Raw genomic sequence first — 56,100 nt, 5'->3', positions numbered from 1 at the left:
GTTGGGTCCTACGAAGTACCCAACTTCTGCTCTGTCGGGCGGGGTTGGCGCGCGGTGTCATAGAGGAGTTCGAGAGGCCGTACGGGAGCTGTCAGACACCCCGGACGGCCGGCGGACATCCGAAGCGCGACGACTACCGGAGGTACTCCATGGACACCACCGCCACGACCGCCGAGACCGAGACCTACACCGCACCCATGCTGAGCGCGCTGGGCACCGTCACCGGCGCCACCCTCGGCTCCGCGGGCAACAACAACGCGGACGACACCCAGTACTGGCAGTAGTACGGCGCCCCCAGCGGGGCGTGAACGGGTGAGCGAGCGCCCGGAGCGTCGGCCGATGGCCGGCGAGCCGGGCGCTCGTTCGGTGAACAGCGGCAGACCAGTACACGGACGAGCGGGTCGGGGTGGCCACCATGCGGTTCATTGCCGGAACATTCGATACAGGGCGCGGTAGTTGGGCCGGGAGCGACTGGCGCCCTCGGGAAGCCCAGGACGTTTTCGCCGACCGCGCGGCGCGAATCTGGGCGAGCGGGTTCGATCCGGGCGAGGTCCGCCGCGGCTCGGACCAACACGGCCAGGCCGACCTCCTGGCGATCGGATGCTGCCTGGCCACCCGCGAGGAGTTCGCAGCGGCACGCGCGGCCGCCGAGTGCGGGGCCTGGACCGCGGCGACGCGTCTTCCCGGCTCCTTCCTCACCGTGGTGCGCGACCGTGCCGGGCTGCGCATCGCCGGTGACCGGGCCGGGACGGTGACCCTGTACTGGATCCCCACCCACGAAGGCGTGTTGTGGGCGACGGCGGCCGCCCCTTTGGCCGCGTTCGCCCAGGCCGAGCCCAACCCGGCTGTTCTGCTGGGCGCGTTCACGGTGCGCGGCGTCGACGTCCTGGCCGCCGACAGCTACTTCCACGCGGTGCGCCGCGTTCCGCCCGGCCACGCTCTCATCCTGGCGCCCGGTCGGCAGCCGCGAACCGAAGCGCTGCCGGTGCCTTCGGCCGTGACGTCCTTGGAGGAAGGCGTCCCGGCGGTGCGCGAGACCATCGCCGCCGCCGTCGGCCGGCGGGCCACCGTGGCAGGCCCGATCTCCTCGGATCTCTCCGGCGGCGTCGACAGCGGCACCGTCACCAGCCTGGCCGCCGCCTGTGGGCCGCTGCTGGCCGTCACCTACACCGACGCACGCATGGGCGAGCAGGACGACATGCGCTACGCCGAGTGCATTGCGCACGACCATCCGCAGATCACCCATGCGACGATCGACGGCACCCGGGCCGGCGTGCAGCACTTCGACGGCCTTCAGGACCCGGATGTCCTGCCGTTCACCGACACTCCGTCGTTCACGCTCGGCCTGCTCGCCATCAAGACCGCGCAGCTCGCGCCGGCCACCGCCCACGGATCGCGTGCCCACCTGACGGGCCGCGGCGGCGACGACGTCCTGGACGCTGTTCCGACCATGGTCATCGACCAGTACCGGGCCGGGCATCGCAGGGAGGCGCTGCGCCGTACCGCGGCGTTCGCTCGCACCCGCCGCGCCGCCCTGTGGCCGGTGCTCGGGCAGGCCGCCCGCACGCAGCACACCCTCTACCCCCAGGCCCTCGCCGACCTGGCGGACACGATCAACGCCGGCTCCGAGAACGCCGCCCAGTCCGGTCCCGGGACATCGGCCGCCCAGATGCTCACCTGGTGCGGGAGCAGCGCTGCCACAACCTGGCTCACCCGCGCCGGCCGGGCGGCGGTCGCCGACCTGGTCACCACCCGCGCCCAGACCGCCCTGTCGGACACCACTCCCGGCGCCCTCCACGAGCGGCTCGCCCTGGAACTGATGGGCGACGGCCACGCCACCTTCGACCAGATCAGCCGCCAGCAGTGGGGCCTGCCCGTCCACGCCCCGCTTCTGGACAACCTCGTCGTGGACGCCTGCCACGCGATCCCCGGCTACGCCCGCACCCAGCCGGGCGACTTCAAGCCCCTGGCTCGCGCCGCCTTCACCGGCCACGTCCCCGACTACCTGTTGCACCGGCGCACCAAGACCGCCTTCACCAGCAGCCTGTTCGCCGGACTGCGCGCCAACGCCCCCGCCCTGCGCCGTGTCCTCGCCGACTCCCGCCTCGCCCAGGCCGGCCTCCTCGACGGCACGAGGGCGCTCGCCTCCCTGGACAGCGCCGCACGCGGTGAAGGCGCGCCCCTGGCCGCGCTGCACGCCCTGATCGTGACCGAGCTGTGGCTCGCCACCCTGCCCACGGCCCGCACCACGTGGTGGGAGCAGACCACCGTCCATGCACAGGAGGTCACCCTGTGAGTACGCGTCCCGGCGTCTACGCCGCCCCCAGCCCCGACGGCATCGCGTTGATGGACATCCGCGCCGGGCGCGGCCAGTGGCGCTTCCTCGATCGAGTCGGTGCCCACCTGTGGCAGAAGATCACCGACGGCGCGACCCCGGCCGCGGCCATCGACGACCTCACCGCCTACTGGCACAGCAAGGGCGCCGACCCCGCCCGGGTCCGCACCGACCTCACTGCCCTCGCCGGCGACCTCGAACGCGCCGACCTCCTCCATCACGCGGCCCCCGCCGCACCGCCCGACCGCACCGAGATTCGGTTCGCCACCGCTGTCTCCGTCAGTGCTGCCCAGCAACTGGCCGGGGGCGTTGGCCTGTTCGCCGCGCTCCTCCTGCTCCGCCTCCTGCCCATCCGCCTCGCCGTCGCCGTCGCCCGCGCGGCGACCCGCCTGCCGGGACGCGCCGCCCTGCCCCAGGAGGCGGAGGCCGCCTTCACCGCCGTACGCCGCGCCGCCCGTCTTTGGCCCGGCCGCGCCGCCTGCCTGGAGGAATCCCTGGCCGCGCACTTCGCGGCCGCGCTCACCGGGCACCGTGTGCGGTGGGTCATCGGAGCCCGCTTCGTCCCCCAAGGAGCCCACGCCTGGATCGAAGCCGGCATCGCGATCATCGGTCAGGACGAGACCGACCGTGTCTGGCCCTACGTCCCCGCTCTCCAGGTGGAACGCTCGAACTGAAATTCGCCACCCTTCGCCACCACAACCACCCGTATGGGTGAGGCGTTGCCCAGGATGTGACAGACACCGCGCACCGCAGCGCCACCCGCGAGACCCTCACGACCGCCGCCCCGGGGCGGCGACGGCATCGCCTGCCGTGGCCGCGCCGCCGCCCTACAGGCGGGGAGCCCATCCCGCAGTACACGGTCAGCGCCGAGCGCCACGACAACGCCCTCGCCGACGACTTCACCACCATCGCCCGGCGCCTGCCCGACCTGGCCGCGACCGCGCTCCGCCTGGCCTGGGACGCCGACCGCCGCGCCGTCCTGCTCACCGCCCTCCTGCAGCTGGCCACCGGCGCCATCACCGCGATCGGCCTCTACGCCACCCGCGGCGCCCTCGCCCCGCTGCTTGCCACCGGGCCGACCGCGGAGCGCATCCAGACGGCGCTGCCCTCACTCGCCCTGATCACCGGCGCCGCCGTCGGCCGCTCCCTGGTCGCCGCGACAACCCTGGCCGTCACCGCCCGCATCGGCCCGCGCGTCGATGCGATCGCCGAGCTGCGCTATCTCAACGCCGCCACCCGCGTACCGCTCGCCGCATACGACGACCCGGCCTGGTGCGACCACAGCGAAGCCGCCAACCGGGCCTCCAAGGACGCCCACTTGATGATCGAAGCGCTCACCGCGCTGACCGCGGCCCTCCTCGGCCTGCTCGCCGCCGCCGGCATCCTCACCGCCCTCCACCCCGTACTTCTCCCTCTCCTGCTGCTCGCCGTGATCCCCAGGGGCGCCGCCGCCGTCCGTGGCGCACGCGCGGCCCACCAAGCTGAGCGGCACACCCTGGCCGACCGCCGCCTGCGTCACAACCTCATCTACTGCACCGCCGGCCGTGCCACCGCCCTCGACGTGCGGGCCAACACCATGCGCAGCTGGCTCCTCGGGCAGTTCACCACCGTCACCGACCGGCTCACCGAGCACGCCGCCCGCATCGGCCGCACCACCGCCCACTACCAGCTCCTCGGCGACACCATGGCCGGCGGCGCCGCTCTCGTCGTCTACGGCACTCTGGTCTTCCTCGTCCTCGGCGGCCACATCCCCGCCGCCGCGGCGGGCACCGCGTTCATCGCCGTCCAGACCTGCCGCCTGCTCCTGGGCCAGCTGGTCACCGGCATCAACTCCACCTACAAGACCGGCCTCTACCTCGGCGACTGGTCCACCTTCCTCACCGACGCCGAACACCGCTCCCAGCTCCCCACCACACCCGTCCCGGTACCCGACCGGCCAGCCGTCATCGCCGCGCACAACATCACCTTCCGCTACCCCGGAAGCGAGCTGCCCGTGCTGGAGGACATCAGTGTCACCGTGCGCCGCGGCGAGGTCCTGGCGATCGTGGGCGCCAACGGCGCGGGCAAGTCCACCCTCGCCAAACTCCTCGCCGGCCTCTACACCCCCATCACCGGCACCGTCACCTGGGACGACGTGGACCTGGCCGCAGCCGACCCCGAACAGGTGTGGTCGCGTCTCGCCCTGCTGCCCCAGGACATCGCCCGCTGGCAGGTATCCGCCCGCGACAACATCACCCTCGGCCAGGGCGACGGTGACGACGAGACCGTGATGGCCGCAGCGCGCGCCTCCGGCGCCGACGCCGTCATCGCCTGCCTGTCCGACGGCCTCGACACCAACCTCGCCCCCTCCCAGTGGGGCGGACGCGACCTGTCCGGCGGGCAATGGCAGCGCCTGGCCGGCGCCCGAGCCTTCCACCGCAAGGACGCACCCGTCCTCATCTGCGACGAGCCGACCTCCGCCCTCGACCCCCGCGCGGAGGAAGCCGTCTACGACCGCATCCGCGCCCTGAGCGAGGACCGCACCGTCATCCTGATCACCCACCGCCTCGGCTCCACCCGCGCCGCAGACCGCATCATCGTCCTGGACGGCGGGCGCCTCCTGGAAGAGGGCACCCACGACTCCCTCCTCGCCGCCGACGGCGAGTACGCCACCCTGTGGCGAAAGCAGGCGCAGACCTACGCCGGCCAGCCCCAAGGGTGAACCTGCGGCGGGCCGGGCCACTCCGTTCACCTGGCGAGAGGCCGACCGCGAGGGCTCTACGCTGGTCACCGTGGCAGACATCAGGAACACCAAGGCGTTCAAGGCCCTCGCGACCCAGACGGAGGCCGAACTCCTCACCCGAGGGCTGGACGTCGTCTCCGTAGCGGTGACCAACGTCCTGGCTCACAACGTGGAGATGGTGGCCGACCGGCTGGGGATCCAGCCTCGCTCCGCCCTGCGCTACATCGAGCCCTCCGCCGTAGCAGACCAGATCGCCAAGGCCAGCGCGGCAGACACCGACGGCGCTCACACCGTCCACGGCGTCCGACCGGTCCGTGTCGATGACCGCACGGTCTTCATGCCGCGCTGGGGCTGCTCCCGCCCGCTCATGGCCTTGGCCCAGGCCGTCAAGTACGCCTCGAGCAACGGCGACTCCCGCACCGTGCAGCACGCCACGGACCTGGTCTTCGAGATCGGCCTCGCGATCGGCGCGGACTCGGCCAGCGACAGCGTCGGGCTTCCGATCGGGCTGCTCGACGAAGCCGCGGACATCATCGGGCAGGTCGCCGGTCGCATCGAGACCGACGGATGGAGCGTGTGTCCGTGCGGCGAGGATCACGGACAGGCCGAAACCGACGACAGGGTCCCCGGGGTGATGCGCGGTGACGCCGAGCTCATCAGGAAGATCCGTGCCAAGGGCGACACGTAACCGCGCCTACGAGGCTGTCCGGGACGGTCAGCGGCCGCCGTCGCGGGTGGTGATCATGTCGTTGAGGTGGCGGATCTGGCGCTGCTCGGCGTCCTCCACGAGCTCGCATCGCCAGTCGTAGTGGACCCGGTAGAGCGACTCGGTGGCCACCGGCACGGCCGAGCCGTCGAGGGGGACGGTGGCCAGGTGGACGCTCCCGCCGTACAGGGCCACGCAGGTCAGGACCGCACTCAGGTAATCGCGCCCGTGCTCCTCCAGGCCCACGGTCCCGTCCTTGTGGGCGTGCGCCACCTCGTGCAGACCCACCGTGCGCGTCTCGTCGACGTCCGTGAAGGCCGGCGCCGGGTCGAAGACGTGGTGCGGGCACTGGCTCACGGACGTGTCGCGGACGGCGACCGTAATGTTGATATCGGTCCGTGAGCCCGCCGCCCCGGCGGTGTTGATGATGTCGAGGAGCCGGTCGCGGGTTGCCGCTCCCTGCGCGTCGATGGTGGTCCACAGCGGGCCGAGGCGGTGGCTCTCCAGGTGGAGGTAGAGGCTGATCATCAGCTCCGCCTCGGCCTGGGTCATCGTGACCTCGGGCAGCAGGTCTTCCGGGTCGGCGGCCGGACGCAGCGGGGAGGGCCGGAACGTAGGACTGGCCGTCTGCGTACAGCTCAGCGGCAGGCCCTCGATGGAAGGCCGCACCGCGACCACGTCGGCAAGCTCCACCAGGCCGGTCGCCGGGTTCGCCCAGGTGCCGCGGAGCGCCGGCCGAGGCCGGTCGGTGTAGGTCTCCATGATGTGCATGCGGTACCAGGCCGGCGCGGCCTCGCCCCAGGACTTCCACAGAATCTCGACGGTGGCGGGGTCCTCGGGGCTGCAGTCGCCGAAGATCCACTGCATCTCCTCGAACGCGGCCGACGGATCCTCGGGCGGAACCCACAGGCCGAACTCGTTCCAGGCCCAAGGCGCGTCGCACTCCTCGCCACAGGACTGCGCCACCAGCTGGAGATAGTTCCGACTCGCCTCCCGGAGGGCGACGGCGTCGTCGCCGGCTTCAGCGAGACGGGGCTGATCACTCACGGCAGCACTTCCTGGAGTCGAGGAGGGTGTGGCAGGCCAACGGGCCGCAGCCAGCCTACTGGCGTGCGGGAGCCGAGCTGGCCGGTCCTTGAAGTCTTGCCTGCACATCTGCTTGGTGCGCTCACGCACAGCCCCGCCACCGGTTACTCCGCTGAGTGATTGAGCTGCTACATTCCGCTTGTGTTCGTTGTGGACAGGCCCACCGCCGAGATCCTGCGGGTCGAGGTCACTGACACGCTGGCCTACTGGACGGTTCTTGCCGGGCCCACCTTGACGGTCGTCGAGGACGTGGACGGCTTCCTCTGCCACTTGCGCTTCGGCCGGTCCCGCGCGGAATCGACTACGAAGACGTACGCGGGTCATCTCAAGCGCTTTCACACCTGGTGCGACGAACACGGCCTGTCGCGGGAGCACGCGGCCGCCGAACTCTCGCACTACCTGATGAAGCTGAGGACCACGCCGCGGCTGACGAGCGGCCGCGGCCAGGGGCAGCTCCCGCAGGACTCGACGCTCACCCCCGCCCTGGCGGCAATCCATGGCTTCTACCTCCACCTGGCCGACCTCCGCCGGATCAGCGCGGAGGCGGTCGACGCCCTGTTCGTCACCGCCCCGCACCCGGCGACGGGGAAACTCGTCCTGGAGCCGCGCATCCGTGTCGATGCGCGGCCGAACCACGCTTCCGGGCGGGCACCGGCCGCCAGCCACGAGGAGTTCGCCGCGCTCCTGCGCGCGACGAGGACCGCCCGCGACCGCTGCATGGTCGCTTTACTCGGTGCGTGCGCGCTGCGTGTCGGCCAGGTCGTCGGTCTGTTCCGCGAGGACATTCACCTCGTCCCGGCCGGCAGTACTGTTCCGGGCTGCCCCTACAGCCTGGGCCCTCACCTGCACCTGGAGAAGCGTGATGGTCATCCGCGCGGGGCGGCGAACAAGAACCGCGGCACCGTCGTCGTTCCCGTGCCCGGACCCGTGGTGATGCTCTACGCCGACTGGATGCGCGAACGCCTCACCATCCCCGGTGCGGGCAACGCCGTTTGGGCCTTCGTGTCTTTCCCGGGTCCCACGGGAGAGCCGGGCGGGCAGGTTCTCGGCGCGCGGCGGGTTCAGGACCTTGTGTCGGATCTCGCCCACGACGCCGGCATCCGGCACATCCATCCGCACATGCTGCGGCATACCTTCGGCGAGACCGCAGCCGACCTCGACGTCGCGTGCGACGTCCTCCAGCGCCTGCTCGGCCACCGGGACGTGACCAGCCAGCACGTGTACCGCAACCCTTCCGACGCCCGGGTCGCCCACGCCGCCCAGGCCGTTAACGACAAGATCTTCGGACCGGCATGACGACTTCTGCGCCTTTGCCCGCCCCGGCTCCCGCAGGCGGGTGGGAGCCGGACTGGGACTACCTGGCCCGGCACGGCCTTGACCGCTCCCCGCTCCAGCTGCGCTTCCCCCTGGGCGCCGACTGGCACTCGCTGCGCCACTGCCGGCACACCGGGTGCGACCGGCCGGCCACGAGCTGGCCGTGGCTGTGCCACCGCTGCGCGTCCGACTGGCGGCAGGCCGGCGCCCCGGGCGACATCGACAGCTGGTGCGCGAGCGCGCCCGTCCCACTCGCCCGCCGTACCTACGCCGAGCATCGGTGCCAGGTGGGCTGCGACCGTGCCGCGGAGGTTCATGGCCTGTGCAAGAGCTGCGCCTCCGAGCGCCGGGTGCTGAATCTGACCGTCGAGGAGTACCTCGCCCGGGGCCGCGCCCCTCGTCCGGGCTTCGGGAAGTGCCTGGTCCGCGTCTGCCCGCGGATGGCCGTGGTGCGGCGGAGCCGGCTGTGCCTGCCCCACCAGAAGCAGTGGTCCAACGCGGGGACGCCCGACCGCGAGGCCTGGGCGCTGACGGCAGCAGCCATCTACACCTCCGTCGACGTGGTCCCGCTCACCGATCTTGAGGCGACGGTCGTAGTGCAGGTGCTGCGCGGGTACGAGGTCCAGCTCCGCGAGGGCGGCCGGATCAACCCCGCACAGGTCAAATCGGCGGTTCGCTGGCTGTCCGACCAAGCGGTCGACGACCTGGCCGCCGCGGAATTGCCGCTCAAGGGCGCGAAGACGACGTACTTACGGCTGTGGCAGCAAACCCTGCCGCTCCTGGAGGCCGACCCGGCCACGGAACACACCCGGGCCCTGATCAGACTGCACATCCTCAACCCCCGCTACAAGGGCGGGAGTGTGGATCTGCGGGACGTCCACGCCCCCTGGGTCACGCACCTCGCCCAGCAGTACCTCCTCCGTCTGGCGGCCGCCGGCGCCTCGTCGGCACGGTTGACGCTGGTCGGCTTCGCGGCCCGGTGGTTCGCGATGTTCCTTCGCACCCTGCCCGGCGAGGGACGAAGGCCGGGCGACGTCGGCCGGGACGGCATGCTTGCCTACCTGCGCTGGATGACGCACCGAGCCCGTGACACCAGCGACTACCAGACCCTCAACGATGACGACCCGGTCCGGCAGATCATCGCCGAACGCCTCCTGCAGTCCCGCCGAGCCGCCGGGCCTCTGCTGGTCACCCCGGTGCGCCACTACGAACTGGTGAAGACGCTGCGTGAGATCCTCGAACACGGCAGGGCATGGCTCGCGGACAACCATGCGGCGGACGTCCATCTGCTGGCAATGGACGTGCCGCCGTACCCGGAGCGGGACGACACGGCCAGCGAGCTGGAGGGCCGCTCCCAGGACGCCCTACCGGAACAGGTCTTCCTCCAGCTCATGGACGAGCGCAATCTCGCCCTACTCCCGGCCGGGACCCGCCGCAACTGCGTCGAGCTGGCCATGCGCGTGGGCCGACGACCCTGGGAGCTCCGTCACCTGGAGTTCGACTGCCTCCAGTGGCACGACATCGACGTGGAAGACCCGGACGGGACGGTGCGCCGCCGGTCCTACCCCTTCCTCGCGTACTGGATGCAGAAGGTCCGCCGACGGCACAAGCTCCCGCTCCACCCCAGCGACGCCCAGGTCATCACCCGCCAGCAGGACCACCTACGGCGCGAATCCCCACACCTGTTCCACGAAGATGGCCGGCCCCGCTCCACCCGCATGGTGCTCTTCCCCACCCCGCGCCGCTCCCGTGCCAACGCGCTCGGCGAGCGGCCGTACGACAGCAGCACGATCGGCTACTGGCTGGAGACCTGGCTTGATCAGTTCGCCGTGACCGACGAGCACGGAAAGCCCTTCGACTCGGCGCGGGTGTTCCCTTACGCCTTCCGGCACACCTACGCTCAGCTCCGCGCCGATGCCGGCGTCCCGCTCGACATCCTGCAAGTCCTCATGGCCCACCAGGACCCTTCCACCACACAGGTCTACTACCGGCCCTCACACCCCCGGCGGGTGGAAGCGGTGCGCGCCATCGCCGCCAGGTACCAGTTCGACCTCACCGGCGGCCGGATCCGCGCCCGCGACGCCGACGACGACATGGCCGACCGGATCCGCGCGGGCGTCGGCTCGGTACCCGTCCCCGCGGGACGCTGCCACGAGATGAACAACGTCCGCGCCGACGGGCACGGCTGCCCGGTGTACAACCGCTGCTTCTCCTGCACCCTCTACACCACCGACTTCACCCACCTGCCCGAGCTGCACCAGCTGCGCGCCGGGAAGGCGGAGCAGCTCGCCGCGCTGGAGAGCGCCTACGGCAACGTGCTCACCGCGGGGCCATTGAGCACGGCGAACCTGGAACTGCTGCGCCGGGAGATCCAGCAGATCGACGAACTCGTCGGCAAATGCGAAGCCGACATCGACTCCCTCACCCACGAGGAACGAACCACGGTGGAGTCCTGGCTCCACACCAGAGACCGGTTCCTCACCGTCATCCCCGTAGCGGCAGTTCTGGCCGGACGGCAGCGTCTGGACCAGCCGACCGTCGACCCGATCGTCACCGAATCGACGACCGGATGACGCGCCCCTCCGCCCCGCGCACGCAGCCAGGCCAGGCGCGGATCCCCGCCGGACGTACCGAAGCCCTCGACGCCGGCAGGGCGGCCGCCGTTCAACGACGCCGCGCCGACAGCGAACGGTGCCGACAGCGGGTGCGCGACGTCCTGGCCGCAATGCGCAAGAGCCGCCAGACCCTCTCCGACGCGGAGATCACCCGGCGAGCCGCCGTCAACCCGCAGTACCTCCAACGCCACCGCGACCTCAAAGCCGAAGCCGAGACCGTCCGCGCCCACCTCGCCCAAGACCGGCCGCGAGCGGCGGCAGCAGCGACCGCCCGAAAGGAAGCGGCCCTCGAAGTCGAGAACCGCATGCTCCTGGAACAGAACGCCGCCCTGCAACGGACCCTTCACGAAGTCCAGAACGAGCTACGCACGCAACGCTCCCACAACCTGGGCGCCCGCCTCCGCGACGGCCTGAACGCTCGCTCGTTGCGCGACACGGAGCTGGAGGAACTGCGCGAGCAGAGAGACGCCGCGCTCGCAGCCGGCCGCCAAGCAGAGACTGCCATGCAGGCACTCCGCAACGTCAACCAGCGGCTGATGATCGAGAATAGTCGACTGATCGCCGCAGATGCTCCGGAACCACCCCGGACAGCCACAGCCGCCCCCGAGCCGCCCGGCCCTTGAGAAGCCCACCGCTACACGGAGTCTCCTGTCCATCCCTGACCGCGGCCTCTCCGTGGGACGGATCAGCCCCCTGCCCTGGACTACTGGGCTCCACCTCCGCCGTGGCGCTTGTCGCGTACGTAGAGAACGGTCGCTTTTCCTTCGCGGGGAGTACGCCGGTCCATCTCGAACAACGTGGTAGCGGCAAGAAGGTCACTGAGCTTCGTGTAACCGTACGTTCGGGAGTCGAAGTCGGATCGCTGCTTGGTGATGATCTGGCCGACGTTCGCAAGGTGGGCCCAGCCGCCATCGTCGGAGGCTGCCTCCACCGCTTGGCGCAGCAGGTTGACCAGCGCCGTATCGCCCTTCAGCTTGGCCGCCGTGGTCCGCGCTGACAGCTTTGTCTCGACCGGAGCGGTGGCACCCTGGAGGTTCTCGGTGTAGATGAACTTGTCGCATGCCGCGACGAACGGTTTAGGGGTCTTCCGCTCGCCGAATCCGTACACCGTCAGGCCCGACTCGCGGATGCGCGCCGCGAGACGGGTGAAGTCGCTGTCGCTGGAGACGATGCAGAAGCCCTCGAAGCGGCCCGTGTACAGCAGGTCCATCGCGTCGATGACCATTGCCGAGTCGGTGGCGTTCTTCCCGGTGGTGTAGGCGAACTGCTGAATCGGCTGGATTGACTGGGTGAGCAACTGATCCTTCCAGCCCTTCAGATGGGTGCCGGTCCAGTCGCCGTACGCGCGTTTGACGTGGGCGGTCCCGTACTTGGCGACCTCAGCCAGCAGCTCTTCCAGGGCGGCGGGCTTGGCGTTGTCGGCGTCGATCAGTACCGCCAGTTTCGCTGCGTTCTCCACAACGCTTGACCGTAGCGCAGGTGACTTCCCAGGCGCGGCGAGTCGTCGAGTCCGTCCAGTCCGCCAACACGTCGACTCACAGGTCACGTGCAGTGTGAGCTGCGACGATGGCTACTCTCGGTGCGCAGAAGGAGCCTTACTCGGAGGCGTTGGAGATGTCCAGGGTGTGCTTGTCCCCGTCGGTGGCGAGCAACGGGGAGAGCTTCACGGTCGCGGCGGCCCTTCGCCTGGCCGCTGGTCACGGCGTACGCGGAGTCGTCACCTACGCCGATCCTGTCGCACGGCTTCGCACCCTGCCGGACGGGCGCACGGCGGGGTCCCCGCATGGGCACCTAGGAGTCATCTACCAGGCTCTTTCGGCGACTTACACGGGCCGCAGCACGGCGCGGACGGTCACCGTCCTGCCGGACGGCCAGGTGCTGCCGGCGCGGTCGATCGCGAAGTTCGTCGCCGGTGACCGTGGCGCCGACGGGTTCGAGCGCCGCATCCGGGCGCTGGGCGCCCCGGAACGCCCTGCGGGGGCTGACCGGCGCACCTGGCTGCGCACCGTGCTGAAGCAGATCGGGGCCAGGAGCTCGCGGCACCCGGGGACCCACCGGTACGCCATGCCTGTAGGACGTACCAGCACCGAACGAACGCGCACCGTCATCGGCCTCGGGGCGTTGCCCTACCCCAAGCATGTTGCTTAATTCTATGAGTTCACCTATGGTTAGAACATCGCTCGGCGAGGTCCCCCCGACCTCCAGCCGGACTCCCCCGCCCGCGCCCTTCGCTTCCAGGAGCGTCATGTCGTACATAACCGCCCCCGCGTCCGCCCTCGCCCCGGGTTACCCCGTCAGCTTTCAGGTGTACGGCGACCACCCCGTCCAGGACCACATCGCCGAAGGGACAGTCACCGCGACCAGGCGGACCGCCTTCATGACGGCCGAGGTGGTCTTGGACAACGGCCGCACATACCGACTGCCCGTCACCCGCCAGGTGCGCGTGTACGCCGCCTTCCTCAAGCGCGGGTATGCGAACGAGGTGGCGAACTCCGGTCCCGCCGCCGACTGGCTCGCCGACGCGGCGCAGATCTGGACGGAGAGCCTGACCGACCAGCTCACGGCGCAGCTGAAGGCCAACACCGAGACGTTCTTCGCCTCCCACTGGCCCGGGCGTGACGCGTTCATCGCCGCACTGCGGGCCGCCCGGCACCGCGCTGCGTGAACAGCAGCCCGTCCGACCCGGAACAGCACTTCACAGCCCCGCCGCCCCTCCAGCCGGAGGGCAGCGGGCGGCCGGCCGCCGTCGCCCCGCTTCGACCGCCGTACGTCTTCCGAGACCGCGGCCACCGACTCCCGACCAGGAGCGCAACCATGCCCAAGACCTTGTCCGACGCCGACCGTGCCGCTCAGGACGCCGTACTGCGCGCCACCGGGGAGGACCTGAAGCGCGCGTTCGGCGCCATGGCGTCTGCAACCATCCCCCCGGAACTTGCCGCCGAGCTGCACACCGCCTTCCCCGCCCGCCGCCGAGGCCCTGCCCACGACATGTTCCCCCACGTCCCGGCCGAGCTGCGCGCCTTTCTCCGGGACGCCCTGGTCGAGTTCTTCGAGGACAGCACGATGCACGCGATGCCCAGCGCGGTCACGATCATCGTGACCAACGACTACGACGACGGTCCGGCGTGGAACACCTACGGGGCGACGCTCCACTACGGTCCCGACGTGACCGTCGAGGCCCCCGACTTCGAGCGGACGTTCGTGGCGGACGCCTTGGTCGAGATCAGCGACGACGAACAGCCCTACGGCACACCCTGCCCCGTTCTGTTCGTCCCGCTGCCCGCCTGACCCCACCCGGCCGAACCCATGTCAATCGGAGGAAGATTCCAGTGCAACTGGACGAGTTCAAACAGCTGTTGAGCATTCGTAACGAGCCGCGCACGCTCAGCGTGGACGAGATTCCCGGGCCCGAGCGCACGCTGGCGTACGGCTTCACCTCGGACAAGGACACCTGGCACTGCTACCTCCACGGCGCGAACATCCACGTCCTCGTCTACAGGAGGTCGACGAACAGCACAGTGAGCCACCTGGCGCGCCCCACGTGGAACGTGGCCGAGCTCGCGCCCGACAAGCGCGTCTACCCCGAGAGCGTCGACGCCGGATTCGCCCGCCTTCTCCTGGAACGCGGGCAGGACCTTCCCTACACGCAATTCGACGAGAAGCGCTACGCCCGATTCGCCGAACTGACCTTCCACGGCGCGGTCTACGACCCCGCCACCGCCACACTCTTTCAGGCCGACCCGTACGCCTGACGGACCAGCCACCCGCCCATCGAGCGGCCCGGCCCCGCCGGGCCGCTGTCCCCGCAGGAACGAGATGTCCACCCTCTTGATCGGCCGCTGGCTCGGCGACACGCTCACCATCACCAAGTCCCTCCACGTCACAGACGGAGACCGGAACTCCATCGAGGCCGCCGTACGAGACGCCCCCGGCGCCGGCACGAGCTGGGCGTGCGAGTTCGACGTAGACACCCACCAGCGGGCGGTTCAGCGTGCCTACGAGGAGTTCGTCCGCGACGAGGACGCCCGCCTCGTAGACGACGCAGAAGGCTACGAGCCCTCTCCCGCCTAGCCCGTCACCCCGGCGGGCCGATCCGCTCGCCGCCGGCACATCAGCCACGGGCGGCCGGCCCGCGAGGAGTTCCACATGCAGGGAGACGTGCTCGTCTTCATCGCCTCCAGGCACGGAGGGCCGGCCTATCGCCGGGTGCTGTGGCGCACGAGCGAGGCCGACGCCCGCAAGATCTGCTCCGACCCCCGCACCTCAGGCCGCAACCACATGCTCTGCTGGACCGCTCAGCACATCGACGACCCCGAGGTGAACCGCTACGTGCGCGATACGGGTACATACGCCCAGGTCCTGGCCGACCATCACGTCACCGTCCTGCGCAGCCTCGCCGACACCCAAAGGCGCGCACGGTAGCCCCTCACACGTCGTCCTCGACAGGGCGGGCGGCGCAAGAACGTTCCGTGCGGGCATCGACCGAACCACCTCGGTGACCGTGGGAGCGCACCGAGAAGACAGCACGGCCGGCGCTCCCTGCGCCGTAGGCGGTCGCGGAGTGAGGGATGACAACAGGATCGATCCAGTTGCTTAACTCTATGAGTGCGAGTATTCTCCTAATGTCGGTCAGCCCCGAAGCGCCGACCTCTTCGGCACCTGACGCCGATATCGCCTCGCCCGGCTCCCGCCTCGCGGGACGGTGCGCCGAGTGCGATGCGGTGCCGCCCCCATCAGCCAGAAGGATAAGAATCATGTCGAGCCCCTCCTCTGCCCTCCTGCCCGACCGCAGCGCCTACCACCTCGCCGTCGAAGAGGTGCGGAACGCTGCCGCCGCCTACTACGGAGGTGGCGACTCGCTGCTGGACGACGCGGCGTTCGACCGCCTCATGAGCAACATCGCGGCGTACGAGCAGCAGCATCCGGACCACCTCTCCGCGGACTCGCCCACCGGGAAGGTGGCCGCCGGGGCGCTCACGGACGGCATGGTCGTGCACGCGACGCCGATGCTCTCCCTCAACAACGTCTACGACGCCGACGAGCTGGCCGGCTGGGCGAAGTCCCTGGGCAAGCGCCTAGGGACGTCGCCGCAAGGTCTGCACGCCAGCCCGAAGATGGACGGCCTGGCCGTCGCGGCGCACTACCGCGACGGCAAGCTCGTCCGGCTCGTCACCCGGGGCACCGGCACCACCGGAGACGACGTCTCCCACGCCATCGGCACGATCGCCGGTCTGCCGGTCGAGCTGAGCACGCCGGTCTCGGTCGAGGTCCGGGGCGAGGTCGTCCTGCTCCAGTCCCGCTTCGAGGAGGCGAACCGCATCCGCACCGCCCACGGCGGCGCACCGTTCTCCAACCCCCGCAACGCCGCCTCCGGCTCGCTGCGCGCGACCGGGCGGGACTACGTCATCCCGCTCTCCTTCTACGGCTACGGTCTGCTGTCCACCACCGGCGACCGACCGGGCCAGCCGATCCGGGAGGCGATGACACACACCGACCGGATGAAGACGCTGAGCAGCCTCGGGGTCCAAACGGCGGGCGACACCCCCGTCGGCACGCTGACCTCCCCGCTGCTGAAGGACGTCCAGGCGTACGTCGAGAAGGTCGCCGAACAGCGGACGTCTCTGGACGTCGGGATCGACGGCATCGTCATCAAGGCCGACCACCCCGGCGACCAGGCCGCCGCGGGCTCCAGCTCCCGCGCACCGCTGTGGGCGATCGCGTACAAGCTGCCCTCCCTGGAGGTCACTTCGACGCTGACCGCCGCCACCTGGACGACGGGGCGGACCGGCAATCTCGCTCCCCGGGGCGAGGTCCTGCCGGTCGATATCCAAGGCGTGAGCGTGCAGTTCGCCACGCTCCACAACCCCGGCATGATCACCAAGCTGGGACTGCGCATCGGCGACCGCGTCGTGGTCCGCAGGGCCGGCGACGTCATCCCGCAGATCCTCGGCCCCGTGGTGTCCGCCCGCACGGGCGAGGAGAAGCCGATCGAGCTGCCCACCGTCTGCCCGAACTGCTCGGGTGAAATCGACACGAGCCAGGAGCGCTGGCGGTGCCTGAAGGGCCGCGGGTGCAACCTCCCCGCGTCCATCGCGTACGCGGTACAGCGCGACGTCCTCCACATCGAGGGCATCGGACCGAAGATCGTCGCGCGGCTGGTGGAACGGGAGGCGGTCCAGGACATCGCCGATCTGTTCACCCTCACCCGGGGCCAACTCGTTGAGGCGACCGGCAGTGAGAAGACGGCCGTCAAGCTCCTAGAGCGCATCGAGACGGCGAAGCAGCAGCCCCTCTCCCGCGTCTTCTGCGCGCTGGGGGTCCGGGGGACGGGGCGCAGCATGTCGCGGCGGCTCGCCGCCCACTTCGGCAGCATGGCGGCCCTCCAGGCGGCGTCGGCCGCCGAGCTGCGCCAGGTCGAGGGAATCGGCGCCGAGAAGTCGGCCCTGGTGATCGCCGAGCTGGCCGAGCTGGAGCCGGTGATCGCCAAGCTCGGCGCGGCGGGCGTCAACCCGACCGAGCCGGACAAGGTCAGCCCGGCAGCCGAGGCCGCCGTCTCCGGCGCGGCCGGGGACACGGCACCGCCGCTGGCGGGACTGACCGTCGTGGCCACGGGCACGATGAGCGGACGCCTCGGGACGCTGTCGCGCACCGGGATGAACGAGCTGATCGAGCGGGCGGGAGGGCGCGCCGGGTCCAGCGTCTCCAAGAGCACGAGCCTGGTGGTCGCCGGGGAGAAGGCCGGCTCGAAGAAGGCGAAGGCGGAAGCGCTCGGCGTGAGCCTCATCGGCCCCGACGACTTCGCCGAGATGGTCAGCGCTTACCTGTGACCGATGGCGGGCGGGACCGGGGCCGAAGAGACCCGGTACGCCCGCCTCCGCCCGCACCTCACCACGGAGATCCCAGTGAAGAAGACCTCGATCGGCACAGCCCGCCACCTGCACCCGCCGGGGACGTCCGGAGAGCTGTGCCGTCAGCACAACCGCGCGGCGCTCGCGACGACGGTGGCGGCCATCGCCCGCCGACGGGGGCTGGACGCCGAGGCCGGCGACGATCAGCTCGCGCAGTGCGCGGAGGCAGCCAAGGCCGCGCCGTTGAAGTCGCCCCTGTCCGCCGACACCATGGCCGCCATCCGCTGCGCTCTGGCACCGCCGCTGGACAGCAGCACCAGCGCGGCCACGGTCGCGTCGGCGGTCTTCTCAGCCCTTCCCGACCGGCCGCTGCGCGTCGTCGCGGACGACGGGCAGGAGTTCTTCCTCGTGCCGATCCCCGCCACCCCTAAAATTGCTTAAATCTATGAGTTCATCTACGGTTGGGATAGCCGGTGCGGAGCACCCGCCCGGCGGCCACAGGCCGCCGCACACCAGCTGGACCTCCGGTGAACCGTCAGCGGAACACCGGCCCCTTCGGGCCGCTAAGGGCCCCAGCCACAGGGAAGCCATGATGAACAGCCGTCATTCACGCGCTCTGAAGAGCCGCGACATCAGTGAGACCTTCGTCGAAGAGCTGACCAGCCGCGAAAGCGATCTGCGCGGCAACCACCTATGGCTGGCCCCGAAACTCGACCAGCTCTCCACCGGACGGCCCGTCACCCTCAGGCACACCCCGCCCCCCGGCTTGAGCGGCGCGGAACAGGCCGACCTGATCGACATCGCCAGCCATGTCGGGATCTACCGCATGTGGGCCCGGCGCGGCCGAGTGACCTATGACCTCAACGAGCACCTGGCCTCGGAGCTGTACCGCTCGACCTCGGACACCCTGCCCGGCAGCATCTTCAGCCACCTTCCCCACATCAACCCGCTCATCGTCCTTCCGGACCCCTGGCCGGTGCACTACCAGGGATCGGAGGGCCTGGTGCGCGGCTTCTACCTCTACGGCTACAACCAGGTCCCCGAGCAGCAGACGTACACCGACGAGGACATCGAAGGTCTCGGCCTGCTCTTCGTGATCGACCTCCTCGACGAGGAGACGTGGGAGGTACGCGGGCAGACCCACATACGCATGAACATCCCCACCGGCCTGGAGAAGTTCACCGTGGCCCAAGCCGTGGACTTCGCGGCCGCCAGGGCGGAGGCCCACTGGAGCCGGGCGCGGGACAAGCGCGCCGCGTACGCCCTGTTCGAGGAACTTCTCCGTCCGGCCCTGAGCGTCCTGATCTATCTCTGCTGCGACAACCGGGACTTGGCGGAGCCGCCCGTCGTCAAGCCGTCGAAGAAGAAGCGGCGGCGGCCCGTCGCCAAGAACCGCGACCCGTTCTTCGTCGAGGTCGGATGGCGCGTCGGTCCCGCGCTGCACGCGGCACGACGGGCGGCGGGCCGCATCCAGGAGGGCGACGGCATTCCCTCCGGTGTCCAGCAGGCGCCCCACCAGCGGTGCGGCCACTTCCGCCGGTTCCGCACCGGCCGGGCGCGCCAGGGTGTGACCACCCGCTGGGTGATGCCCTACTGGGTCCGCCTGGACCTGCTCGCCGAGGACTCGGACCCGATCACCACCGTGGTCCCCGTGGACGAGCAGCGCCACGACCCGCTGCGCAGGCGCGGGCTGAAGAACCGCCGCCGCCCGGAATCCGCACTCGAAGCCTGACCACTCACCCCGGGGCCGGGCCGACAGCTTCGGCCCGACCCCGTCCCACCGCATCACCAGCCAACGCCACTTCGGGAGAACGCCATGTCCAACAGCTCACCACTTCAGATGTACGTCTACTCCGTCCACGAGAGCGAGGTCCAAGCCGTCCTGGAGGTGATGAAGGAGGAGGGCCTGGACCTCGAATGGAGCGACGGCAGGAGCAGCACCCCCGCGCTGGTCCTCGGCCGGCGCTACGGCATCGACGAGACGCCGACCAGCGGTGCGTACGACCTCTCAACGTCTCTCCTGCAACAGGCTCCCAGCGCCGTCTTCAAGCTGTGGCAGGACCCGGTCGGCGAAGAGGACGGGAACTTCGTCGCGCATGTCCCCGGAGTCGGCACCTTCGGGGCCGGCTGTGACTCCGAGGGCACACCCCGCACCTCCGTGCCGGAGCTCATCAGCCAACTCGCGGACGCCCCCGAAGGAATGACCGTCCGCGACTGGTTGGCCGGTCCCGGCACGGGGGCCCTTGGCACAGCGGTCCTCCGCGCGCTGGCGCCGTACGAGGAGGCGCACCCGTCGTGACCGGCAACCACACGGTCTGGACCGGGCGGCACGAACCAGTCTGGGACGACTATCCGCTGCTCGATTCCGGCGACGCCGCCAAGCACGATGTCGAACTTGTCCACACCCTATGCGGCGAGAGGCTCTGCGATGCCGAACCCGGCGATCTGCTCACCGCGCTCGCCGGCATGGTCACCGACCACGACGCGACGTGCCCGAAGCGACGGAGCACGCGGTACCAGCGCTGCCCCGCGAGAACAGCGGCTGAGGCCCTGGGAGGCGGCCGGATTCGAGAACCTCCTTCGCACCTGCCTCAGCCACAACGACGACACCGAGGGGTGGGTGGCCACCTTCGACGAGTCCGGCTGCACGCACAGCCGGTACGGGCTGCGGCTGACGCTGCCCACCGGGGTTGAGGTCTACCTCCAGATCGTGGCCGGCCAGCCGGCGGACGAACGCCGTCCCGCGCAGGGAGCCCCGCCGATCCGGCAGCGCTCCGCACCGCTACCGGCTGCGGGCAAGACGGCGCTGGCCGCCGTCGAGCTGCATCTCATCGACGTCCTGACCGCGCGCCAGGACCCATTCGTTCAGGAGGTGGCGCCGCTCAGCTCGTCGAACGGCTCGATCCCGTACGGGCTGCGCGTCGCCTTCCACAGCGGCGCGTACGTTTTCTGCTACGTCGCCCTCCTCGTTCCCGCTGGCCGGACTCGGCCGCTCGGCGGCCTGTTCCCCTCGCTGAGCCATGTCTGAGCCCGCCCCTAACTCCACATCAGGGAGCGGCCAGAAGCTGTTTTGGCATGATCCCCGTACAGAGGCGCGAACCCGCGCCGTGACCGAGGGGAAGAGCCATGCGCAGCACACGGGGACTGGCCGCCGTCATCGCGGTGGCGATCGCGACACTGTCGGCGGGCTGCGCCGGCCACCCGTCGGAGGGTGCTGCCGGGACGCCCGGCAGAACGCCGGCGGCCAGCGCCGCCGCGCCGGACGCGCTGCCCGCCGGCGTCACCCCGCTGGGGCGGTCCGTCCCCGTCGCGGCGCAGGGATGGAACCTAGGGCTGGCGCCCTTCACGGAGACCAACACGGGCGCCTCGGCCGAGCATGTGCCGGCCGGGTGGGTCGTGGTGCGCACCCAGGCGCGGTTCAACAACACCAGCGGCCAGATCGCACAGCTGCCCGATACCACGCTCACCGTGCGCTACGGATCTCTCGGACGTCAGGCCGCCCCGGTCAAGGACGCGGTCCTGACCGGACTGCCCGCCCACAACGCGGCCGTCCGGAAGGCCCCGGGCGCCACGTTCACCGCCGAGGTCGGAGTCGCCATTCCCCCGCAGGCGCGGGGCCAGCGGGTCACCGTCACCGCCGAAGCCACACAGGAGGGCATGGCGGAGGCAGACGACCTCTTCTTCGAAGGCACCCTGCCCGGGAAGGCGGGCGCTGCCGAAGATGCCGGACCTCCCGCGCCGGGCGGCACCGAAGCAGCCTCGGCCGGCGCGGTCCTCCCCTTCGGCGCGTGGTCGCCCGACCGCATGCGGGTCTCGGCGATCACCCTCGGACCGGCCAAGAACGGTATGCGACCGGCGACGGCCGACCTCACCGTCATCAACAGCGAATCCCAGCCGCGGACCGGCGCGGGAATCACCCTGCGGGTGATGACCGGCGCCGGTCTGAAGGACGCCGCGGCCCTCACCCCGGGGCTGGACTACCCCGACGCGCCGATCGCCCCCGCGCGCCCGGCCACCGTCACCGTGCACTTCTCCCTCCCCACCACCGCTGTTCCCGGTCCGGTCACCGTCGAGGCCGTCGACCAGGGCGAGCACATCACCTTCAGCGGCACCGTCAGCTGACGGTGTGCCCGTCCGGCACACCAAGGCCATGGTGTGCCGGACCACCTCGAACCGGTGGGGCCGGAGCAGTCACACGAACACACCGCGCGGCACCTCTATGGGATGACGCACACCTCCGACCCACAAGGAGCACCACTTCCGTGTCCCACCGTCTTCGCCTCGCCGCAGCCGGCACCGCCCTCGCGGCAGCCGCCACACTCGCCGCCTGCACCCCCCTGGACATCGCCAAGGCCACCCCCACGACCACCTCGGGAGCCGCCGGCCCCCTGATGCCGGCAACGCCCGCGCTCAAGGCGCTCGATAAGCTGCCCGTCAAGGGCAGGGCACCCAAGACGGGCTACAGCCGCACCCAGTTCGGGTCGGCCTGGAGCGACGACAGCACCGCACCGGACAGCCACAACGGCTGCTCGACGAGGGACGACGTCCTCGCCCGCGATCTGTCCGACGTGGTCCGCAAGGGGCCGTGCACGGTCGTCTCGGGGGTGCTCCACGACCCGTACACCGCCACCACCATCGCCTTCACTCGGGGCGTCAAGACCTCGCTGGCGGTGCAGATCGACCACATCGTCCCGCTGAGCCTTAGCTGGCAGACCGGGGCCCAGCAGCTGTCTCCGGCCGAGCGGCTGAGCCTGGCGAACGACCCGCTCAACCTCGCCGCGGTCGACGGCCCGACGAACGGGGCGAAGGGGGACGGGGACGCCGCGACGTGGCTGCCGCCGAACAAGGAGATCCGCTGCGGCTACGCGCTGCGCCAGGTCGAGGTGAAGACGAAGTACCGGCTCTGGGTGACACCGCCGGAGAAGGAGGCGTTGCGCCGTGTGCTGGGCGGTTGCCCCGGGCCCGCGCTGCCCGGCGAGGGGGCGTCTAAGTGAACGAGGAGAATTCAGACGCTCTCCGGCCGCGCCCGTTCGGCGGTGACATGGCGCGCTGGCGCAGCGAGACCGAGCGGGCCGTCCGCTTCCAGGCGGTCTGCGCGGAACAGCGCGGTGCCGCTTTCGAGCCGGCGGGTGCGGTGAGGACCGTGGAGCGGACGCCGTGGGGGTGGATCCGCTGGGGGTACCCACTCCAGACGGAGCTGCGGTTCGACGACGCCTTCCCCGCTGAGATCGGGGTGTTCGCCGGAGGGGAAGAAGGGCTGGCGGACAGTGGCGGCCCGGACGGTCTGGGGGCGCCGCCCGTCGCCGACGGTCAGGCAGCTGGGTGCCGCCGACCTGCCCGTCGCCGTCAGCGTGTCCCGCCTGGCCCTGCTCGTGGCCGCCGTGCTGCTCCTCAGTCCCGTCCTGGGCGAGTACGTGGCAGCCGGGACGTCCCTGCTCGTGGCGGGCGCCGTCGGTGCCGCGCTGGCCTGAGGGGTTCCGGCCGTACTGGCGCTCGCCACGCGTCGCCACGTCCGGGTCCTGGACGCCGCGGTCCCACACGCGGACCGTGTCCACCGCCTGCTCGCACTCCAGCAGGCGGTCGCCTCGGCGGCGGCCGCGTCGGACGTCGCCGAGCTGCGGCGCGCGCCGGACACCGGTTCCTCTGGGACGGTCTCGGCCTGGTCATGGCCGCTGACGGACACGGGTCCGAACTCGATGTAGTCGAGGAGTACGAGGCCGCCTACCTGCGCCTGCACGCGGCCTCGGCCCACGCCCTGGCGGAGCAGGAGCGGCTGGAGGGCACGCTGACCGAGCTGGACGCAGCGGACGAGGACGTCGACGGACCGCAAGGCGCCTACCGCGGCCACCGGCGCTCCCGGCTGGTCGAGGAAGCGGTGCCGTCCGGCGTACTGGACGAGATCACCGAGAAGTTGGACGAGTTGGCGGCCGGCCTGCGACATGCTCAGCACGCCGTCGGGCGCGCCGCCAGCCCCCTGTCGGCGGAGGCGGTGCGAGATGAAGGCCGCTGAGAGCCCGGCAACTCCTCCCGGGGACGCGGGCGCCGTGACCCTGTCGCCGCACAGCGGGCGCGTCTGGCGGCGGCGTCGGTGACCCGCGGTGTGATGTGGGCGATCCTCACCATCAGCCTCCTAGGGACGGCGATGACCGCTCCGTATCTGCCGAGCCCCTGGGGCAGGCCGGTCGTCGTGCTCGCCATGGCGGGGGGCTTGGGCTGCGGACTCGTCGCGTTCTACCGCCTGTTCATCGCGTTCATGGCGGGACTCGGACTTCTCCGTGGCGTTGTGCCCAGCCGCGTGAAGGCGCGACTCGACCCGTCGGGCCGGAACGATGTGTCGTGATCTGTACCACAGCGGATCAGCCCTCGCCCGTGGCACTGCGTGCCGCCCGAGGGGTGCGGCCGAGCACTTCGGCATGGCCGAAAGCACTGCTCCGGTGGGCGTCCTGAGGAGGCGGCCGTCGACGCCGGCGCACTCCCGACAGGCCGTCCCGGGGGAAGAAGCCCAGGTCAGCGCTACATCGACGCATAACGGGCAAAGATCCATAAAAAGCAAGATCATTGCCAGAATAGATCTTGACGCCCTGAAAAGCCCGTGCGAGATTCAGATAAGTTACCGGTCAGATTCAGTCACGGGACGAGTACTACCCGCATGCGAAAGCGGGCACGGGGAGGGGGGACGTGTGTATATCAAGAGCACTCTGAACCTGGCGTACCTCCCCGGCGGCGAGCTTCGGTTCGAAGACGCGCGGGACGGCACGGGGGTTGCGCAGCTGCCGTCCCCGTCCCCTTCCGCCGCCCTCTCCGTCGCCACCTCACCCCGCGGCGGCGCCCTGACCGGCCGGGGGCGCCTCGACGGCGCTCTTGAGAACCTCGGCACGACGGAGCACGGTGGCAAGTCGCGGAGTAGCAGCCTTCAGCGGCGCAGCCCTGCGCCGCCTGCGCACCGCGGCGTTCCTGTCCCAGGACGAGCTGGCCGCGAAGGCGCGGGCGAACGGGGCGAGGGTGGCCGGGCCGCACATCTGCCAGTACGAACAGGGCAGACGCAAGCCCCAGTTGACCACGGTGTGCGCTCTCGCAGCCGCGTTGGGAGTCCCTCTGGAGGCGCTGCTGCGCCGAGGCGCGGCGCCAGCCGACGTGGCTCGGCTGCGTCTGCTGGCCGGCTGGAGCCAGCAGGCCCTCGCGAGCCGGCTGGGCATCGCCCAGGCCCGATGGTCGAGGATCGAGCGGGGCCTCTCCTCCCTGGACGAGTCCAAGTTCCGCGCTGCCGCCGATCTACTGAAGGTCACGGTCGAGCAGCTGTTGCGCGCGCTGGACGCCGCACCGGGCGTCCGTCGTCTGCGCGGCCGCCGCTAAAAGGGTGTGACGGCCACATGGCCGGAGACTTAGGCTCCTTATCCGCTTGACGGCAGGTGTGCACACTAAGGCGCTTATATAACTACCCGTCAGTTTTTGATGCCTTTTTGCTTTCTGATCGCCACTCACACGAGGGGATATGCCAGTGGCACCTTCAAACTGTGCTCGGATACGCCGGGCCGGGGTCTGCGTAACGGCAGCCGCGGTCGCCGTGGCAGTGCTGGCCGGCTGCGGGTCGGGCGGCGGCAGTGCCAAGGCGAGCGCGTCCCCGTCGCCCTCGAAGACTTCGGCCTCCCCCTCGCCCGATCCGACGGCCACCGCCCAGGAGCAGGTCCTCACCGCCTACCGCGGCATGTGGGCCGAGCAGACGAAGATCTACAGCTCCGGCAGCTTCAAAGGGGCGAGGCTGGAGAAGTACGCCGCCGATAACGCGCTGACGAAGGTCAAGCTGGCCGCGCAGTACTACCAAAGCAACGACCTGGTGGTGAGAGGCGCTCCGATCCTGTCCCCCAAGGTCACCGACCTGTCGCTGGACAGCTCCCCCAAGTCCGCGACCATCGTGGACTGCGTCGACAGCTCGAAGTTCATCCCGAAGAACGCCAAGACCGGCAAGAAGTCGGACCTCGGCGGCAGCAACCGCCGGCACGTGCAGACCTCGAAGGCATACCTTGGCAGCGGCGGGTGGATGATCGTCGACGCGACGATTGACAAGGACAGCACGTGCTGAGCCGCCGTGCCTGGTCGCTGATTGGCGCGCTCGTCGCCCTGCTGTTCGCTCTTACCGTGCCCGTCGGCACCGCCAGCGCCGACGGAGGAGGCGGCGGAGTCACCTGCCCTGACCTCGTACCCGACTGCGACATCCACGTGGGCGGAGGTGGAGGCACCGGAGGAAACGGCGGCGGGGGAGGCGGCGGGGGAGGTGGTGTAGGCGTCGGCTCTGCCACGTGCTACATCCACTGGAAGAACAACGGCAAGGAGATCGGCGAGGTCCCCTGCCACACAGACATGGGCTGGTTCAACTCCGCCGATGAGTGCTACTGGGACGTCCTAAAGCCGCAGCCCAAGGCGGGCGCCGAGGACTGGGAGTGGGGAAGCGCCGCTCCCTCCGATCCGGACGAGCGCGCGAAGGGCAAGGTCTATAACCGCTCCTGCCCCGGTCTCGGCCGTGAACTGTACGGCGGTTCGACCTGGAGCCTGAATCCTCCGCCCGGCTTCGGCGGCGGCCCCTCCCCCGAGGAGCTGGCGCAGGAGGCCATCAAGAAGATGCGGCTGCTCGGACCGCAGATCGGTACGGCTCCCGGCACCGGGAAGACCGGCATCGTCGGCATGCCCGTGTGGATCTGGAACGTGAAGACCGCCCGGACCTGGGGTCCCGTCTCGGCAAGCGCCTCGGCGGCCGGTCTCACCGTCACCGCCACCGCCAACGTGAAGAAGATCGTCTACACGATGGGGGACGGCGGCAGCGTGACGTGCACCGGCGCCGGAACCCCCTACAAGGCGTCGTACGGCGGCAGTTCGTCGCCCGACTGCGGCTACCGGTACACCAAGACCTCCAGCGGCCGGTCCGGCAACACCTTCTCCGTCAGCGCGGTCACTACTTGGACCGTGCACTGGCAGGGCGGTGGGCAGGAAGGCGACATCACCACCACCCGCGCCTCCGTAGGCGTGCAACTGGCCATCGGCGAGGCCCAGGTCGTCGCCAAGCCGTGACCCGCCCGCACACGTAAGGAAAGCCCAGATGAGCACCACCACGGGGACCGTCCCCGAAAGCACCGAACAGCAGACCCCGGCGCCCAAGTCCATCGTCCGCCAGCCGGTCGTACGCCGACGGCGTCCCGGCTTCATCGCCATGGCCGTCGCGCTGATCGCCGTGGGCATCGGCGCGAACGCCTGGCTGTACATGTCCACCGGTGACCGGGAGCCCGTCGTCGCCATCGCGCACGACGTCCCGATGGGCGCGCAGCTCACTGCCGACGACCTCGTCGAGGCCCGGATCGCCACCGACCCCGTCCTCCACCCCGTGCCGGCCAGCCAAATCAAGAAGATGATCGGCAAGCGCACGACGGTCGGCCTGACCAAGGGCAGCCTGCTCACCAGCCAGGCCATCAGCGATCAGCCGCTGATCAAGCAGGGCAAGGAGCTGGTGGGCGTTTCGCTCTCCTCCGCTCAGCTTCCCGCCAGCACGCTGAGCCCGGGCCAGAAGGTCAACGTCGTCCACACGCCGAAGAACAACGGCGCCGACAGCGACTCGGGCGGCAGCAGCAAGGACACCACGGTGCACGCCGTCGTCATCGAGGTCGGCAGGGCCGACAACTCCGGTGACCGGGTGGTGGACCTCGCGGTCAGCGCCCTGGACGGCACCACCCTCGCCCAGTGGTCCGCGAACGGCGAGGCATCCCTCGTCGTCGTCCCGACGGGGAACTGACATGGCCGTCATCGCCTTCGCCGGCGCCAGCGGCGGCCCCGGAGTCACGGCCACCGCCCTGGCCGCCCTGCTGACCTGGCCCCTGGCGGACGGACGGCGCGCCGTCCTGGCCGAGTGCGACCCCGACGGCGGCTCAATCGCCGCCGGATACCTCGAGTCACGGGTCCTGGGCGACTACGGCCTGCACAACCTGGAGGTCGCCCACCGCCGCCACCAGCTCGACCAGGACTTCTGGTACCAGCTGATCGACCTCTCCGAGCAGAACACCCAGGACCGGCTCCTGTTGCCGGGCCTTTCCAACCCCGTCCAGGCGGCCGGCCTCGCCCAGGTGTGGCACCGGCTAGGGCTGCTCTTCGAACAGGCACAGACCAAGGACAACGGCTACGACTTCCTCGTCGACCTCGGCCGCTCCGGGGCCACCGGCTCGGCCGGCGCCCTGGCCCGGTCCGCGGACATCGTCGCCGTCGTCGTCCGCCGCACCCTGCGCGCGGCAAGCGCCGCCAAGCCCCGGGTCGAGGCACTGCGCGCCGCGCTCGAGGACCGCGGCCGCGACAGCAGCCGGCTCGGCCTGATCGTGATCGACGAAGGCGACTTCCGTGCCCGGGACATCGCCGAGCAGCTGCAGCTGCCCATCTTCGCCACGCTCCCACACGACCCCCGGGCCGCCCAAGTACTCACCCACGGCGGCGACGGCGGCCGGTACTTCGGCCGGTCCGCGCTCCTGCGCGAGGCCCGCGCGATGTCGGAGCAGCTACGGGCTCTGGCCGTGCAGGAGCAGCAAAGGCTCCTCGCCCCGGCACTGCGCTCGCAGACCGTCCTCGACCGAATGAAGGGAGCCGTCAATGCAGCGCGGTAAGCCCCTGTACCCGGCGGGCCAGGTCTCGCAACTGCCCCAGCAGATCCCCGTCGCGGGATACAGCAACATGCCCGGCCCCGTGGCGCCGGTCGCGCCGCCCACCTCGGTGCCGGCCGGGGACGGCCCGGTCACCGCGCGCAGGTCGCTGTGGGACTGGGAGACTGTCAACAGCCTGCGCGAGGAACTCAGCCGGCAGATGGCGCCGGAGTTCCAGGCGTACAAGGAATCCAACAAGCGGGACATGCCCGCCGACGAGTCCGAGCAGCGCGGCTGGGAGATCATCAACGAGCTCGTCGCCCGCTGGGCGGCGGACTTCGCCGCGGCCCGGCAGATTTCACCGTCCGGGTCGGACGAGACCAGCCTCGCCCAGGCAGTCTTCGACGCCCAGTTCGCCCACGGGCGCCTCCAGCCCTACCTGGACGACCCCACGGTGGAGAACGTCCTGATCAACGGCTGCGACGAGGTGTGGATCGACTACACCGACCGTCCCCGCCAGAAGGTCGAACCCATCGCGGAGAGCGACGAGGAACTGGTCGAGTTCCTCCAGATGCTCGCCCGCCGCCACGGCGCCGGTGAGCGCAGCCTGTCCAAGGCGTCGCCGACCCTGGCCCTGCGCCTGTCGGACACCTCGCGTCTGCAGGCGATGACCGAGGTCACCCCGCGTCCGTACGTGACCATCCGAAAGCAGCGGATCCGCTCCGTCACGCTGGAGGACCTGGTCAAGTACGGCACCATCGACGCCGGGATGATGCACTTCCTCAAGGCCGCCATGGCCGCGGAGAAGAACATCATGATCTCCGGCACACAGGGCGTCGGCAAGACCACGATGATCATCGCGCTGGCCCGCGAGGTCGACCCGCAAGAGCGGGTGGGCACCCTGGAAACCGAGTACGAGCTCTTCCTGCACGAGGTCGGGCACCTCAAGCAGGTCGTGCCGATGGAGTCCCGGGAGGGCAACGGCGAGCGCGTCGACGGCCGTGAGGTCGGCGAGATCGAGATCGCGGACCTGATCGCACCCTCGCTGCGCATGATGCTGCGCCGCATGATCGTCGGAGAGGTCCGCTCCCGCGAGATCGTCCCCATGCTCCAGGCGATGTCCGCCGGTGAGGGCGGCTCGCTCTGCACGATCCACAGCCGCAAGGCCGAGGGCGTCTTCGCGCGCATCGCCCAGCTGTGCATCCAGCACGGCGACGGGATGACGCAGGAGCTGGCCTACCTGATCGCCGGCGCGGCGCTGGACTTCGTCGTCCACGTCAAGATGGTCGACGAGACCCGCATCGGCGGGAAGAAGGTGCGCTTCGTCGAGCAGATCCTGGAGGTCACCGGCGAGGCCAGTGAGACCGGCCTGCCGTCCACCAACAAGATCTTCGCTCCGCGGCCCGGCTCCGGGGACCCGCGTGCGGTGCCGACCGGCGTGAACCCCTCCTGCCTGGACGACCTGGTGCGCGCCGGGTTCAACCCGGCGTGGCTGCGTGAGGAGAACGGCAGCTGGGGCGGACCGCTGGAGATGAAGCGGACGGCGGTGGCCTGATGGGTGTGTTGATCGCCGGTTTCGCCGCGCTGTTCCTGATCGGCGGCATCGTCCTGTTCGTCCTGGGCGTGCGCGGCACCGAGGTGTCCGCGCGCCCGGTCAAGGTCAAGCACGACCCGCCGCCGAAGACCAAGCGGATGCGGCAGCTGCAGACGGGCGGCGCCGCCGTCGCCGGCATGCTGACGTGGCTGATCTCCGGGTGGCTGCCCTCCGCCCTGCTGGTCGCCGGCGCCGTGTTCTTTCTGCCGTGGCTCATCAACCCCAACAAGGCTGCCAACGAGCAGATCGAACGGCTGGACGCGCTCGCACAGTGGACCAAGCGGCTGTCCGACCTGGTCCGCACCGGTACCGGTATCGAGGAGTCGATCGCGGTGTCGGTCCGTACCGCGCCGCGGCCGATCGAACGCGAAGTGGCGGACCTGAACGTGCGCCTGCAGTCGCGGATCCCGACGAGTGACGCGCTGACCGCGTTCGCCCGTGCGATCGGCGACCCGCGGGCCGACCTGGTCTCCGCAGCGCTGCTGTTGCGCATGAAGGACCGCGGCCCCGGCCTGGCGGACGTCCTGTCCGACCTGGCGGCACGGACCTCCAACGTGGTGCGCCGCCGCCGCGACGTCGAGGCCGACCGGGCCAAGCACCGTACGACCACCCGCTGGATCTGCGCGATCACCCTCGTGGTGATCGTCGGGTTCTCCTTCAACAAGGCATACATCGAGCCGTACGGAACGCCTCTGGGGATGCTCGTGCTGGTCATCTTGATGGCCGCCGTCGTCGCGCTGTTCTGGTGGATGAGCCGCCTCGGGGTGGACAAGCCGCTGCCCGGCTTCATGGAGTACGACGAGAACTCCACCGGCTCGCACACCGACCCGGCACTCACGGAGGCCGCGCGATGAACCAGCTCACCATCGCCCTGCTGGCCGGTGCCGGCATAGGCCTGGGCCTGTTCTTCCTGGTCCGTGAACTGCTGCCGTCCGGACCGGCCCTCGGACCGGCCCTGGAGCGGCTGCACGGCGCACCCCGGGCTGCCGTACGCCGCCGCGACGACAAGCGCCCGTTGATCGAGCGGGTCGGCGACCGGGTCGCGGAACGGGTCAGGGACTGGCCCGGGGTCAGCGTCCCAACCAAGAACCTCAACCTCGTCGGCGACACGGTCGGAGAGTTCTTCGGCAGCAAGGCCCTGCACTTCGTCATCGGGCTGATCCTGCCGTCGTTCTTCTCCTTGGTCCTCACCCTGGCCGGCATCGACCTGCCCTTCGTCCTCACCGGACTGGCCGGCATCGCCGCGGGCGTCGGCCTGTGGTTCCTACCCGACGCCCAGCTGGCCAAGCAGGCCACCCAAGCCCGCGCGGAAGCGTCCCAGGCGGTCATGGCCTACATGGAGCTCGCCGCCATGGAGCGGATCTCCAGCTCCGGCGCCCAGGACACCCTGGAACGACCGGCCGAGGTCGGCAACGGCTGGGTCTTCCGTCGCATCCAGGCCGCCCTGGTCCGTGCCCGCCTGGACCGGGCGCCCGCCTGGGACGGGCTACGCCACATCGCCGACGAACTCGACGTGCCCGCGGCCGGCGACATCGCCGACATCGTCTCCAGCGCCGGCACCGACGGCGCAGCGATCTACAGCACCCTGCGCAGCCGGGCGGAGAGCCTGGCCGACGAACAGGCCGCCGCCGAGCAGGCCAGGGCGAACGCAGCCTCCGAGAGCCTGATCGTCCCGGTGACCCTGCTGTCCATGGTCCTACTCGTCTTCTTCGGCTTCCCCTCCGTAATCCGCATCTTCCTCGTCTGAACCGCACTCACAAGGAGCACCTCACCATGAACACCTCTCCCGCTCTGCGCATGGCGGTCACCGCGTACACCGCGCTCGCGCACCTTCTGTCGGCCGCCGAGCAGAAGTTCACCGACGCCCGCGAGGAGGGTGACCGCGGCGACAACAACATCTCCACGATCATGTGGATCGTCGGCATCGTTGTGTTCGCCGGCCTCGCGATATCCGCCTTCAAGGTCCTCGGCCAGTCCAAGCTCGACGACATGAAGGGCCTGTAAATGGCTCTTCGGGCACTCGCCCGTCGCATCCAGCAGCGGTGGCGGGAAGACGACGGCGACGCGAGTCTGCAAATGCTGATCTGCTTCCCCGCCGCCTTGCTGCTGATCCTCATGGTCGTCGACACCTGCAACGTGTACTTCGCCAAGCAGGCCGCCACCACCGCGGCCCGGGAGGCCGTCTCCGGTGCCCGCGCCTACGGCAGCGGCACCGGGGACGGAGTCGCGCGGGCCGACGCGGTCTTCCGTCGCGTCGGCGGCACGCTGCGCGGCCCCCGGGTGAGCACGGCGGGCTCCAACGCGGACCGCGTCGTGTTCACCGTCACCGCCAAGGCGCCGTCCCTGATCGGGCTCAACATCAGCATCACCGAGCGTGCCACCGGCCCGGTAGAGAGGTGGACCACCCCGTGACCAGCAGCCGACGGCCGCCGCGCCGGCCCCTGGGGGGCGACGACCGGGGCAGCGTCGCCATCGAGTTCGTGATGTGGGTCCCCGCCGTGTTCCTGTTCCTCGCGATCGCGTTCGTGGCGGGGCGCATCGTCACGGCCAACAGCGCCGTCGACTCCTCGGCGGCGGCCGCCGCGCGCGAAGCCTCCATCGCCCGCACCACCGGTCAGGCGCAGGCCAACGCCCGGTCGGCCGCGATGGTCGCCCTGTCGGACCAGAAGCTCAAGTGCGCCCGCACCAGCGTCAACGTGGACACCTCCGGCTTCAGCGCTCCGCTGGGCAGCTACGGCGCCGTCACCGTACGCGTCAGCTGCACCGTCCAGCTCAACGACCTCGGATTCTCGGTCGGCTCCAAGACCGTCAAGTCCAGCTTTACCTCCGTGATCGACAGGTACAGGCAGCGATGAGCAGCACCCCCTCGGCCGCATTTCGCCTCGACTGGTTCCGCGACGACCGCGGCTCGCTGTCGATGTGGTGGCTCCTGATGGTCATCCCGATGTTCATCATGCTCGGCCTGTCCTTCGACCTCGGCGGCAAGCTGCGCGACGTCGAGCGGGCGGACGCGATCGCGGCCGAGACCGCCCGGGCCGGCGGCCAGGCGATCGACCCCGCCAAGGCCATCGCCGGCACCGCGGTCGTACTCGACCCTGCGGCCGCGCAGCGGGCGGCCTACCAGTACCTCAACGCCGCCGGCGTCCGCGGCACGGTCACCACCAGCGGCGACGGCAAGACCATCAACGTCCACGTCACCATCCAGCACAAGACGATTTTCTTGCAGGTCATCGGCCAGTCCTCGCTCCCCGTCGAGGGTCACGCCAGCGCTGAGCTCCTGCACGGCATCGGCGCCCCGGAGGGATGATCCGCGCCATGACACCGACCCGCCCCCACACCGCCCGGCGCCGCCCCCGGGCGGTCGATGTCGTCCGCGGCCTGGTCAGCCTGGTGGTCCTCCTCACCCTCCTGGGAGGACTGCCCGTACTGCTGTGGGTCCTCACCGAGGTGCTCCTGCCCGACGGGGTCTCGCCCGGCGAAGTCGCCTCCCTGCTGACCAGCCATGAGCTCGGCGCACCGTTCTTCGCGGTCATCATGGCGATCGGCTGGATCAGCTGGGCCACCTTCGCCCTGTGCACGCTGCTGGAGATCCCGGCCCAGCTGCGCGGGCGCCCCACCCTGCGCCTGCCCGCCCTGGGTTTCCAGCAGCGCATGGCCGGTGCCCTGGTCAGCGGAGTCCTGGTGCTCCTTCCCATCGGAACCGCCGCGATGGCGGCCCCGGCCTCCGCTGCACCGGCCGTCACCCGCGCTCCGACGGCCGCCACCGCACCGGCGAGCGTGAAGGCGACTGCCGCCTCCGACGCCTCGGCGACCACCGCACGCACCGCCGACCAGCACGGGGGCACCTACACCGTCCAGGCCCGCGACAGCCTGTCGAAGATCGCCCTCAAGCAGCTCGGGGACGCCTCCCGGTGGCGGGAGATCGCCGCGGCCAACGACGGCAAGACCATGGTCGACGGGACGAAGTTCTCCACCCGCAGCGCCCTCCAGCCGGGGTGGAAGCTGACGATGCCCAAGGACTGGAACCCCGCCGACCGGGAGCACCGGGTCAGGCCGGGCGAGACGCTGTCCTCGATCGCCGAGGCGGAACTCGGCAACGCCGACAAGTACCCGCAGATCGCCGAGCTGAACGAGGGCCAGCGACAGCCGGACGGCCGGGCCATGACCGACCCCGACAAGATCTACCCGGGCTGGGAGCTCCAGCTGCCGCACACCGCCGCCCCGCAGCAGGACAGCGGAGGGTCCTCCTCCCCGGACGCCCCCGCCGCCGGTCAACAGGACGGCTCCTCCGGCCAGAAGGACGGCCACTTCGGCCAGGAGGCGCAGGGCGAGCAGGACGGCCAGGACACCGGAGCGTCCACCAGCACCCCCGACGGCGACGCCGACACCGGCTCGAGCGCGGAGCGGGGCAGCACGCCGAAGGACGACCCCCCCACGGACCCGAGGGACCCGGCGACCCCCAGCCGACCCGAGACGGCCCATCCGCAGACCCCGCAGCCCCAGACCCCGGCCGCCACCCCGGCCGAGGACACCGGCAGCGACTCCTCCGTCGCCTCCACCGCCATCGCCGTCACCAGCCTGTTCGCCGCCGCCGTCCTGGCCGTACTCGGCGGGCGGCGAGCCCTCCAGCAGCGCCGTCGCCGGCCCAGGCGGCGCATCCCGCTGCCGCAGCAGGCCACAGTGCCGGCCGACGTGGAGAAGCAGCTCCGGGTCGCCTCCGACACCGACGGTCTCGACCTCGTCGACCACGCACTGCGCACCCTCGCGGCCAACTGCGCCACGGCCGGGCAGCCGCTTCCCCAGCTGGACGCCATCCGGGTCACGCCGCGCGGCCTGGAACTGCACCTGTCGGCGCCGACCCCGCAGATCGCCCCGTTCTCCGAGATGGAGGAGCACCCCGACCGGTGGTGGTGCCCGGCCCGCGGCGCCCAGCTCCTGGACGCGGAGCAGGCCCGCGACATCACGCCCCCCTACCCCGCGCTGGTCAGCCTCGGCGAGACCGAGGAGCGCGAGCCGGTCCTGGTCAACCTGGAGTCCGTCGGGGCGCTGCGCCTGAGCGGCACCGGCACCGACATCCGGGCGGTCATGCTCGGCATCGCGGTCGAGCTGGCCTCCTCCGGCCTGTCCGACGACGCCACGGTGATCCTGGCCGGCCTGGGCGAAGAGCTCGCCGGCGTCTTCCCCATCAAGGTCGAGCACCAGAGCGAGTTGGCGCACGCCCTGCCGGAACTGCGCGCCCACGACGCCCTGCAGCGCGGCGCGCTCGCCGCTGGCGGCTTCGACAGCCTGGACCAGGGCCGCCTGTCCGAGGACGGCGGCGACACCTGGGTCCCCAAGGTGCTGATCACGCCCGCGGCGCCCGATGGAGAAGAGGCCAACGTCCTCAACGATCTGCTCTCCTCCCGGCCCAGGACCGCGACCGCCGTCGTCACCGAGGCCGGAGGCGAACTCGAGGTCCCCGGCGCCTGGACGCTCCCGGCCGCACCGGGCGCAGCCGTGCAGCTGCCCGGCCTGGACCTCACGGTCACCTTGCAGCGGCTGGAGGACGAGGCGTACGAGCCGCTGATCCAGCTGCTCGCCACGGCTGCCCGCACCGACGACGTCGCCGCACCGGCCTGGACGCACGCCCCCGACGGCACCGCTGTCCAGAACGGCCCGACGCCGGTCACCCCGCGGAGCGACTCCGCTCTGGCCCAGGACACCCCCGAGGTGGAAGCCGTTGAAGACGGCCCTCGCGAGGAGGACGGCGGACAGCGGCCCGGCGAGCCGCAGGCCGTACCGGCCGTCCAGGTGGCCGTGAGTCCGGTGAGCTCCTCCCTCATCACGGTGGTTCCCAGCTTCAGTGCCCTGGCCCCGTCGGTCACCGGCGCCGAGAGCGCCGTCTCCGACGACAGCGGCCAGGACCAGCAGCACGGCGGCGGTGACGACGATGAGGTCGACGCCGGGCAGGAGCTGCGGTCCGAGGACCTCTTCGACGAGACGCTTCAGGAAGTACTCGACAAACGCGACGCCCCGGTGTCCGCCGACGTATACGAGCAGGGGGAGGACCCCGTGGAAGAGGCAGCCGGATTCGACGAACTCGCCGCCGAGCAGCCAGAAGAAGAGGGCTCCGCACTGTCGTCGGCGACCCTGGGCAACTCGCCCCGGCCGCAGCCGGCTCCCGATCCCGTGGAACGCCGGGCCGCCCGGGTCACGGCGGTCACCTCCGGAGTGCTGGCGGCTCTGAACACGCCGCCGGACCCGCCGTCCGCTCCGCAGATCCGCGTCCTGGGCCCCGTCGACGTGATCAGCACGCTCGGCAAGGTCGAGAGCAACCGACGCAACGGGCTGACCGAGATCGCCGCCTGGCTCGCCCTGCACCCGGGCAAGTCCCGCCACGAGCTCGACGAGGCGATCTGGCCCGGCCAGCGGGTGCGCGCCGACACCCGCAACACCAACGTCTCCAAGCTGCGGGCCTGGCTCGGCCGCGACCCCCTGCTGCCGGCCGAGGACCCGTACGGCTCCTACCTGCCGCCGATCAACGAGGGCGTATACGCCTTCAACGACCAAGTCACCAGCGACTGGCAGCAGTTCCAGGCGTTCTACCAGGAGGGGATGCACTCCTCCGGCGCCGACGCAGACACGGCCCTGGCCAACGCCCTCTCGCTCGTACGCGGAAGGCCGTTCAGCGACATCGACCAGAGCAAGTACTGCTGGGCGGAGTACGACATCCAGGAGATGATCTCCGCGACCACGGACGTGGCGCACGAACTCGCCACCCGGCGCCTGGCGGTGCGCGACTACCGCGCCGCGCTCGCCGCGGCCTCCCGCGGCCTGGTCTGCGACCAGACGAGCGAACTGCTGTACCGGGACCTGTTCACCATCTACAGCGAGATCGGTGACCGTCAGGGGCTGGAGCGTACGGCCCATCAGTTGACACGCATCGCCGTCGAAAGTGGCTGCGACTCCGCCCCCGAGACGGTGGCCTTGATCAACGCCTTGATGGACGCGAACCGCATCGCGTCCGCGTGAACAACATCAGGCCGTGCCGGCCGTGCCCGGCGGGCGGCTCGTGGGGAGTTCGGTACTTCCGTCTCCGCAACGAGCCGCCCGTCGGGGCCGACCGGTACGCTGGAGCAGCGTACCTCCCTGTGCGTACCGCGGCGGGACCCACCTCCCGTCGCATGGTGAACCGTGCTGCCGCGCGGGAGGCGAGGCAGGTTCGGTGACCGACGATCCGCAGCCCCCTTGGCGCACAACGTGGTGGGACGTCAGCAGCCCAGGGAGCCGGGAGACTGTCATGACACCGCCGCGCCGTGCCAAGGCCAACAGCAGAAACCGCCAGCAGATCGCCAAAGCCCTGCGGGACGCCGCCGGATGCACCTACCAGCAGGCTCTGCAGCGCGTCGAGGACGCTGCCGATCGCGGGCTCCTGCCCGCTGTGCTGGACAAGGCCGGCCGCCAGGAAGCGGTGCGCCTGCTGAGCGCGCCGCTCGGCTCCTCCGGTCCGGCATCGGCGCCCACCCGGGACGAGAGGGCGTCACTCCGAACCTCCCCAGTGCCCGGTGCGCCGGGCGGAGCCGACAAGACCACGGTCAGGACCGAGCCCGATCACGCCTGGTGGCGCCCGGACGTCAGCGATCTCGCGATCTCCGAGTTCCTGACCAGCGCGCACCGCAAGATGACCGGTCTGCGGGCCGCCGCAGACCGCGATCCGTACACCCCGACCGAGCGCTCCAGAGTCTGGATCATGGACCTGGACCCGCAGCCCTCACTGACCGGACCATGGCGGGACGGCTCCGGTTACGAGCCGGTCATCCTCGACGTGCCTCCTCCGGGGATGTACGACCCCAGCCTGGGCCTGAGCCCGGCCCAGCGGGACGAAGTCCTGCGCCAGCTCCGCCCGGAGACGTGAGTTCCAGGCACCTTGTAGCCGGCCGGGGCCCGGCCGGCGTCATGCGTCGGCCGGAACCAGCCCGGCCACGGTGACCTGTTCGAGCTGCTCGGGGGTGAGCCGCTCCAGGCGCTTACGGAGGTTGTTGATGAACTGGCCCACCTTCACCTCCTGGCCATCGACGACGACCGTGTCGCGCTGCCGGATCGGCACATCGTGGCCGTGCTGCGTACGGAAGGCCGCGACGGCGGCCAGGCCGTCGTCGAGCTGGCGCTGCTGGCGTAGTTGGCGGCCGGTCGGCGTCGGCGGCGCCTGGACCGGCTCGACGGCGGCGATGCCGGCTTGGAGGAGGAGCTGGATCTGGTCGGAATGCAGCTGGTCGAAGGCGATGGCCTGCTGGTAGATCCACTCTCCCAGCGGCTCGGTGTCGTCGGTGACGAAGTCCCGCGGCAGGTCCTCCAGAGCCACGCCGGCCTGCTGGTAGCGCAGGGCGTTGACGTACTCGCGCTGCCAGGTGATCGGCCACACGGGGTTCCACCAGGGGTAGAGGTCGCTCAGTTCCACCTCGACCGGGTCGGGCTCCAGACCCTGGGCCGCGCGGTCGCGGGCGCTGCGCCGGCGGTTGACGAGCCAACGGCCGAAGGCGTAGTCGCCGATCATCTCGTCGGCGGGTACTGCGAGGTGCCCGTGATGCTCGACGTAGAGGCGGGCGTGGGTCAGGCCGCGCTCGGTGGCCTGCTTGCGCAGGTCCCAGATCATGCCGATCGCCTCGAGCGCCTTGACACGCAGCGGGCTCAGGCGCTTGCTCGCGTACATCTGCCGGGCGTAGTTGATCCACCGGCCCAGGGCGAAGCCGGTCTCGTCGTCGTACAGCTGGGGCACGTCCAGGTGGCCGCACTCGGCGAAGTACCGCTCGGCCGCAGCCATGCCGCGCTGCCAGGCGGCCTCGCGCGGGTGGAGCACACGCAGGCGCAGTGCGAGGGCGAGGGCGTCGTCGGGGAACTCCCGGTCCATGACCAGCCGCGGCTCCTCGGCGGTCTCGGCTTCCGGTTCGTCCTCGTCCGGGACGCGTTCGGTGTGGGTCTGCGGGACCGCGAGCCGGTCGGCGAGCCGGTCGTCGTGTGCGCGAAGAGCCTGGAGGACCTTCCACAACGGCTTGTAGACGGGCGAGTTGAGCAGATCGTCCGGGTCCTGGTGCGGGGCGACGAACAGCGGGACCAGGATGGTGGCCTTCTTGCCGGCGCCGGGCTTCTGCCGCAGGGCGCGGCCGACGGCCTGGACGGTGTCGACGATGCTGTCCTTGACATCGGCGAACACCACGCAGTCGATCGCGGGGATGTTGACACCCTCGCCGAGCAGACGCGCGTTGGCGATGAGGGTGCGCGGGTAGGGGGCGGTGCCGTCCTCGGGGCGTCCGTCGAACTTGCCGAGCAGCGCGTGGCGGACATCGACGCTCATCAGCCCGTCGATGCCGGCCGCCCACAGGCTGTCGGGGTCGGGGAAGGCGGTGCCGGGGTCGTCGAGCGCGGCCAAGTGCCGGGCAGTTGCCTGGAAGGTGTCGGCGAAGTCGTGCGCGTCGGCGACGCGGTGGTGGAAGCTGACGACCCGCTTGAGGTCGAGCTGCGCCATCGCGCGCAGGACCGCGACGTGCAGCGCGGCGCGGCGCAGCTCGGCCGCGTCGGCGTTCTCGGCCAGGCCGAGGCGGGCCCGCAGGTCCTTCTCGTGGACTTCCAGTACGACGACGCGGTAGTCGGCCAGCAGCTCTATGTCGATCGCCTCCGCCAGCGGGAGGCGGAAGCTGGTCTCGCCGTAGAGAGCGGGGTCCTCCATGGACGCGACGAGCTCGGGGTCGTCGGCGTCACCGGCCGACCAGATCCTCGGGGTCGCGGTGTAGTAGGCGCGGCGGGCCGCGGGCACGAGCCGGTCGTGGTGGACCGCGGCCCAGTTCTTATTGATGTAGCCGCTGGTCCGGTGGGCTTCGTCCGCGCTGATCAGCGCCCACGGCCCCAGGCGGTACTTGCGGTGCGCCTTCCGGATCTTGTCGAGGGACTGGTAGAGGCCGAAGACGGTGCCGTCGGGGTTGTCCTGGACCCAGGCGGCCAGGAAGCCGGGGTGGGTGCTGGCGGGGACGTGCTCCCCGGGCACTTTCGGCCGGCGGTGGCACATGGCCATGACTGGGCCTTCGTGGCCGGCCTCACGCCACTCGGCGATGGTCTGGCCGAGCAGTTCGACGGTCGGCACGAGCACCAGCTGGTGTCCGTGCCGGACGATCTCGCGGGCGACGCGGGCGGCGATGACCGTCTTGCCGGTGCCGCACGCGGAGATCACGGTGGTGCGGGGGCCTCGGCGCAGGGCGGTGGCGGCGCTGTGCACGGCGCGGGCCTGGTGGGGGCGCAGGCGAAGACGCGGCCGTGCCGGGGGCGTGAGGGTGGCGGTGGCCACGGGGCGGATGCTCCTTCCAGGCGTTCGGGGGGGAGGCGGTGGCGCCTCTGGGCGGGCGGCGTCTACGGGCGTCGGGGCTGTTCCATCAACCGGCGCATCCGGCCTGGTGTTGGTCAGCTGCCGCCTGTACCCGGCCCAGGACGACGTACATCTCGTCCTCCACGACCACCGTGGTCCGGAGCCGTGCCGCCTGGGCGACCTCGATCTCCTGCGACGTCGTCGTACGGTGCTCGGCGTGCTCGGCGTTCATGGGATGCTCCCCCTTTCGTCTGGGTGCTGCCTGGTCAGTACCGGATGGTGAGGTAGTCCAGGTCGTCCAGGGTGACGGACAGGCCGGCGGCGCGGGTGCCGCCGTCGGTGAAGTACACCTCGGCGAGACCGTCGGCGACGATCTGGGCGAGGTCGTCCTCATCGGCTCCGGCCTGGCGGGCGTCGAACAGAGCGGCGGCGTACTCGGCGGGGAGCGTCTTGGTGATGCGCCGTTGCCGGGATTCGTTTGTGGTTCCGGGGGCCGCGGTGAAGCCGAAGCGGCCGCGCAGCGACAAACGGATTCCGCCGGTGGTGGCGGCCTTCTTCGCCCGGTCGGCACGGACCTTGGGCTGCCACAACTGCCGGGTCAGCTTCTCGATCCGGTCGGCGATCTCGGGGTTGGGATTCTTGATCTTGTCGTCGCGGTACCGCTCGACGGTGCGCGGGTGACAGTCGAGCTTCTCGGCCAGCTTGCGGGCGGCCTCGGTCTTGCTGTCCGCCTTCTCCTTGGACAGCAGGAACCGCACGCGGGCGCCGACGGACTTCGGCATGGGCTTGGAGACGGCGCCGGCGAAGGCGGCGTCGAGCGAGTCGGCGATCGTGCCCACCTGGATCACTCCCCGTCCAGGACGGAGTTGCCGCCCCCGATGTAGTTGGCGATGTTGGTGCCTTCCTTGAGCTGCTCCAGCGCCCAGGCCATCGTCTCGGTGCCCTGGTGCTTGACGAAGCCGGGGTTCGGGCCGAGCTGGAAGGTGCTCTTGGCTGGCTTGCCGTCCGCGGTGTGCGGCAGGATGTCGAGCGGCGAGGGCCCCGGGGAGGCGTAGACGACGCAGTCGGTCAGCACCGCCAGCGGGTACAGGCCGGTGTGCTCGGCCATCTTGACCATTTTGCGGTGCATGTTGATCCGCGCGCGGGAGAGCACTGCCGCGCGGATGTCCGGGCGCCATAGCGCGCGCTTGAGTGCCGCCCACGGCTCACCCTCGACGTACGAGGAGCCCTGGGGCCGCTCGCGGAGCTTGCCGACGCCCGACTTGGCCGTCGCCTTGATCGCCGCGAGCAGCGCGACCAGCAGCGGGTCGCCGTCCTTGTGGCGGCCCATCGCCTCCAGGAACGCGCGCTCGTCCAGGATCTGGCCCTTGGGCGCGCCGCGCACGCCGAGGTCGGCCATGGTGGCCATGTACGCGTCGCGCAGGTGCTCGTACCAGGGGGTCAGATACAGGCCGTTGTCGGGGCGAATGTACGCCTTGAGCGGTTGGACGGGGAAGCCCAGTTCGTGGGCGTACGCCACGGTGGGTGTCGCGTACCAGCCGGGCCCGGTGGGGCGCTTCCCGCTGGGGGTGAACGGGTTGGGGAGGCGCTCGTCCAGGGGGTTGGGCAGGCGCTCGTCGACTGCGATGTGGGACAGGTCGAGCCACCAGGAGCCGGGCATGTCCTTGTCGAAGCGGTAGTTCTCGACGTAGACGGCCGGGCCCAGGCCCACCCGGATGTTGTTGGCGGCAGCGAGGAACGCGGTGATCAGGTCGAGGCCGACGACCATCGGCATGGCGCGTTCCTCGGCCGTGACCAGGCCGAGGGGCCGTACCCACTGGCACGCCTCCTCGTCCAGCGTCTCGGACTCCGGCCGGCCGTTGGGGTAGAGCTGATGGACAAGCGGGTGTTCCTCGGGCGGCTCCGGCGGCGCCGGGTCGACCGGCCCCTGCAGCGCGCCGGGGTTGGGGCCCGACTCCCACTCGCCGGTGTCTTCGTTCTTCACCGCGCGGGTCGGGTTCCTCAGCGCGGTCATCAGCTCAAGGCTGTTGACGCCGACCGTCCCGCGGGGGGTGATGACCCGCTGGGCGTAGAGGCCCAGGACCCGGGCGATCTCGGCGGCGGGCAGCTGTGCCGTGTTCTCCCAGACCCGGCGCTCCAACGCGTTCCAGGGCAGGACGGCGAACTGCACCGAGCGGCGGCCGCCCTCGACACGCTGGAAGACCCTCGGCCAGGGACCGAAGCCCCAGTAGGGAACTTCCCAGCCGGCCTTCGTGATCTGCTTGACGACCTTGTGCGACTTGTCCAGGCGCAGTTCCTCCTGGTCGTCCAGCTCGGCGGGCAGCCCGAAGTGCTCGGCGGCGCCGGCGGTCAGGACGATCAGCGGGTCGGTGTCGAAGCCGTGGCGGTGCAGCTTGGGCGTGCCGATGCGGGTCTTGTCCAGCGTCCACGCGGCCAGCGCGGTGACGGTCTTCGCACGGCACTCCAGGGTGCGGCCGTCGATCAGGTGCGCGACCAGCTGGCCGTCGGCAGCCTCCAGGACGGCGAGGGGGCCGTCGGTGAAGGTGTCGTCGCAGACCCGCGCGTGGACGCGCCGGGCCGGGGCGGGCGCCGCCGTCGGCTCGGCGGCGGCCGGTGCCGGGGTGCGGGGCTGCTCGACGGGAGCGGGCGCGGCATCGGCGGCCGGAGCCGGGGCCGGGGCCGGGGCTGCGGGGGCGGGGGCGGGGGTCGGCGTGGGGGCGGGGGTCGGCGTGGGGGCGACGGACTGCCAGCAGGGGGGAGCGACTGCCGCGGAGACCGCGGTGTACAGGTGGCGGGGCTCGCCGTTGAACAGGAACGTGGTGGGCCGTCCGCAGCGCACGCAGCGCCTCGTGCCGCCCTCGGGCAGCATGACGTAGCCGTCCGGGTCGTCGAAGGGCACCGGTCCGGCGGGCGGGGTGGCCGTGAAGGTGGGGGGCGGGTCGTCGAGCTCGGGCGGCTCCGCCAGGGTGAACCCGTCCGGCGGGGCGTCCGGGGACGGCGCGGGAGGCAGGTCCTCCACGGTCGGGTCCGGAGACGGCGGGGGGCTGACGGGAACGGCACGCTCCGTGTACCGGCGGGCGGCCTCCAGCAGCCGGGCGTACTTGTGGCCCTTCGCGCCGCGGGGCGTCGGGGCGTCGGGCTTCTCCCACGCCCAGATCGTCTCCCGCTTGACCGCGAGGTACGCGGCGAGTTGCTGCTTGCCCCATCCCAGGGCCTCGCGCAGCCGGACGCGTTCGGCCGGCGCGGGCAGCGGCGGGACGGGCTCGGCGCTCAGCTCCAGCATCAGCGCGTCGATGACGGCGCTGTCCGCGACGGCGCTGTCGGTGTCGGTCATGCCACCTCTCCCTGCGAAACTAACGTGACTCTAGTGCAACGGACTGACAGGCGGGGTTCAGATCGAACCGGACATCTCGTCGGTCTCCCGCCGGATGCGCTCGCGGGCCTCGGCCTCCGCGGCGAGGGCCTGCGCGATCAGTTCGGCCCGGCGCGCGTACCGGCCGGCGCGCGCCGTCTGGGCGGCGGCTTCCTGTGCCCGCCGGGGCAGTTTCTGCTCCTTGGCGGCCTTCTTCGCCGCCTGGGCAGCGCGGCGCTCCCCTTCGGCGAGGGCCTCCTCGCGCAGGGCCTGCGCCACGTCCGGGACGGGCAGGCCGCGGTCGACCGCGCGGACCACCAGGTCCCAGGTCAGTTCGGTGAGCCGGTCCTGCCAGTCCAGCCACGACCGGCCGGAGACCTGCTGGGCCACCGCGGTCAGCAGCGAGGGCCGGTAGTAGCCGGCCGACCCGCCCAGCCGGTTGCCCAGGTGCTGCGCGCACAGGACCACCGTGCCCAGCACGGCCGTGTCCGGGCCGTGCACGCGGACGAGGAACTGCGGGTCCGTGCGCTTGCACGAGCCCAGGTGGTTCGGGCCGCCGGTGGCACAGTCAGTGTCCCGGCTCCAGTACGAGCGCACGACCTCCAGCCGGTCGGTGGGCACGTCGTCGAAGCCCTGACGGGTGAGGCACCATGCCGCGTACTCCAGGCGGCCGGAGGCGCCCGACCGCCGGTTCGGGCTCTCCGGCAGCGACCCGTCGGCTCTCGTCTCCCAGCCCCACGGGTAGTCGGCCGCGAGTCCCTGCCGCCCGTACCGGGACACCCGCAGGACGCCGTCCTCCAGCTCCTGCGTGTCCAGGTCCAGCGAGAACGGCACCGTGCCGACCAGGTGGCCCCAGCGCTTCCAGCGGCCGGCGGCCAGGTGACGGGACGCGCTGTCCCAGCGCATCCACTCCAGGGCCTGCGCCAGAGTCGGGTCCCATCCGATCCAGCAGTAGCCGCCGTTGGACGGTGAGAACGCGAACGGCATCCGCGCGATCCGCCAGCCGAACGATCGCGTCAGCCGGTAGCGGTGTCCGTGGACGCTGGTGATCTCGAAGTCGTCGCGTTCCCTGGCCGCCTCGCCCGTGAACACGACCGCGCTCTCGCCGGGCAGCAGCTCGCCGGGGAAGCGTTCCGCGCTCGTCCACAGCAGCAGTTGCTCGCCCGAGGCGGCGCCCGCGTCCGCCGGGGCGCCGCCGGCGCGGGCCCCCTGCGCCGTGCGGGCCGCCGGCCGGCGGGCGGGTCGCGGCGCGGAGGACTCCGGGGTCTTCTGCCGTACGGTCGGCGCGGGCGTGCCGGTGTTCATCGGCCGAGCCAGTCGGCGCGCAGCTCGTCCCAGACGTGGCCGAGCCACCACAGGCGGGTGGGGTTCTTCCGCCAGTACTTCACGGCGAGGTACCGGTACCGGCCGGGGCGCAGACGGCCCAGCGGCGCGGGAAGGCGACCCGTGGTCATCTGCGCCAGGGGGCGTTCGCGGTACTCGATGGAGGCGTTCCAGGCGTCCAGGGCCGCGTCTCCGCTCGGGCGGCGGGGGGCCGGGTGGATGCCGTGGCGGTCGCAGAAGCCGGTCCAGGCCGTGAGCAGGGCGGTGTCGTAGGACTCGGGGTTGCCGTGGTGGCGGAAGCGGAAGGCGGGCACGGTGCCTCCTGTTCGTGGTTGCGGTTCAGTGGCGGGCGGACGGGTGGGGGCCGGGCGCCGAGGTGTCCGGCCGGGGGCGCCCTGTCCTGGGCCGGGCGGGCAGCGCGTCCGGGTCAGGACTCCTGGCCGTGGCCCTCCTGGGCGCGGCGTGCGTTGTGGCAGAAGGAGGGGTCGCACGGCACTTCGCGGACCCGGTAGCTGCTCCAGAGCACTTTGTGGTCGCACAAGGTGCGCTTGGTGTCGCTGTGGATGCAGCGCTCGGCGATGTGCAGGTGGCGCACGTGGGGGTCCTCGGGGTCGGTCGCCGGGCCCGGCCGGCTTGCGGCCGGGCCCGAGGAGGTCAGTACTGGAGGCGGTTGCCGTCGAACCGGGCCTGGGCGGGCAGCGAGGCGCCGGGCAGAAGGCCGGTGATGATCCGGTGCGGGGCTCCGGGGACGTCAGCGAGGCGGACGGCCGGGTGCAGCGGCTTTGCGGACATGCGGGTGTCGTCCACGGTCATGCCGATGAGGCGCTGCTGGGGAAGGTGGACCAAGAGGGCGTCGTCGACGGTGTAGCCCCGGCGCCGGTAGAAGGCGTCAAGGTCGGGTTGGTGGTCGAGCGTCACCAGCCCGTACCGGTTCTGGGTGAAGCGCTGTTCGGCAGCGCGAAGAAGAGCTGCGCCGATGCCCTGGTGTCGGTGTGCGGGGTGGACGGCGAACCCGTTGATCATGCCCAGGCGAGTGGTCAGGGTTTCCCGCAGTGAGACCCGGTCGATGCCGGGGTGGGTGAACAGCCACCGGGGCGGGCCGCCGAGCAGCGCGCCGACGACCGCGCCGGTGGTGCTGTCCTCCGCCACCAGGGCAAGGTTGCGGTGGTGGGACAGGGGCGGCATGGGTCGTGAGGCCAGGATGGCGCGCGCCAGGCCGAAGGGGTCGGGGTTGGCCGGGTCGGCGTAGGCGATCACCGCCATGAAGGCTCCGGTGTCGGCAAGCCCGGCGTCACGGATCACGAAGGCGGCGCCGCCGGAGGGCGAGGGGCGGAGGGGAACGGACGGGGGCATGGCAGAGGACTCCTGGCGGGCGGGGTGACGATGACGGCGGATCAGCGGCGGGCGGCGGACCGTTCCCGGCAGCGGAGTACGGAGGAGAGCGTGTAGTCGGACACGGTGTTCATCGGGTCGCGGGTGTTGCGGCGCTGCGGGTCGTAGGCGTAGACCCGCGCCTTCGCCCCGAAGGTCCGCATCAACATGACGGCCACGTCGAGGAGTTGCACCTCGCTGGGCAGGTTCGCGAATCCCGGCTCGGTGTGCAGCACGACGAACTGGCGGCGGTCGGCGAACGGGAACTCACCCCGGTGCATCCGCCCAGGGAGGAAACCCCACCGCTCGTCGAAGTTCTCCCAGTACGCGTGCACACCGGCGGACGGGTGTGTGCTGTAGAGCTCGCGGTGCACGACCGCGCGGGGCTCCCGGAGCAGCCAGGTGATCCGGTGGGGCTTGTCCCACATGGCGCCGCTGTCCATGAAGATGCTGTCGTTGGGCGCGGTCGCCGTCCAGACCTCCGGGTCGGTCCACTCGCCGCCGTCCAGACCGGGCAGTTCCTTGGGGCCCACCCCGGCGACCACGGCCGTACTGGTGCCGTCGCCGTTGTCGCGCAGCCACGCATACTCACCGGCGGTGGGGGTGAAGTCAGGGCCGGGGCTCCAGCGGGGCGCGTCGGCGAAGGCGTCCTCGGGGAAGGAGAGCACAACCGCGACCTGTCCACGGCTGTCCGAGCGGCGCGGGTTGTACGTCTGGTTGATGGCGGCCTCTATATGGCGGCGCAGGCTTCGCTTCACGGCTCGTCAGCTCCTTGGCAGGAATCAGGAATAAGGGCGCGGCAGTCCGGGGTGGGCAGCGCGGGGAAGTCCGTCCGGCGGCGACCGGGGGCCGCCGCGTTCGGCGACATCCACACACTATGTCGACTCATAGTTTTAAGCAACATCTCAACAGGGCTTGACTTAACTAGCCACACATTCATAACGTTAAGCAACGCCCCGGCTCGGTGGACACTCGTTCCCTCCGGCCTCTGCCGCCGCACACCCTCGGCCCTCTTCGTGGCTCCGGTGACCGGCTCACCCCCTGAGGAACCCCTGATGCACGACAACAACAGCGCCTCTCCGTCCCCGGACGGCACCGGCCCTCGGCCGGCACCGCGAGACGGGGAGGCGGGCGGCACACTGCCCGAACTCGCGGCGCGAGCACGCGCCGCCCAGGCCGCCTTCACCGGACACATCCGCGAGCTGCCCTCGACCGACGACCTCGGCGAAGAACTGGAGACATGGGCGCTGCGCGCGGTCGACCTGTCCCGCGCCGCCGCCGACGCGATCAGCGCCCAGGCCCGGCGCGCGCACGAACTGGGCCGCCTCACCGCCGCCGAGCTGGCCGACAAGGTGGCGACCGTGGAGGACACCCACGCCGGGAACCAGGAGATCGTCCGCCGGGGCCTGGCCGAAGCGGCTCAGGCCCGTGCCGAGTTCGACGGAGACGACGCGCCGTAGAGCGCACCGCCGCCGAGCGGCGGGGCGCGATGCGGCCGACGCCGCAGCGCACGGCCGCCGCCGCGCCCCCTCCCGCCCCCTCACCGTCACAGCCCCGAGGACACCTCCATGCTGAACACCCTCTCCTGGGACGAGCACCAGACCGCCGTCCGGCTCCCGGACACCACCGCCGCGCCCGCCCGCCAGACCTGGCAGATCAGCGACACCGGCCGCGTCTTCACCGTCCACGGCTCCCACGCCTTCCCCCGCTACCCCATGTACGACATCTACGAGACCACCGGCGGCACGCCCGTGAGACCGGCAACCCGGATCGCGCAGGTCCACTCGCTGATGCGGGCCCGGCTGATGATCGCCAGACTCGCCCGCCCCGCCTTCGCCGCCGACTGGAGCGCCTGGGAGACCGCCCTGGTCATCGGCGAGGGCATCGACCTCGCCACCGCTCCGGTCACCGAACGCGGCACCTGGACCTTCACCTTCGACATCGCCCTCGACACCGAGCAGGAGGGCTACGAGTACACCGCCGACGGAACGCTGCTGCACGCCGCGTTCCGGGCCGCCGCCGACTTCTGCGCCGACCCGTCCCCTGGAGGACTGCTGTGACGACCCACTGGCGGCGGATGGACCGCACCGCCATGACCGGCTCCCTGATCACCTGGCCCACCCACCTGGACAGCTACGGCGGCTGCGGCACCAGCGTCTACGCCCTGTGGCCGGAAGCCGGGGACGAACCCATGCTGGTGTGCTCCCGCGGGCTCCTTCTGCACGCCGTGCAGAAGGAGGAGCCCATCGGCGACCTCGCGCCGTGGCGCACCGCGTTCCCCGACTTCGACGACCACGACATCGAGCGCGCGCAGCAGTCCGACGACCTCCTGGGCGCGCTGCTGCTGGGGACCACCGGAGCGAGCTGGGCGCTGCGCGCCCCCAGCGCCGCGCCGCGAACGGCGATCGCCGACTGCTTCGCCGGGTTCTGGACCGCCACGCCGCAGGACCTCACCGCCGAGGGCCGCACCGTCACGGACGCCCTCACCCGGTGCTACGGCCGCCCCCCGCTGCTCCTGACCGTCCAGGACACCTGACCCCCGCTCCCTCCCCGCCGACCTCCGACCCTCTGGAGAACCCGCCCATGACCGCCACCCCCGCCCAACCCATCCCGCCGTACTCCGGCACGGCCACCGTCGCGCTGGTCGAACTCATCGGCATCAGCGCCTCGTTCACCCCTCTCGAACTGGAGGGCCTCGTGCGTACGGCGGCCGAAGCCGTCTACGGGGACGACGACGACCTCAGCATCCGGCAGCGCGAACTCGCCTCCCGCGCACACGCCCTGATGGCAGAGGAAGTTGAAGACGCCATGGCGCAGCCCCCCGGCGCCGACGGCGGCCTCCCGCCCTCCGGCTACGCCCGGATGCTCGCCGTCAAGGCCGAGCTGACCACCCAGGCGCTCGCCGTGGAGGAGGAGTTCACCGCGCTGCTGCGCGCGCTCTTCCCGCGGGCCGCGTACATGGTGCTGCACATCGAGGAGGACGACAGCTTCACCCTCCGCCGCGCGGTCACCGCACAGGGAGCGGCGGTGCATCTGTTCGACGACCCCGGCTATCCCACGCCCGAGGTCCCGGAGGAACTGGCCCGCGCCTGGCGCCACTTCCCGCAGGTCGAGCTCGACCTGGACCAGATCGTCGGTGAACTGAAGGAAGCGGGAGTCACCTTCGGATCATTGCCCGAAGAAGCCCGCGACCTGGAAATCGACGACCGCTACGGATACATCCCCTCCATCGGCCTGGGGACCACCGCGTGACCCGCCGCCCGCACCCCTGGGAAGCGCAGGCCGAAGCCACCGACTTCGGCGGCGAGAAGGCCCTGGCCGCAGCGCTGCGCACAGCGATCGAGGCAGGGGTGGCCGGAATCGACCTGCTCCCGGACGGCTTCGAGATCACCGGCCCCGACGACGTCTCCCTCTACCGCAGCACCCGCACCTTCCTCGCCCACGGTCCCGCCGCGCTGGCCCGATGGCTGAACGTGCCGGAATCCGCCGTCCACGACGCCCGCTGAACGCACGAACACGGAGAAGAGCCATGCCGGCCGAAACGCAACCGCACGACGTCGCCCTTGCGCCCGTCCTGATCCTCCTGGGCGGGGCCGCGCGGCGCGCGGCCGAAGCCGCCCACGCCGCCTACGCAGTGGCCGACACGCTGGCGTCCGACCCCGCCGTCAGCACCCGGCACACCGCCACCGGTGATCTGCACTGGCAGCGCGCCACCGCGCTGCGCGCCAAGGCCGGTGAGCTGCGCCGGCTGGTGACCGACCCCGCCGCGACACCGGCCGACCGGGTCGAAGCCGCCGCCTCGGCGCACGCCCTGATCGCCTCGCGCTGACCCGCGGGCCCGGCCGCCGGACACCCGCGGCCGGGCCCCGTTGGCGAAGTCCGGGGATCGTCTGGTGGCGGCCTTGTCGGACCGGCGACAATACCGGGCATGAGTCCGGACCTCACCGAGCTGCTGAGCGCGACCGCCGACCTGCTGGACGACGCCGGCCCGCTGGAGCCCGTACGCCTCGCGCTCGCCGGCCGGGACGTCCAGCTCACCTTCGCGGAGTTCACCACCATGGCCGACCAACGCGCCAGCGTGGACCGGCTGGCCGCCGCCACCGGCACCGACCCGGTTCTTAGCGAACTCGGTGCCGACGCCTACACCTACACCCTCACCGCGGGCCTGCCCGGCGGGATGGTGCTGGTCGCCGGCACGCATCCCACCCTGGGGCGGTACCAGCCGGCGCGGACCACGTCGACGGCGGCCACCGCGGCGCTCGTGCGGTCCCTGCGGCCCTGGGCGCAGGCCCTGGCCGCCCTGCCGGTCGACGTCACCGGGCTGGAGATCACCGACGACGCCCGGCGGTTAGCGGTACAGCTGCTCGTGGACAGCGCCGGCGACCCCGCCGCGGCGATGTCCGCGGCCGCGACCGGCGTCACCTCTCTGCGCACCGGCCCCGGCGACCCCTTCGGGATCGACGGCCGCGGGCGCCTGCCCTCCGGGCACCCGGTCCTCATCAGCGTCATGTAGCGCGCCGCCCGTCCCGGCCGGGACACCTCACCACGCCGTAAGTGAGCACCTGGGTGGACACTAATCATCGCTGTGTGTACCTTCTTGCTCACTTTCCGTGCGTCAGGTGAGGTGGCCGTGCCCGTTCCGTTCGACCAGGTCCTGACCGCCGGGGACGTCCCCGGTCTGGAGGACGTTCCGCTGTGGCGCGACACGCGCCGCCGGCCCTTCCAGGCCCAGTGGGGCGGCGTCACGAGGTGCGCAACCACGACGACGGCTAGATCGCGGTGAGCCGGACCGCCGAGCCCACGGCGGTCAACTACCCGTTGGCCCTGGAGGCCGAGTACGCCTTCCACCGCGCCCTGGCCGAGACCGTGTTCGCCGACGCGGCGGTCAGCAGGGGCTGGGACGCCGGCAACCGGGCGGCGGCCGGGCGGGAGCCGGGCGGCGAGCGGTGGGCCGCGGCGTGGATGAGCAACGGCGTGCCGGGCTTCTCCGAGCACGACACCTGGAACGAAGCCCACCGGGCGGCCGCCCGGCAGCTGGACGAGATGGCCGACGGCCTCGTCCTGACCGGCGACACCCTCACCGCACAGATCGCCAGCGCCCACCTGCGGCGCTGCGCGAACCAGGTCCGGGACACGCTCCTGACCGCCGAGCTCGGCGAAGCGGTCCGCCTGGGCAAGGGATGGATGCAGGAGGAGCGGATGGTCACGCAGATCGCCCACGGCCTGGAGGTGAATCGCCGCTTCGTGTACCGGGTGTTCGAGGGCACCGAGTGGCGCTGCCCGTGACCGGCCCGCGCCGCCCGGCCTTCCGGCCCGGCGCGCCGCCGGCCGCTCGCGGGGGCGGCGCGGCGGCCCAGGCGGCGCTCGACCGGTTCCTGTACGGCAGGCCGTACGCCGATCTCCTCGCCCACGGCCCCCGGCTTCCCCTGAACACCGCCTGGCGGCGGCTGCTGCACCGTACCGGCGCGGTCGAGGCCGTCCGGGCGGCCTGCGGCGGGTGGGCGCCGGCCGCCGACGCCCCGGAGACGGAGCAGACCATCGCCGCGCTGGTTCCCGGGTCGGGCCCGTACGCCGACACCGTCGTCGACGTGGTCGCCGCGGCCGGCGCCACGCTCGACGACGCGCGGCGCCGCGATGAGTCCTTCGCCCGCTGCGACGACCGGTGGTCCGGCGGGCGCGGCGCCCTGCGGGACCTGGTGCCCGCCGACGTCGGCGCGGTGCGCAGCCGGCTCGCGCCGCCCGGCGTCCTGCTGGCCCACCATGGTTTGGCGACCCCCGCCCACCTCCAGGACGGTCGGCTGCTGCGGGTCTCGGCCGGGCTGGCCGCCTACAGCTCGGTGCCGCACTTCGTTCCCGGCCCGCTCGCCGAGGACGCCGCGACCACCGCGCCGATGGACGCGGCGACCCGCGCGGAGCTGACGCTGCCCGCCCCCTCGGTGCTCGCCTTCCACGACGGCGTCCCCTTCGGCGCCGTCGCCGACGACAGCGACCTGGTCGAGGCCGCCGGGCAAGGGCGGCTGCCGCTGGGCGACGAGCCGATGGTGATGGGCGGCGTGCTCACCGCCCGCGCGGACGGGCGCCTGGAGGAGGACCTGGGCTGGCTGCTCACCGCCGCCCTCGACCGGCGCAGCGGCAACCCCGCCTACTCCCTGGTCCCCGTCCCCCTGGGCGCGCACCCGGCCGGGCGCGCCCTGTACGGATACGCGGCGCTCCTGGCGTTCGAGGACTGGCGTCCGCCGCCCGCACTGCCCCGTCGCGACGGGACCGGGCGACCGGGCCGGGAAGTCAAGAAGCTCACGCGGACCTGGCAGGCCCGCGACGGCGGGTTCCACGGAGTCCACGCCCTCGACTACACCCCGCCACCGGAGGAGCTCACCGCGCGGGAGCACTCCGGCGCCGACGCCGGGGAGCTCGCGGCCAGCACCTGGCGGCGCGCCCACGTCCGCCCGCGGGTGCGCTACGGGATCCGGGACGCAGCCGGCCGCAGGGTCGGGCCGGTGTACAAGGAGCACGCGGTGCTCGGGGTGACCTACGAGTACCGGCGCCGGTGGGTGCCCCGGGCCCGGATCCGCCCGGACCTCCCGCTGGCGGACCGGGAGACGGTGTACCTGCTGAGCGGTGGTGCCGGCCGGGGATGAGGCGCGGGGCCCGGCGCGGCCGGTACGAGGACGGCCCGCACGGGCCGGCGGGAGCCGGGGTGCGGGCCGTGATCGGTCGGGCGGTGGACGGGTCAGGTCTCGCGAGCGATGAGGATCAGGGCGCGTTCGCGGACGAGGTCGCTGTGCACGTTGGGGTCGGCTCCCGGGGGCAGGGCCTCCATCGCCTGGCTGATGGCGGCCAGCGCCTCCTCGAAGCGGCGCAGCCGGCGCAGTGCCGCGGCCTTGCGGAAGAGCGCGACGGCGTCCGGGCCGCGGGTGAAGGGGGGCCGGTCGAGGAGGGCGAGGATCCGGTGGGGCTGCTCGGGGAGGTCGTGGCCGAGCCAGAGGCCGTGCAGCAGCGCGTGGGCGACCTTGGGGTGATCGGCGGCCTCCTCCATCAGCGGGTCGATCAGGTGGAGTCCGTACGGGTCGGACCGGCCGAGCAGGGCGAAGGCGTGCAGGGAGCGGCTGAAGGGGTCGAGGTCCGCGGTCCGGCCGCGGCGGGTGAACAGGTCGGCCAAGGCCGCGCAGCGGAAGTCGTAGCGGAGCCCGAGGCCGTACAGGTGCAGCCGGGTGCGGGAGGTGAGCGTCGGCTCGTCGCCGAGGGCCTGGTCGGCCGTCAGGTGGACGAGGGTGCTGCTGCCGGCGGCGCGGGCCTTCCAGGCGAGGTCGGCGCAGAAGCGGGCGGACTCCTGCCAGGACGGCCGGATCAGCTCCGCCCAGTACTCGGCCCGCTCGGTCCACGGCCCGACGAAGTGGTCGGCGACGTCGTGGGCCGCGATGTCCAGGACCGCCTCACGGGTGGGCGCCAGGAACGCGGCCCGCTCGAGGACGGCGTGCAGGTTCGGTGAGTGCAGCAGCCGGCGGGCGGCCGCCCGGCGGGCCCAGGCTGCGGTGGAGGGGAGCCGGGCGTAGGCGGCCAGCGCGGCCGTGGCGTCGTCGAACCAGGTCGCGCAGGTGGCCGGGTCGAGCAGGGTGTCGGTCATGGGAAGAACCTCTTCGTCCGATGGGCGGGGATGCCGTACGTCACTAGAGGTGGGCGCGAGACCCGGGGTGTGACAGGCCGGCCGGCGGAGCCGGGTCCTGCCGGAGCAGGACCCGGCTGCGGACCGGGCCGGTACGGTCAGCGCATGGACTCGTCAGTGACCGCGACCGCCAGTGCTCCGTTGCTCTCCGGCGTGCGGGAGGCTCTGCGGGCCGGGGGCGTGAGCCAGTTCGGAGACCGGCCGGGGCTGCCCCACCTCCCCGAGGTCGAGACGTGGCTCGTCGACGGGGACGTGGTCCTCAAGGTCACCGTGGCGCCCGGGGAGCGGTCGGGCGCCAAGGAGATCCCGTCCCGAGTGCACGACGCCCTGCGCCGCGGCGGTTTCACCCTGGTGCCCGACGCCGGCGCGCCCGCCGTCACGTCGCCGGCGGACGCGCTCGCCTCGGGCTGGGCCGTGCGCGTGGTCAGCCTGCGCTGACCGGTCCACGCTCGAATCTCCGGGCCGCGGGCCGGACCTTCCGGACTGCGTGAAAGCGAGCAGGCCGTGCCGGGCAGTGTGCCGGGGGACGAGGAAGCCCCGGTGCGACACGGCCGGGGCCGGTCGCGCCGGGGCGCGGGGTGAGGGTGGAGAGGGGACTACGCGAGCGGAGCGGTGCGCCGGACGCCCCCGCGACGGCCCAGGCGGAACGCGGTGCGGTAGACGTCGGGCATGTCGAGCTGTCCGCTGGTGCGGCGGCTCAGCATGCCCGTGTGGACCAGTTCCTCCAGCAGGAGCGGGTAGTTGGCCGGGTGGCGCGGTCCGGTCCGGGCGCGGCCCGGGTCCGTGACGGCCTGCTGTGCCAGTTCCTGGAGCCGGTCGCTCAGCGTGGCGCGTGCCCACAGCTCCCAGACGTCCTCCTCCCAGATCGGGAGCTGCTGCCCGGCGAGCGGTTCCAAGGCGATCCGGACCCAGGGCTGCGCCTGGTGGAGTTCTGCGGCTCGCGCGCCGCAACTCACGCCGTGGCGGTAGCTGTTGTGGTGCAGCGGTCGGTCGTGGTCGGGGTGATCGCGGCCGGTGGTCTCCAGCGCAGTGGCCAGGGCGGTGAGGAACGGGCGCGGAGTGACGGTGCCCAGGGCGTCCTGGAGGTAGCAGCCGAGGTAGTTGTAGGTGAAGCCCTGGCGGGCGTTGATGCCCATGTACCGGCCGACGAGGGTGGTGAAGACCTCCTCCTGCGTCTTCGCGTCGCCACCCAGTGCGGCGGGGGCGAGGAACCGGCCGCTGCCGTCCTGCTCCCAGGAGGGCCAGGCGGCGCGGAAGGCCGCCGCCTCGGCGCTGCCGTGGTTGCCCAGGAGGTGGAAGAGCAGCCCGTACAGCTCGGTCCGGCCGGTACGGCCGAGGTAGTCGGGCCGGCCCCAGGACAGGTCGGCGGAGCGGTTACCGCTGGTCAGGAAGGCGCGTTCGGCGCGGGGGACGCCGGTCAGGGCTCCGTCCAGCATGTCCGGGCGGATGAAGACCTTCGCGCGCAGCCGGGTGGTGCGCCGGGACAGCGCGAGGGCGACGTTGAGGACACCGGAGGCGAGGTGCTCGTCCAAGGCGCGGTCGGGGTGGAGCCGGTCGAGGGCGTCGAACACGACGAGGCGGACGGTGTCGGCGGACCGCGCGGCGCTCTCGAACTCGGCCAGGCAGCGGTCGGTGGCCCCGGGGTTGCGACCAGCCAGTCGACCCGCTCGGTCCAGGTGGGCAGTCCGGCGAGGTCGGGGACGCCGAGGGCGGTCAGGGCGACGGCGCTCCACAAGGCGGTCGGCTGTACGCCCCATCCGGCCAGGGCGCGCAGTTCGCCGGCCGACGGCTGGAAGGGATCCGGGCCCTCGCCGAAGGCGGTGACCGTCTCGGTCCGCTCCAGCCGGGGCATGCGGTACTCGCGGGCGGCGACCGCGCGCAGCCGCGGGTCGGTCAGGGCCCGCGCCCAGAAGGACTTGCCCTGCCCGGCCGTCCCGCGCACCACGGTGCTGTCCGCGTACAGGGCCGCGCGGTGGGTGCCCGGGGTGCACATCATCGAGACGGGGAGGGAGCGGGCGTCGGTGGCCAGGGCCGCGGACAGCGCGTCACGCAGCAGTGTCCGGTGCTCGGCGACGGAGAGAGTGCGAGACATCATGTCCTTCCAAGGTGGGATTCCGCGGCGTCGGTCGGGTTCCGTTCCGGTCACCACCAGTGCCGGAACAGGTAGTCGCCGCGCGGGATTTCGCCGCGGCGGATGAGATCGGCGAGGATCAGCCTCAGCGACGGGG

General features: G+C 71.6%; 62 protein-coding genes (1 of these 62 only partly in view). 48 read left to right on the top strand and 14 right to left on the bottom strand.

Going from position 1 to position 56,100, the window contains the following annotated elements; all coding sequences use genetic code 11:
- Nucleotides 1-149: 149 nt before the first annotated feature.
- The 5 genes from ABZ861_RS22345 to ABZ861_RS22325 all read left to right on the top strand — a co-directional run bounded on the left by ABZ861_RS22345 (nt 150) and on the right by ABZ861_RS22325 (nt 5,745).
- Nucleotides 150-284 (top strand): hypothetical protein, encoded by a 135-nt coding sequence (locus ABZ861_RS22345; RefSeq protein ID WP_361632749.1) that lies wholly within the window; start codon nt 150-152, stop codon nt 282-284.
- 131 nt (nt 285-415) lie between these two features.
- Nucleotides 416-2,296, top strand: a complete 1,881-nt coding sequence (locus ABZ861_RS22340) for an asparagine synthase-related protein (RefSeq protein WP_361632747.1) — start codon at nt 416-418, stop codon at nt 2,294-2,296.
- On the top strand, nt 2,293-3,009 hold the full coding sequence (locus ABZ861_RS22335) for a lasso peptide biosynthesis B2 protein (protein WP_361632745.1): 717 nt from the start codon (nt 2,293-2,295) through the stop codon (nt 3,007-3,009). The genes ABZ861_RS22340 and ABZ861_RS22335 overlap by 4 nt, the downstream gene beginning before the upstream one ends.
- Before the next feature lie 56 nt (nt 3,010-3,065).
- Nucleotides 3,066-5,036 (top strand): ABC transporter ATP-binding protein, encoded by a 1,971-nt coding sequence (locus ABZ861_RS22330; RefSeq protein ID WP_361632743.1) that lies wholly within the window; start codon nt 3,066-3,068, stop codon nt 5,034-5,036.
- A 70-nt stretch (nt 5,037-5,106) separates the two neighbouring features.
- Nucleotides 5,107-5,745 carry a hypothetical protein gene (locus ABZ861_RS22325; protein WP_361632741.1) on the top strand — a complete coding sequence of 213 codons (639 nt, stop codon included), beginning with the start codon at nt 5,107-5,109 and terminating at the stop codon, nt 5,743-5,745.
- Between the two features lie 27 nt (nt 5,746-5,772).
- Here ABZ861_RS22325 and ABZ861_RS22320 read toward each other — a convergent pair whose 3' ends face one another.
- Nucleotides 5,773-6,810 carry a hypothetical protein gene (locus ABZ861_RS22320; protein WP_361632739.1) on the bottom strand — a complete coding sequence of 346 codons (1,038 nt, stop codon included), beginning with the start codon at nt 6,808-6,810 and terminating at the stop codon, nt 5,773-5,775.
- A gap of 180 nt (nt 6,811-6,990) precedes the next feature.
- Between ABZ861_RS22320 and ABZ861_RS22315 the strand changes: the two genes are divergently transcribed.
- The 3 genes from ABZ861_RS22315 to ABZ861_RS22305 are packed head-to-tail and all read left to right on the top strand — an operon-like array spanning nt 6,991 to nt 11,401.
- Nucleotides 6,991-8,145 (top strand): tyrosine-type recombinase/integrase, encoded by a 1,155-nt coding sequence (locus tag ABZ861_RS22315; RefSeq protein ID WP_361632737.1) that lies wholly within the window; start codon nt 6,991-6,993, stop codon nt 8,143-8,145.
- On the top strand, nt 8,142-10,736 hold the full coding sequence (locus ABZ861_RS22310) for a site-specific integrase (protein WP_361632735.1): 2,595 nt from the start codon (nt 8,142-8,144) through the stop codon (nt 10,734-10,736). Before ABZ861_RS22315 ends, ABZ861_RS22310 begins: the two co-directional genes overlap by 4 nt.
- Nucleotides 10,733-11,401 (top strand): hypothetical protein, encoded by a 669-nt coding sequence (locus ABZ861_RS22305; RefSeq protein WP_361632733.1) that lies wholly within the window; start codon nt 10,733-10,735, stop codon nt 11,399-11,401. The genes ABZ861_RS22310 and ABZ861_RS22305 overlap by 4 nt, the downstream gene beginning before the upstream one ends.
- An 80-nt stretch (nt 11,402-11,481) precedes the next feature.
- On the opposite strand, the gene ABZ861_RS22300 is transcribed toward ABZ861_RS22305, so the two are convergent.
- On the bottom strand, nt 11,482-12,237 hold the full coding sequence (locus ABZ861_RS22300; RefSeq protein ID WP_361632731.1) for an NYN domain-containing protein: 756 nt from the start codon (nt 12,235-12,237) through the stop codon (nt 11,482-11,484).
- A gap of 107 nt (nt 12,238-12,344) precedes the next feature.
- On the opposite strand from ABZ861_RS22300, the gene ABZ861_RS22295 reads away from it, so the two are divergent.
- The 30 genes from ABZ861_RS22295 (at nt 12,345) to ABZ861_RS22150 (ending at nt 37,724) form a co-directional block, all read left to right on the top strand.
- The gene (locus ABZ861_RS22295; protein ID WP_361632729.1) at nt 12,345-12,926 is read left to right on the top strand and encodes a hypothetical protein; all 582 of its coding nucleotides are present in this window, start codon (nt 12,345-12,347) and stop codon (nt 12,924-12,926) included.
- A 97-nt stretch (nt 12,927-13,023) separates the two neighbouring features.
- Nucleotides 13,024-13,443, top strand: coding sequence for a hypothetical protein (locus ABZ861_RS22290; RefSeq protein WP_361632727.1), 420 nt, complete (start codon nt 13,024-13,026; stop codon nt 13,441-13,443).
- A gap of 149 nt (nt 13,444-13,592) precedes the next feature.
- Entirely contained in the window at nt 13,593-14,066 is a 474-nt protein-coding gene (locus ABZ861_RS22285) for a hypothetical protein (protein ID WP_361632725.1), read from the top strand.
- Between the two features lie 68 nt (nt 14,067-14,134).
- A complete protein-coding gene (locus tag ABZ861_RS22280) occupies nt 14,135-14,530 on the top strand; it encodes a hypothetical protein (RefSeq protein ID WP_361632723.1) in 396 nt (131 codons plus the stop codon).
- Between the two features lie 64 nt (nt 14,531-14,594).
- Nucleotides 14,595-14,849, top strand: coding sequence for a hypothetical protein (locus ABZ861_RS22275; protein WP_361632721.1), 255 nt, complete (start codon nt 14,595-14,597; stop codon nt 14,847-14,849).
- A 75-nt stretch (nt 14,850-14,924) separates the two neighbouring features.
- On the top strand, nt 14,925-15,200 hold the full coding sequence (locus ABZ861_RS22270; RefSeq protein WP_361632719.1) for a hypothetical protein: 276 nt from the start codon (nt 14,925-14,927) through the stop codon (nt 15,198-15,200).
- Nucleotides 15,201-15,532: 332 nt separating this feature from the next.
- The gene (gene ligA, locus ABZ861_RS22265) at nt 15,533-17,605 is read left to right on the top strand and encodes an NAD-dependent DNA ligase LigA (RefSeq protein ID WP_361632717.1); all 2,073 of its coding nucleotides are present in this window, start codon (nt 15,533-15,535) and stop codon (nt 17,603-17,605) included.
- Between the two features lie 3 nt (nt 17,606-17,608).
- Nucleotides 17,609-18,067: a hypothetical protein gene (locus tag ABZ861_RS22260; RefSeq protein WP_361632715.1), complete on the top strand. Its 459-nt coding sequence runs from the start codon at nt 17,609-17,611 to the stop codon at nt 18,065-18,067.
- A gap of 151 nt (nt 18,068-18,218) precedes the next feature.
- Nucleotides 18,219-19,358 (top strand): hypothetical protein, encoded by a 1,140-nt coding sequence (locus ABZ861_RS22255; protein ID WP_361632713.1) that lies wholly within the window; start codon nt 18,219-18,221, stop codon nt 19,356-19,358.
- A gap of 84 nt (nt 19,359-19,442) precedes the next feature.
- Nucleotides 19,443-19,925, top strand: a complete 483-nt coding sequence (locus tag ABZ861_RS22250; protein ID WP_361632711.1) for a hypothetical protein — start codon at nt 19,443-19,445, stop codon at nt 19,923-19,925.
- 321 nt (nt 19,926-20,246) lie between these two features.
- A complete protein-coding gene (locus ABZ861_RS22245; protein WP_361632709.1) occupies nt 20,247-20,654 on the top strand; it encodes a hypothetical protein in 408 nt (135 codons plus the stop codon).
- Between the two features lie 98 nt (nt 20,655-20,752).
- Nucleotides 20,753-21,748, top strand: a complete 996-nt coding sequence (locus ABZ861_RS22240; RefSeq protein ID WP_361632707.1) for a hypothetical protein — start codon at nt 20,753-20,755, stop codon at nt 21,746-21,748.
- Nucleotides 21,749-21,888: 140 nt separating this feature from the next.
- Nucleotides 21,889-22,620, top strand: a complete 732-nt coding sequence (locus ABZ861_RS22235; protein ID WP_361632705.1) for an HNH endonuclease family protein — start codon at nt 21,889-21,891, stop codon at nt 22,618-22,620.
- A 273-nt stretch (nt 22,621-22,893) separates the two neighbouring features.
- A complete protein-coding gene (locus ABZ861_RS22230; RefSeq protein WP_361632703.1) occupies nt 22,894-23,097 on the top strand; it encodes a hypothetical protein in 204 nt (67 codons plus the stop codon).
- 194 nt (nt 23,098-23,291) lie between these two features.
- Nucleotides 23,292-23,636 carry a hypothetical protein gene (locus tag ABZ861_RS22225; protein WP_361632701.1) on the top strand — a complete coding sequence of 115 codons (345 nt, stop codon included), beginning with the start codon at nt 23,292-23,294 and terminating at the stop codon, nt 23,634-23,636.
- Nucleotides 23,637-23,768: 132 nt separating this feature from the next.
- Nucleotides 23,769-23,966: a hypothetical protein gene (locus ABZ861_RS22220; protein WP_361632699.1), complete on the top strand. Its 198-nt coding sequence runs from the start codon at nt 23,769-23,771 to the stop codon at nt 23,964-23,966.
- Nucleotides 23,967-24,514: 548 nt separating this feature from the next.
- The gene (locus tag ABZ861_RS22215; RefSeq protein ID WP_361632697.1) at nt 24,515-24,979 is read left to right on the top strand and encodes a helix-turn-helix domain-containing protein; all 465 of its coding nucleotides are present in this window, start codon (nt 24,515-24,517) and stop codon (nt 24,977-24,979) included.
- A 211-nt stretch (nt 24,980-25,190) separates the two neighbouring features.
- Nucleotides 25,191-25,706, top strand: coding sequence for a hypothetical protein (locus ABZ861_RS22210; RefSeq protein ID WP_361632695.1), 516 nt, complete (start codon nt 25,191-25,193; stop codon nt 25,704-25,706).
- Nucleotides 25,700-26,689 (top strand): hypothetical protein, encoded by a 990-nt coding sequence (locus tag ABZ861_RS22205; RefSeq protein WP_361632693.1) that lies wholly within the window; start codon nt 25,700-25,702, stop codon nt 26,687-26,689. Before ABZ861_RS22210 ends, ABZ861_RS22205 begins: the two co-directional genes overlap by 7 nt.
- A gap of 28 nt (nt 26,690-26,717) precedes the next feature.
- A complete protein-coding gene (locus ABZ861_RS22200) occupies nt 26,718-27,404 on the top strand; it encodes an SAF domain-containing protein (RefSeq protein ID WP_361632691.1) in 687 nt (228 codons plus the stop codon).
- A 1-nt stretch (nt 27,405) separates the two neighbouring features.
- Nucleotides 27,406-28,260, top strand: a complete 855-nt coding sequence (locus ABZ861_RS22195) for a hypothetical protein (RefSeq protein WP_361632689.1) — start codon at nt 27,406-27,408, stop codon at nt 28,258-28,260.
- Entirely contained in the window at nt 28,247-29,791 is a 1,545-nt protein-coding gene (locus ABZ861_RS22190) for a CpaF/VirB11 family protein (protein WP_361632687.1), read from the top strand. Before ABZ861_RS22195 ends, ABZ861_RS22190 begins: the two co-directional genes overlap by 14 nt.
- Nucleotides 29,791-30,684, top strand: a complete 894-nt coding sequence (locus ABZ861_RS22185) for a type II secretion system F family protein (protein WP_361632685.1) — start codon at nt 29,791-29,793, stop codon at nt 30,682-30,684. Before ABZ861_RS22190 ends, ABZ861_RS22185 begins: the two co-directional genes overlap by 1 nt.
- On the top strand, nt 30,681-31,577 hold the full coding sequence (locus ABZ861_RS22180) for a hypothetical protein (protein ID WP_361632683.1): 897 nt from the start codon (nt 30,681-30,683) through the stop codon (nt 31,575-31,577). Before ABZ861_RS22185 ends, ABZ861_RS22180 begins: the two co-directional genes overlap by 4 nt.
- Before the next feature lie 26 nt (nt 31,578-31,603).
- Nucleotides 31,604-31,834 (top strand): hypothetical protein, encoded by a 231-nt coding sequence (locus tag ABZ861_RS22175; RefSeq protein WP_361632681.1) that lies wholly within the window; start codon nt 31,604-31,606, stop codon nt 31,832-31,834.
- The gene (locus tag ABZ861_RS22170; RefSeq protein ID WP_361632679.1) at nt 31,835-32,242 is read left to right on the top strand and encodes a TadE family protein; all 408 of its coding nucleotides are present in this window, start codon (nt 31,835-31,837) and stop codon (nt 32,240-32,242) included. It begins immediately after the preceding gene.
- Nucleotides 32,239-32,685: a TadE family protein gene (locus ABZ861_RS22165; RefSeq protein WP_361632677.1), complete on the top strand. Its 447-nt coding sequence runs from the start codon at nt 32,239-32,241 to the stop codon at nt 32,683-32,685. Before ABZ861_RS22170 ends, ABZ861_RS22165 begins: the two co-directional genes overlap by 4 nt.
- Nucleotides 32,682-33,137 (top strand): pilus assembly protein TadG-related protein, encoded by a 456-nt coding sequence (locus tag ABZ861_RS22160; protein ID WP_361632675.1) that lies wholly within the window; start codon nt 32,682-32,684, stop codon nt 33,135-33,137. The genes ABZ861_RS22165 and ABZ861_RS22160 overlap by 4 nt, the downstream gene beginning before the upstream one ends.
- 8 nt (nt 33,138-33,145) lie before the next feature.
- On the top strand, nt 33,146-36,841 hold the full coding sequence (locus ABZ861_RS22155) for a LysM peptidoglycan-binding domain-containing protein (protein WP_361632673.1): 3,696 nt from the start codon (nt 33,146-33,148) through the stop codon (nt 36,839-36,841).
- Between the two features lie 268 nt (nt 36,842-37,109).
- Nucleotides 37,110-37,724: a hypothetical protein gene (locus ABZ861_RS22150; RefSeq protein WP_361632671.1), complete on the top strand. Its 615-nt coding sequence runs from the start codon at nt 37,110-37,112 to the stop codon at nt 37,722-37,724.
- Nucleotides 37,725-37,763: 39 nt separating this feature from the next.
- Here the strand turns inward: ABZ861_RS22150 and ABZ861_RS22145 are convergent, their stop codons facing one another.
- The 9 genes from ABZ861_RS22145 to ABZ861_RS22105 all read right to left on the bottom strand — a co-directional run bounded on the left by ABZ861_RS22145 (nt 37,764) and on the right by ABZ861_RS22105 (nt 46,967).
- Complete coding sequence (locus ABZ861_RS22145; RefSeq protein WP_361632669.1) at nt 37,764-40,145, bottom strand: Helicase associated domain protein; 2,382 nt, start codon at nt 40,143-40,145, stop codon at nt 37,764-37,766.
- An 85-nt stretch (nt 40,146-40,230) separates the two neighbouring features.
- Nucleotides 40,231-40,395 carry a hypothetical protein gene (locus tag ABZ861_RS22140; protein WP_361632667.1) on the bottom strand — a complete coding sequence of 55 codons (165 nt, stop codon included), beginning with the start codon at nt 40,393-40,395 and terminating at the stop codon, nt 40,231-40,233.
- 34 nt (nt 40,396-40,429) lie between these two features.
- Entirely contained in the window at nt 40,430-41,002 is a 573-nt protein-coding gene (locus ABZ861_RS22135) for a terminal protein TpgA1 (RefSeq protein WP_361632665.1), read from the bottom strand.
- A gap of 5 nt (nt 41,003-41,007) precedes the next feature.
- Nucleotides 41,008-43,497 (bottom strand): XRE family transcriptional regulator, encoded by a 2,490-nt coding sequence (locus ABZ861_RS22130; protein WP_361632663.1) that lies wholly within the window; start codon nt 43,495-43,497, stop codon nt 41,008-41,010.
- Nucleotides 43,498-43,554: 57 nt separating this feature from the next.
- Nucleotides 43,555-44,820 (bottom strand): hypothetical protein, encoded by a 1,266-nt coding sequence (locus ABZ861_RS22125; protein ID WP_361632661.1) that lies wholly within the window; start codon nt 44,818-44,820, stop codon nt 43,555-43,557.
- Nucleotides 44,817-45,152, bottom strand: coding sequence for a hypothetical protein (locus tag ABZ861_RS22120; protein WP_361632659.1), 336 nt, complete (start codon nt 45,150-45,152; stop codon nt 44,817-44,819). Before ABZ861_RS22120 ends, ABZ861_RS22125 begins: the two co-directional genes overlap by 4 nt.
- Nucleotides 45,153-45,265: 113 nt before the next feature.
- Nucleotides 45,266-45,433: a hypothetical protein gene (locus ABZ861_RS22115; RefSeq protein WP_361632657.1), complete on the bottom strand. Its 168-nt coding sequence runs from the start codon at nt 45,431-45,433 to the stop codon at nt 45,266-45,268.
- A gap of 59 nt (nt 45,434-45,492) precedes the next feature.
- Nucleotides 45,493-46,191 carry a GNAT family N-acetyltransferase gene (locus ABZ861_RS22110; RefSeq protein ID WP_361632655.1) on the bottom strand — a complete coding sequence of 233 codons (699 nt, stop codon included), beginning with the start codon at nt 46,189-46,191 and terminating at the stop codon, nt 45,493-45,495.
- Between the two features lie 41 nt (nt 46,192-46,232).
- A complete protein-coding gene (locus tag ABZ861_RS22105; RefSeq protein WP_361632653.1) occupies nt 46,233-46,967 on the bottom strand; it encodes a hypothetical protein in 735 nt (244 codons plus the stop codon).
- A 297-nt stretch (nt 46,968-47,264) separates the two neighbouring features.
- Between ABZ861_RS22105 and ABZ861_RS22100 the strand changes: the two genes are divergently transcribed.
- From ABZ861_RS22100 to ABZ861_RS22060, 9 genes are all read left to right on the top strand, one after another.
- A complete protein-coding gene (locus ABZ861_RS22100; RefSeq protein WP_361632651.1) occupies nt 47,265-47,669 on the top strand; it encodes a hypothetical protein in 405 nt (134 codons plus the stop codon).
- A gap of 108 nt (nt 47,670-47,777) precedes the next feature.
- Nucleotides 47,778-48,269 carry a hypothetical protein gene (locus ABZ861_RS22095; RefSeq protein WP_361632649.1) on the top strand — a complete coding sequence of 164 codons (492 nt, stop codon included), beginning with the start codon at nt 47,778-47,780 and terminating at the stop codon, nt 48,267-48,269.
- Nucleotides 48,266-48,745 (top strand): hypothetical protein, encoded by a 480-nt coding sequence (locus ABZ861_RS22090; RefSeq protein WP_361632647.1) that lies wholly within the window; start codon nt 48,266-48,268, stop codon nt 48,743-48,745. Before ABZ861_RS22095 ends, ABZ861_RS22090 begins: the two co-directional genes overlap by 4 nt.
- A gap of 47 nt (nt 48,746-48,792) precedes the next feature.
- Nucleotides 48,793-49,461, top strand: a complete 669-nt coding sequence (locus tag ABZ861_RS22085) for a hypothetical protein (protein ID WP_361632645.1) — start codon at nt 48,793-48,795, stop codon at nt 49,459-49,461.
- Entirely contained in the window at nt 49,458-49,715 is a 258-nt protein-coding gene (locus tag ABZ861_RS22080; protein ID WP_361632643.1) for a hypothetical protein, read from the top strand. Before ABZ861_RS22085 ends, ABZ861_RS22080 begins: the two co-directional genes overlap by 4 nt.
- A gap of 23 nt (nt 49,716-49,738) precedes the next feature.
- Nucleotides 49,739-50,038, top strand: a complete 300-nt coding sequence (locus tag ABZ861_RS22075) for a hypothetical protein (RefSeq protein ID WP_361632641.1) — start codon at nt 49,739-49,741, stop codon at nt 50,036-50,038.
- A 99-nt stretch (nt 50,039-50,137) separates the two neighbouring features.
- Nucleotides 50,138-50,722 (top strand): hypothetical protein, encoded by a 585-nt coding sequence (locus tag ABZ861_RS22070; protein ID WP_361632639.1) that lies wholly within the window; start codon nt 50,138-50,140, stop codon nt 50,720-50,722.
- A 266-nt stretch (nt 50,723-50,988) separates the two neighbouring features.
- A complete protein-coding gene (locus ABZ861_RS22065) occupies nt 50,989-51,495 on the top strand; it encodes a hypothetical protein (protein WP_361632637.1) in 507 nt (168 codons plus the stop codon).
- A complete protein-coding gene (locus tag ABZ861_RS22060; RefSeq protein WP_361632635.1) occupies nt 51,480-52,847 on the top strand; it encodes a hypothetical protein in 1,368 nt (455 codons plus the stop codon). Before ABZ861_RS22065 ends, ABZ861_RS22060 begins: the two co-directional genes overlap by 16 nt.
- Nucleotides 52,848-52,939: 92 nt before the next feature.
- Here ABZ861_RS22060 and ABZ861_RS22055 read toward each other — a convergent pair whose 3' ends face one another.
- Entirely contained in the window at nt 52,940-53,833 is an 894-nt protein-coding gene (locus ABZ861_RS22055; protein WP_361632634.1) for a hypothetical protein, read from the bottom strand.
- 144 nt (nt 53,834-53,977) lie between these two features.
- On the opposite strand from ABZ861_RS22055, the gene ABZ861_RS22050 reads away from it, so the two are divergent.
- Entirely contained in the window at nt 53,978-54,310 is a 333-nt protein-coding gene (locus tag ABZ861_RS22050) for a hypothetical protein (RefSeq protein ID WP_361632632.1), read from the top strand.
- A 158-nt stretch (nt 54,311-54,468) separates the two neighbouring features.
- Here the strand turns inward: ABZ861_RS22050 and ABZ861_RS22045 are convergent, their stop codons facing one another.
- Complete coding sequence (locus ABZ861_RS22045; RefSeq protein ID WP_361632630.1) at nt 54,469-55,443, bottom strand: hypothetical protein; 975 nt, start codon at nt 55,441-55,443, stop codon at nt 54,469-54,471.
- 571 nt (nt 55,444-56,014) lie between these two features.
- Nucleotides 56,015-56,100: the 3' portion of a hypothetical protein gene (locus tag ABZ861_RS22040; RefSeq protein ID WP_361632628.1), read on the bottom strand. Its footprint extends 439 nt past the window's final position; only the last 86 of its 525 coding nucleotides appear in the window; its start codon lies off the right edge, out of view — the gene reads right to left on this strand; it ends in the stop codon at nt 56,015-56,017.

The sequence above is a fragment of the Streptomyces sp. NPDC046985 genome, assembly GCF_040644415.1.
Classification (GTDB): Bacteria; Actinomycetota; Actinomycetes; order Streptomycetales; family Streptomycetaceae; genus Streptomyces.
The sequence above is the reverse complement of the archived record's forward strand: the minus strand, read 5'-3'. Positions and strand labels throughout refer to the sequence as shown.

Bases quoted from the DNA above. Each gene is read 5' to 3' on its own strand.
- ABZ861_RS22345 (WP_361632749.1), top strand. From the start codon at position 150: ATGGACACCACCGCCACGACCGCCGAGACCGAGACCTACACCGCACCC.
- ABZ861_RS22340 (WP_361632747.1), top strand. From the start codon at position 416: ATGCGGTTCATTGCCGGAACATTCGATACAGGGCGCGGTAGTTGGGCC.
- ABZ861_RS22310 (WP_361632735.1), top strand. From the start codon at position 8,142: ATGACGACTTCTGCGCCTTTGCCCGCCCCGGCTCCCGCAGGCGGGTGG.
- ABZ861_RS22305 (WP_361632733.1), top strand. From the start codon at position 10,733: ATGACGCGCCCCTCCGCCCCGCGCACGCAGCCAGGCCAGGCGCGGATC.
- ABZ861_RS22295 (WP_361632729.1), top strand. From the start codon at position 12,345: ATGGCTACTCTCGGTGCGCAGAAGGAGCCTTACTCGGAGGCGTTGGAG.
- ABZ861_RS22290 (WP_361632727.1), top strand. From the start codon at position 13,024: ATGTCGTACATAACCGCCCCCGCGTCCGCCCTCGCCCCGGGTTACCCC.
- ABZ861_RS22285 (WP_361632725.1), top strand. From the start codon at position 13,593: ATGCCCAAGACCTTGTCCGACGCCGACCGTGCCGCTCAGGACGCCGTA.
- ABZ861_RS22275 (WP_361632721.1), top strand. From the start codon at position 14,595: ATGTCCACCCTCTTGATCGGCCGCTGGCTCGGCGACACGCTCACCATC.
- ABZ861_RS22270 (WP_361632719.1), top strand. From the start codon at position 14,925: ATGCAGGGAGACGTGCTCGTCTTCATCGCCTCCAGGCACGGAGGGCCG.
- ligA (WP_361632717.1), top strand. From the start codon at position 15,533: ATGTCGAGCCCCTCCTCTGCCCTCCTGCCCGACCGCAGCGCCTACCAC.
- ABZ861_RS22260 (WP_361632715.1), top strand. From the start codon at position 17,609: ATGGCGGGCGGGACCGGGGCCGAAGAGACCCGGTACGCCCGCCTCCGC.
- ABZ861_RS22255 (WP_361632713.1), top strand. From the start codon at position 18,219: ATGAACAGCCGTCATTCACGCGCTCTGAAGAGCCGCGACATCAGTGAG.
- ABZ861_RS22250 (WP_361632711.1), top strand. From the start codon at position 19,443: ATGTCCAACAGCTCACCACTTCAGATGTACGTCTACTCCGTCCACGAG.
- ABZ861_RS22240 (WP_361632707.1), top strand. From the start codon at position 20,753: ATGCGCAGCACACGGGGACTGGCCGCCGTCATCGCGGTGGCGATCGCG.
- ABZ861_RS22225 (WP_361632701.1), top strand. From the start codon at position 23,292: ATGGCCGCTGACGGACACGGGTCCGAACTCGATGTAGTCGAGGAGTAC.
- ABZ861_RS22220 (WP_361632699.1), top strand. From the start codon at position 23,769: ATGACCGCTCCGTATCTGCCGAGCCCCTGGGGCAGGCCGGTCGTCGTG.
- ABZ861_RS22200 (WP_361632691.1), top strand. From the start codon at position 26,718: ATGAGCACCACCACGGGGACCGTCCCCGAAAGCACCGAACAGCAGACC.
- ABZ861_RS22195 (WP_361632689.1), top strand. From the start codon at position 27,406: ATGGCCGTCATCGCCTTCGCCGGCGCCAGCGGCGGCCCCGGAGTCACG.
- ABZ861_RS22190 (WP_361632687.1), top strand. From the start codon at position 28,247: ATGCAGCGCGGTAAGCCCCTGTACCCGGCGGGCCAGGTCTCGCAACTG.
- ABZ861_RS22185 (WP_361632685.1), top strand. From the start codon at position 29,791: ATGGGTGTGTTGATCGCCGGTTTCGCCGCGCTGTTCCTGATCGGCGGC.
- ABZ861_RS22180 (WP_361632683.1), top strand. From the start codon at position 30,681: ATGAACCAGCTCACCATCGCCCTGCTGGCCGGTGCCGGCATAGGCCTG.
- ABZ861_RS22175 (WP_361632681.1), top strand. From the start codon at position 31,604: ATGAACACCTCTCCCGCTCTGCGCATGGCGGTCACCGCGTACACCGCG.
- ABZ861_RS22170 (WP_361632679.1), top strand. From the start codon at position 31,835: ATGGCTCTTCGGGCACTCGCCCGTCGCATCCAGCAGCGGTGGCGGGAA.
- ABZ861_RS22160 (WP_361632675.1), top strand. From the start codon at position 32,682: ATGAGCAGCACCCCCTCGGCCGCATTTCGCCTCGACTGGTTCCGCGAC.
- ABZ861_RS22155 (WP_361632673.1), top strand. From the start codon at position 33,146: ATGACACCGACCCGCCCCCACACCGCCCGGCGCCGCCCCCGGGCGGTC.
- ABZ861_RS22150 (WP_361632671.1), top strand. From the start codon at position 37,110: ATGACACCGCCGCGCCGTGCCAAGGCCAACAGCAGAAACCGCCAGCAG.
- ABZ861_RS22140 (WP_361632667.1), bottom strand. From the start codon at position 40,395: ATGAACGCCGAGCACGCCGAGCACCGTACGACGACGTCGCAGGAGATC.
- ABZ861_RS22130 (WP_361632663.1), bottom strand. From the start codon at position 43,497: ATGACCGACACCGACAGCGCCGTCGCGGACAGCGCCGTCATCGACGCG.
- ABZ861_RS22125 (WP_361632661.1), bottom strand. From the start codon at position 44,820: ATGAACACCGGCACGCCCGCGCCGACCGTACGGCAGAAGACCCCGGAG.
- ABZ861_RS22110 (WP_361632655.1), bottom strand. From the start codon at position 46,191: ATGCCCCCGTCCGTTCCCCTCCGCCCCTCGCCCTCCGGCGGCGCCGCC.
- ABZ861_RS22100 (WP_361632651.1), top strand. From the start codon at position 47,265: ATGCACGACAACAACAGCGCCTCTCCGTCCCCGGACGGCACCGGCCCT.
- ABZ861_RS22095 (WP_361632649.1), top strand. From the start codon at position 47,778: ATGCTGAACACCCTCTCCTGGGACGAGCACCAGACCGCCGTCCGGCTC.
- ABZ861_RS22085 (WP_361632645.1), top strand. From the start codon at position 48,793: ATGACCGCCACCCCCGCCCAACCCATCCCGCCGTACTCCGGCACGGCC.
- ABZ861_RS22075 (WP_361632641.1), top strand. From the start codon at position 49,739: ATGCCGGCCGAAACGCAACCGCACGACGTCGCCCTTGCGCCCGTCCTG.
- ABZ861_RS22070 (WP_361632639.1), top strand. From the start codon at position 50,138: ATGAGTCCGGACCTCACCGAGCTGCTGAGCGCGACCGCCGACCTGCTG.
- ABZ861_RS22055 (WP_361632634.1), bottom strand. From the start codon at position 53,833: ATGACCGACACCCTGCTCGACCCGGCCACCTGCGCGACCTGGTTCGAC.
- ABZ861_RS22050 (WP_361632632.1), top strand. From the start codon at position 53,978: ATGGACTCGTCAGTGACCGCGACCGCCAGTGCTCCGTTGCTCTCCGGC.